Annotated in this window: 43 protein-coding genes and 1 pseudogene (1 of these 44 running past the window's edge); 18 read left to right on the top strand and 26 right to left on the bottom strand. The window is 40.5% G+C overall.

The features are described 5' to 3' along the window. Window positions 1-369 carry the 3' end of a carboxypeptidase-like regulatory domain-containing protein gene (locus Q0590_RS28065; RefSeq protein ID WP_302040970.1) on the top strand. 5,466 nt of this gene lie to the left of the window's left edge, so only the last 369 of its 5,835 coding nucleotides appear in the window; its start codon lies beyond the left edge, outside the window; the stop codon is at window positions 367-369. A 47-nt stretch (window positions 370-416) separates the two neighbouring features. Continuing rightward, complete coding sequence (locus Q0590_RS28060) at window positions 417-971, top strand: M28 family metallopeptidase (protein WP_302040969.1); 555 nt, start codon at window positions 417-419, stop codon at window positions 969-971. A gap of 205 nt (window positions 972-1,176) precedes the next feature. Here the strand turns inward: Q0590_RS28060 and Q0590_RS28055 are convergent, their stop codons facing one another. Further along, window positions 1,177-1,557, bottom strand: coding sequence for a winged helix-turn-helix transcriptional regulator (locus Q0590_RS28055; protein ID WP_302040968.1), 381 nt, complete (start codon window positions 1,555-1,557; stop codon window positions 1,177-1,179). Window positions 1,558-1,665: 108 nt separating this feature from the next. Here Q0590_RS28055 and Q0590_RS28050 point away from each other — a divergent pair, with 108 nt between their 5' ends. Then, window positions 1,666-2,163, top strand: a complete 498-nt coding sequence (locus tag Q0590_RS28050; RefSeq protein ID WP_302040967.1) for a group II truncated hemoglobin — start codon at window positions 1,666-1,668, stop codon at window positions 2,161-2,163. Between the two features lie 498 nt (window positions 2,164-2,661). Beyond that, window positions 2,662-3,639 (top strand): bifunctional helix-turn-helix transcriptional regulator/GNAT family N-acetyltransferase, encoded by a 978-nt coding sequence (locus tag Q0590_RS28045; RefSeq protein WP_302040966.1) that lies wholly within the window; start codon window positions 2,662-2,664, stop codon window positions 3,637-3,639. A 353-nt stretch (window positions 3,640-3,992) separates the two neighbouring features. On the opposite strand, the gene Q0590_RS28040 is transcribed toward Q0590_RS28045, so the two are convergent. The 6 genes from Q0590_RS28040 to Q0590_RS28015 all read right to left on the bottom strand — a co-directional run bounded on the left by Q0590_RS28040 (window position 3,993) and on the right by Q0590_RS28015 (window position 11,412). Then, window positions 3,993-4,811, bottom strand: a complete 819-nt coding sequence (locus Q0590_RS28040; RefSeq protein ID WP_302040965.1) for a glycoside hydrolase family 16 protein — start codon at window positions 4,809-4,811, stop codon at window positions 3,993-3,995. A 347-nt stretch (window positions 4,812-5,158) separates the two neighbouring features. Beyond that, window positions 5,159-5,683 carry a VanZ family protein gene (locus Q0590_RS28035; RefSeq protein WP_302040964.1) on the bottom strand — a complete coding sequence of 175 codons (525 nt, stop codon included), beginning with the start codon at window positions 5,681-5,683 and terminating at the stop codon, window positions 5,159-5,161. A gap of 204 nt (window positions 5,684-5,887) precedes the next feature. Further along, a complete protein-coding gene (locus Q0590_RS28030; protein WP_302040963.1) occupies window positions 5,888-6,544 on the bottom strand; it encodes a DUF4279 domain-containing protein in 657 nt (218 codons plus the stop codon). Between the two features lie 113 nt (window positions 6,545-6,657). Then, entirely contained in the window at window positions 6,658-8,355 is a 1,698-nt protein-coding gene (cysI, locus tag Q0590_RS28025) for an assimilatory sulfite reductase (NADPH) hemoprotein subunit (RefSeq protein WP_302040962.1), read from the bottom strand. Window positions 8,356-8,404: 49 nt separating this feature from the next. Next, window positions 8,405-10,213 (bottom strand): assimilatory sulfite reductase (NADPH) flavoprotein subunit, encoded by a 1,809-nt coding sequence (locus Q0590_RS28020; RefSeq protein WP_302040961.1) that lies wholly within the window; start codon window positions 10,211-10,213, stop codon window positions 8,405-8,407. A gap of 305 nt (window positions 10,214-10,518) precedes the next feature. After that, window positions 10,519-11,412 carry a LysR family transcriptional regulator gene (locus Q0590_RS28015; protein ID WP_302040960.1) on the bottom strand — a complete coding sequence of 298 codons (894 nt, stop codon included), beginning with the start codon at window positions 11,410-11,412 and terminating at the stop codon, window positions 10,519-10,521. Between the two features lie 401 nt (window positions 11,413-11,813). On the opposite strand from Q0590_RS28015, the gene Q0590_RS28010 reads away from it, so the two are divergent. After that, entirely contained in the window at window positions 11,814-13,388 is a 1,575-nt protein-coding gene (locus tag Q0590_RS28010) for a GAF domain-containing protein (protein WP_302040959.1), read from the top strand. A gap of 371 nt (window positions 13,389-13,759) precedes the next feature. Here Q0590_RS28010 and Q0590_RS28005 read toward each other — a convergent pair whose 3' ends face one another. Continuing rightward, window positions 13,760-17,815, bottom strand: a complete 4,056-nt coding sequence (locus tag Q0590_RS28005) for an ATP-binding protein (protein ID WP_302040958.1) — start codon at window positions 17,813-17,815, stop codon at window positions 13,760-13,762. Window positions 17,816-18,076: 261 nt separating this feature from the next. Here Q0590_RS28005 and Q0590_RS28000 point away from each other — a divergent pair, with 261 nt between their 5' ends. The 5 genes from Q0590_RS28000 to Q0590_RS27980 all read left to right on the top strand — a co-directional run bounded on the left by Q0590_RS28000 (window position 18,077) and on the right by Q0590_RS27980 (window position 22,993). After that, window positions 18,077-18,559 (top strand): DUF3244 domain-containing protein, encoded by a 483-nt coding sequence (locus Q0590_RS28000; protein ID WP_302040957.1) that lies wholly within the window; start codon window positions 18,077-18,079, stop codon window positions 18,557-18,559. A 262-nt stretch (window positions 18,560-18,821) separates the two neighbouring features. Continuing rightward, complete coding sequence (locus tag Q0590_RS27995; RefSeq protein WP_302040956.1) at window positions 18,822-19,667, top strand: class I SAM-dependent methyltransferase; 846 nt, start codon at window positions 18,822-18,824, stop codon at window positions 19,665-19,667. A 426-nt stretch (window positions 19,668-20,093) separates the two neighbouring features. Then, window positions 20,094-21,035 (top strand): tail fiber domain-containing protein, encoded by a 942-nt coding sequence (locus Q0590_RS27990; RefSeq protein ID WP_302040955.1) that lies wholly within the window; start codon window positions 20,094-20,096, stop codon window positions 21,033-21,035. After that, a complete protein-coding gene (locus Q0590_RS27985; protein WP_302040954.1) occupies window positions 20,977-21,393 on the top strand; it encodes a T9SS type A sorting domain-containing protein in 417 nt (138 codons plus the stop codon). The genes Q0590_RS27990 and Q0590_RS27985 overlap by 59 nt, the downstream gene beginning before the upstream one ends. A 268-nt stretch (window positions 21,394-21,661) precedes the next feature. Next, entirely contained in the window at window positions 21,662-22,993 is a 1,332-nt protein-coding gene (locus Q0590_RS27980; RefSeq protein ID WP_302040953.1) for a vanadium-dependent haloperoxidase, read from the top strand. Window positions 22,994-23,380: 387 nt separating this feature from the next. Here Q0590_RS27980 and Q0590_RS27975 read toward each other — a convergent pair whose 3' ends face one another. Then, window positions 23,381-25,717 (bottom strand): DUF5060 domain-containing protein, encoded by a 2,337-nt coding sequence (locus Q0590_RS27975; RefSeq protein ID WP_302040952.1) that lies wholly within the window; start codon window positions 25,715-25,717, stop codon window positions 23,381-23,383. A 1,835-nt stretch (window positions 25,718-27,552) separates the two neighbouring features. Between Q0590_RS27975 and Q0590_RS27970 the strand changes: the two genes are divergently transcribed. Further along, complete coding sequence (locus Q0590_RS27970) at window positions 27,553-28,746, top strand: glycosyltransferase family 4 protein (RefSeq protein ID WP_302040951.1); 1,194 nt, start codon at window positions 27,553-27,555, stop codon at window positions 28,744-28,746. Between the two features lie 612 nt (window positions 28,747-29,358). Here the strand turns inward: Q0590_RS27970 and Q0590_RS27965 are convergent. Next, entirely contained in the window at window positions 29,359-29,904 is a 546-nt protein-coding gene (locus Q0590_RS27965) for a hypothetical protein (protein WP_302040950.1), read from the bottom strand. Between the two features lie 419 nt (window positions 29,905-30,323). Between Q0590_RS27965 and Q0590_RS27960 the strand changes: the two genes are divergently transcribed. From Q0590_RS27960 to Q0590_RS27950, 3 genes are all read left to right on the top strand, one after another. Beyond that, on the top strand, window positions 30,324-30,815 hold the full coding sequence (locus tag Q0590_RS27960) for an RNA polymerase sigma factor (protein WP_302040949.1): 492 nt from the start codon (window positions 30,324-30,326) through the stop codon (window positions 30,813-30,815). A 2-nt stretch (window positions 30,816-30,817) separates the two neighbouring features. After that, window positions 30,818-31,414: a hypothetical protein gene (locus tag Q0590_RS27955; RefSeq protein ID WP_302040948.1), complete on the top strand. Its 597-nt coding sequence runs from the start codon at window positions 30,818-30,820 to the stop codon at window positions 31,412-31,414. A 564-nt stretch (window positions 31,415-31,978) separates the two neighbouring features. Beyond that, window positions 31,979-33,193, top strand: a complete 1,215-nt coding sequence (locus Q0590_RS27950; RefSeq protein WP_302040947.1) for a glycosyltransferase family 9 protein — start codon at window positions 31,979-31,981, stop codon at window positions 33,191-33,193. A gap of 213 nt (window positions 33,194-33,406) precedes the next feature. Here Q0590_RS27950 and Q0590_RS27945 read toward each other — a convergent pair whose 3' ends face one another. The 16 genes and pseudogenes from Q0590_RS27945 to Q0590_RS27880 all read right to left on the bottom strand — a co-directional run bounded on the left by Q0590_RS27945 (window position 33,407) and on the right by Q0590_RS27880 (window position 47,544). Beyond that, entirely contained in the window at window positions 33,407-34,405 is a 999-nt protein-coding gene (locus Q0590_RS27945) for a beta-1,6-N-acetylglucosaminyltransferase (protein ID WP_302040946.1), read from the bottom strand. Between the two features lie 415 nt (window positions 34,406-34,820). Then, window positions 34,821-36,056, bottom strand: coding sequence for a glycosyltransferase family 61 protein (locus tag Q0590_RS27940; RefSeq protein WP_302040945.1), 1,236 nt, complete (start codon window positions 36,054-36,056; stop codon window positions 34,821-34,823). A gap of 669 nt (window positions 36,057-36,725) precedes the next feature. Next, window positions 36,726-36,947: pseudogene (locus Q0590_RS27935) on the bottom strand (DDE-type integrase/transposase/recombinase); the annotation flags it as partial. A gap of 190 nt (window positions 36,948-37,137) precedes the next feature. Then, complete coding sequence (locus tag Q0590_RS27930; protein ID WP_302040944.1) at window positions 37,138-38,031, bottom strand: ankyrin repeat domain-containing protein; 894 nt, start codon at window positions 38,029-38,031, stop codon at window positions 37,138-37,140. Between the two features lie 76 nt (window positions 38,032-38,107). Next, the gene (tnpA, locus tag Q0590_RS37790; RefSeq protein WP_417715104.1) at window positions 38,108-38,308 is read right to left on the bottom strand and encodes an IS66 family insertion sequence element accessory protein TnpA; all 201 of its coding nucleotides are present in this window, start codon (window positions 38,306-38,308) and stop codon (window positions 38,108-38,110) included. A 141-nt stretch (window positions 38,309-38,449) separates the two neighbouring features. Beyond that, window positions 38,450-38,845, bottom strand: coding sequence for a response regulator (locus Q0590_RS27925; protein ID WP_302040943.1), 396 nt, complete (start codon window positions 38,843-38,845; stop codon window positions 38,450-38,452). 404 nt (window positions 38,846-39,249) lie between these two features. Continuing rightward, window positions 39,250-39,690, bottom strand: a complete 441-nt coding sequence (locus Q0590_RS27920) for a carboxymuconolactone decarboxylase family protein (RefSeq protein WP_302040942.1) — start codon at window positions 39,688-39,690, stop codon at window positions 39,250-39,252. A gap of 79 nt (window positions 39,691-39,769) precedes the next feature. Beyond that, complete coding sequence (locus Q0590_RS27915; protein ID WP_302040941.1) at window positions 39,770-41,188, bottom strand: NAD(P)/FAD-dependent oxidoreductase; 1,419 nt, start codon at window positions 41,186-41,188, stop codon at window positions 39,770-39,772. Window positions 41,189-41,556: 368 nt separating this feature from the next. Further along, a complete protein-coding gene (locus Q0590_RS37620; RefSeq protein WP_366970530.1) occupies window positions 41,557-41,835 on the bottom strand; it encodes a Crp/Fnr family transcriptional regulator in 279 nt (92 codons plus the stop codon). 166 nt (window positions 41,836-42,001) lie between these two features. Continuing rightward, window positions 42,002-43,015 (bottom strand): helix-turn-helix domain-containing protein, encoded by a 1,014-nt coding sequence (locus Q0590_RS27910; RefSeq protein WP_302040940.1) that lies wholly within the window; start codon window positions 43,013-43,015, stop codon window positions 42,002-42,004. A 185-nt stretch (window positions 43,016-43,200) separates the two neighbouring features. Next, on the bottom strand, window positions 43,201-44,013 hold the full coding sequence (locus Q0590_RS27905) for a helix-turn-helix domain-containing protein (RefSeq protein ID WP_302040939.1): 813 nt from the start codon (window positions 44,011-44,013) through the stop codon (window positions 43,201-43,203). 263 nt (window positions 44,014-44,276) lie between these two features. After that, the gene (locus Q0590_RS27900) at window positions 44,277-44,747 is read right to left on the bottom strand and encodes a DUF6130 family protein (protein WP_302040938.1); all 471 of its coding nucleotides are present in this window, start codon (window positions 44,745-44,747) and stop codon (window positions 44,277-44,279) included. A 130-nt stretch (window positions 44,748-44,877) separates the two neighbouring features. Next, window positions 44,878-45,744, bottom strand: a complete 867-nt coding sequence (locus tag Q0590_RS27895) for an oxidoreductase (RefSeq protein WP_302040937.1) — start codon at window positions 45,742-45,744, stop codon at window positions 44,878-44,880. A gap of 207 nt (window positions 45,745-45,951) precedes the next feature. After that, on the bottom strand, window positions 45,952-46,425 hold the full coding sequence (locus Q0590_RS27890) for an organic hydroperoxide resistance protein (RefSeq protein ID WP_302040936.1): 474 nt from the start codon (window positions 46,423-46,425) through the stop codon (window positions 45,952-45,954). A gap of 163 nt (window positions 46,426-46,588) precedes the next feature. Beyond that, window positions 46,589-46,825: a DUF2798 domain-containing protein gene (locus Q0590_RS27885; RefSeq protein ID WP_302040935.1), complete on the bottom strand. Its 237-nt coding sequence runs from the start codon at window positions 46,823-46,825 to the stop codon at window positions 46,589-46,591. Between the two features lie 131 nt (window positions 46,826-46,956). Further along, the gene (locus Q0590_RS27880) at window positions 46,957-47,544 is read right to left on the bottom strand and encodes a TetR/AcrR family transcriptional regulator (protein ID WP_302040934.1); all 588 of its coding nucleotides are present in this window, start codon (window positions 47,542-47,544) and stop codon (window positions 46,957-46,959) included. Between the two features lie 675 nt (window positions 47,545-48,219). On the opposite strand from Q0590_RS27880, the gene Q0590_RS27875 reads away from it, so the two are divergent. From Q0590_RS27875 to Q0590_RS27860, 4 genes are read left to right on the top strand one after another with little or no spacing between them, the layout of a single operon-like run. After that, window positions 48,220-48,555, top strand: a complete 336-nt coding sequence (locus Q0590_RS27875; RefSeq protein WP_302040933.1) for a PadR family transcriptional regulator — start codon at window positions 48,220-48,222, stop codon at window positions 48,553-48,555. Beyond that, window positions 48,552-51,194 (top strand): ABC transporter permease, encoded by a 2,643-nt coding sequence (locus Q0590_RS27870; RefSeq protein ID WP_302040932.1) that lies wholly within the window; start codon window positions 48,552-48,554, stop codon window positions 51,192-51,194. Before Q0590_RS27875 ends, Q0590_RS27870 begins: the two co-directional genes overlap by 4 nt. Before the next feature lie 30 nt (window positions 51,195-51,224). After that, on the top strand, window positions 51,225-53,885 hold the full coding sequence (locus Q0590_RS27865; RefSeq protein WP_302040931.1) for an ABC transporter permease: 2,661 nt from the start codon (window positions 51,225-51,227) through the stop codon (window positions 53,883-53,885). 44 nt (window positions 53,886-53,929) lie between these two features. Beyond that, entirely contained in the window at window positions 53,930-56,569 is a 2,640-nt protein-coding gene (locus Q0590_RS27860) for an ABC transporter permease (protein ID WP_302040930.1), read from the top strand. The last annotated feature ends 1,102 nt before the right edge of the window (window positions 56,570-57,671 follow it).

The following is a 57,671-nucleotide window of genomic DNA, read 5'->3' as shown; positions in this document are numbered from 1 at the left end:
ATCATACAAACATTTATAGACAATAAGTCCTCTGATCAGGTACAGGTAAAAGCAGGTAAGCCGGTAAAGTTAGTAGTGGAGGTTGAGGTGAAACAGGATGCTGAATATATAATGCTGGAAGTACCCATTCCGGCTGGCTGCTCTTATGTCGAAAAAAGAGCGAATTACTCCTTTGAAGTGCACCGGGAGTATTTTATACATAAAACTAGTATCTTTTGCCAACAGCTAATGAAAGGTACGTATCAATTTACTATACATCTATTGCCCAGATATTCAGGCACCTATACCCTCAATCCGGCTAAAGCTCAGTTGATGTACTTCCCGGTCTTTTACGGCAGGAATGCGTTAAAGAACGTAACAATCAAGTAATACCTACTTTTTTCCGTAACAACTTTTATCAGAGTATAGCAGAACTTTTGTCGAAATATCCTACCAAACGCTCGGCCTTGTTTATTCTTTTTACAGGAGAAGAAGTAGGATTGTTAGGTAGCAAATGGTATGTAGATCATCCCCTGGTGCCTTTAGATAAAATGGTGTTTTGTCTCAACTCAGACAATAGGGGCTATACTGATACAAGTCTGATTACCGTTGTTGGTCTTGGCCTCACCACTGCCGATGAGAGTCTAAACCAAGCTGCCATACCTTTTGGACTGAAAGTAATAGATGACCCTGCCCCTGAGCAAAACCTGTTCGATCGGTCAGACAACCTACATTTTGCCCAGAAAGGAATACCTGCGCCTACGATTAGTATGGGTTTTACCAGTTTTAATGAAGAGATAAAAAAATATTATCACCAGGCTGCTGACAATCCCAATACCTTAGATTATGAGTATCTGTTTAAGTTTTTTCAGGCGTATGTATTAGCCGGACGAAAAATAGCCAATGACTCCAAAACACCTTTCTGGAAACCCGGTGACAAATACGAAGCGGCAGGCAAAAAATTATACAATAGCCAACTCAGCACAAAGTAATCGAAAAAAGGGTAGGTTTGAAAGTAAAATACTTACAAGCCTTTTTGGGGCATTTTACTAATTCTAGGTATGGAATGCGGTTTAGGCAACGGACTATCTCGTCTTAGTAAATGAAAAACAAAATAAAAACTGTAGGTCACGTAAAGGAGATGCTCGAATACCTACCCTATCAAATTACTGGGTTGTTTGCAGCAAGCCAGCTTGTTTACTTCTGTGGAAGCTGCTCAACTACCTGGCCAAACCTTTGGGCATAGACCTCTCCAAACTTACTGATTTCGCTTATTAGTGAAGAGATACCTCTACCAAACTCAGACAAGCTGTATTCCACCCTTGGCGGCACCTGTGCATAAACAGTTCTGGTAACAATGCCTGCTTGTTCTAATTCCCGAAGTTCCCGGATAAGTGCCTTCTCAGAAATAGTGATTATACATTTCTTCAGCTCACTGAATCGCAAGGTCTGCTCTTGCAAATACCAGATAACTACGCCTTTCCATTTACCTCCGACTACATCCATGGCCACTTCTACCGGACAGTAATAGGTTTTTTCTCCGATGATAATATAGTATGTTTTATCTTTTTTTTGCACAAGCTTAAATTTAATGGCTTGATAAACAGTAAAACTAACCAAACCATCTATAGCTGACAAATCTGTCAGTACTTCCTTTTCTGCTTTTATTCATTTAGCTTAGATACTATGGAAACGATACCCAATACACCCAATCCTATCCCTACTTTGTATCAGTGGGCAGGAGGCAAAGAAGTCTTTGAGAAGCTTACTAGCCTCTTCTACCAAAAAGTAAACGCCGATGAATTACTCAGTCCGGTTTTCGAGCATATGTCTAGTGAGCATGCTAAACATGTAGCCTTTTTTATTGCACAGGTTTTTGGAGGGCCTGCACTCTATACAGAACAGGCGAAGGGCAGCCATTCCCGGATGGTGGCTCATCACATAGGCAAAAACTTAGATGAAAAGCAACGAAAACGTTGGATACACCTGTTAATAGAAACGGCTGATGAAATAGGACTAGCAGATGATGCGGAGTTCCGTTCTGCTTTTGTGGCTTACTTGGAGTGGGGTAGCCGAATAGCTGTGATCAATTCGCACACCACCACCAATCCGGTAGGTGAAAGTGAGCCCATGCCGGCGTGGGGATGGGGAGAAACCAAAGGCCCTTACCAGGCTGAGAAGTAAAAAAAACTATTTTATTCAGCATTACAACGCTTTGTATTAATTTTATTAAACCCACGGACTATATACTTGGTATTCCGGCAAGTGCAGCCAACAGATTATATTTTAGTTCAGACATAAGTCCGAGGACTAATATTAATTGTCCTTTTTAGTGCTTTAGGGTAGGAAAAACGATAACACTCATCAAACTTTATGCAAATATGAGTATCCCTTGAAAATTAATCCCCTCCCCTGCCAGTTATTGCTCCAATTAACTATAACAAACTTATATAAATTAGATACTTCTGACTATTCCGTGCATTCTGTAAATAAATGGCTGTGAGCTGTAGCACCACTCAAGTGAAAAGCTAGGCAAGATAATGATTTTTATTGGCCAAATAAGCTAATCTAACCAGCTTAGGACCAACATTCAATAATTATTGCAAAAACAGTGAGGCTAGAAAATATGATGCCACACATACTTTTGGCATTCCTACATTTTATCTTACTACTTGCTTGACTTTGTCAAATATTTTAATTGACTTTGTCAATCAATTAGTTATTACAGGCATGCAGCAAACTCAGTTTATAGAGTCTGTGAGGGAGTTTAACCGGTTTTATACCCTCCAGCTGGGGTTACTTAATCAATCTATCCTCAACAGTGAGTATTCGCTCGCACAAGTCAGGATTTTGTACGAACTGGCTCATACCACAGCAAGCACATCCACGCATTTATGTAACAGCCTGCATATGGATGCAGGTTATGTAAGCCGCAACTTAAAAATCCTGGAAAAAGCGCAACTACTTACAAAACAAAAGTCAGTAGAGGACGCCAGAAGTGCATGCATTCATTTAACCGACCTGGGAAAAAAGGTTTTTGAACAACTTACGGCAAAATCCAATGGGCAAATTGACGCACTGACCAGCAACCTGTCTTTCCCACAAAAACAGAAACTACTGGAAGGTATGCAAACCATCAACTCCTTGTTAGCCGATGCCACTACTACTAGGCGACAGCTCACCATTCGCACACAGCTACAATCTGCCGATTTAGGCTATCTTATTTATTTGCATGGCTTACTCTATCAAAAAGAATACAAGTACGGTATCGACTTTGAAGCCTATGTGATAGAGAGTGTGTATGAATTTTATAAACAGTATGATCCTGCCACTAACCGCATCTGGCTGGCAGAAGATGAGGGAAAAACGGTAGCCAGTCTGGCATTAATGAACCGCGGAAAAGCAGCCCAGCTTCGGTATTTTCTTATGTTGCCCGAGTACCGGGGACAAGGATTAGGGAAAAGAATGATGGATTTATTTATGGAGTTTCTTCATCAATGCAACTATCAATCCTGCTACTTGTTAACCACCCATGAGCAGCAAGCAGCTGCAAATTTATACCGCTCTTATGGATTTGAGCTGACAGAAGAAAAAGAATCGACAGCATTTGGTAAACCTGTACGGGAACAACGCTATGAGCTATTTTTACTTAAATCCTAATCTATTAACTTATCCCAGCTGAAGGTTGCCGATATCCGCTTCAGAGGCAAAAAGGATTACCCATCTAATACTATTTTTGCACCCACTCATTTTTCTGATATTGGTTCCTAGTTTCTGTTTCAACATTTTTCCATTTTTCGGGTGTAGCTATGGAAGTTGCCATGAGCTGTACGGCATATACTAATTCATTGTGGTGCGTGTTTTCACACCACCTCTGTTGTAAACTTCTCTTTTTAAAATAACTTTTTTAGGCAACTTTCCTGTGCAATTCGGGGAAGATTTATTTTGAGCCACTTTTCATCGGTACATAAGACATCCAATCCACCTCTAACTCATAGGGCTGTAGCGGTTTTTCAAGGGAAAGAGCATTGGTTTCTACTGACCAGTCCTTGGTATGCCAAAAAATTCATCCGGTAACGTGTGCGGTGTTGCGGAATACCTCTAGTAGATCCCTGGTACTCCCACAACACAATTGTTTCACCTGTCGTGGGATGAAGCATCCACCAGCGGATTCTGTCGGGATACCAATCAAAGCCATAAGTATAAAACTGGGAAGAAGCGTCGTAGCCTTCAATAGCCGCAATGGTCTCCGGCTGATTTTGCCTACCGGTTAACGGGGTTCTTACACCCTTATGATCCTCCCGGTAGTGAGTATCATAGATTACACCTTTGGCCAGATTGATGGTTCTTCCTATTCGTTGAAGCTTTCCGTTATGACCAGTCCAGGTGCCTATATAAATGATGCTAGGGTCGGCAAGAAGCCATTCAAAATCAATCTCACTGAGGCCAGGAATACTATCTACATGGTAAGTAAAATAACCTACCACGGCTCCAACATTTGGCTGGATACTTTTGGCAGCCGGAACTTTGAGGCGTGCCGCATAGCTACCAAAATGGGTAAATTCTTTTGAAATAATTTCGGGTCCACGCCCTGCACCGGCACTATCAGCTGGATCTATCTTAAAGGAAAGAACTTTGGAGCCTACTAGTGTCACAGAATTCGTACCCATCCTGTATTTAAAAGGGGTTTTGTTTCCAGTAGATCCGTATTCAAAGTAGCGGGAGGTAGAACGGGTAAAATCCTCGACAAAGGACTGATGATACGTGTTGGTTTGGGCAATGGCAACAAAAGTGATGAACCATAAAAGGACTGTTATTTGTAGGTGTTTCATAAAGGCAAGTGGGTTGACGTAGCAAGAAATCTACAAAAAAGTAAGCAAAACTGAGCAAATGTATTGACAGACTTCTAAAGGCTCTACTAAATTTAGTACAGAGGAAGTAAAATAAATGTTGTATCGCTTACTTATTACTGTAGAATAAAGGGTACATGGTATAAATATTTATCTTTAGAAGACAAGCCCTAAAAATTAGCTGCCATTGTACCCTACTTGAAACTTCTGTTTCTTCACTAAGCACAAAAGCAAACTTACCGAGCCTTCGGCTTTGTACATTTGGTGAGCAGATCAGTTGACCTTCTGGCTTTGTTCCAAAATATACCAGTTGTGATCCATGAACTTTATTACTGATACTTTATTGGCAGCAGCTCCATTTTTAGTAATACGAATAATAAAATCAGTACGAATGTTCCTGTTGCAGCAATTAAGTTGATGAACTTTTGAGATTTGGCTCTATCATTGAATGCTTTGTCCAGCCCTTTAACTATGATTAATCCAATTACAGCGCCTACCGTATTGGTAACTAAATCTGTTACATCGAAAACACCGATACGCAGAATATATTGAAGTGCTTCAACCAGTAAACTAAGTAAGAAGAAAAAGAGGAGTTTTTTACCAAAAAGCCATCTTTCAAATAATATTCCTGCATAGATGCCGAGTGGTACAAAAATTATTACGTTCAAAATGTTTTCACTCGTTAAGAATACTTGTTGACTGAACGGAATTAAGTTTGCTGTTCTGTTGCCCATATAAGAAAAACGCACTCCGAACTTTAATAGCAAAATCCAGTACAAGGCAATCAAATAAATTATAAATAAACCAGTGGTTAACCTGTGAGTTACCTGATCGACTTTTGATTGTTCTTTCATGTTTTTTGCAAGCCCATCCTTTAACAAGTGTATGAATAACTACCGGTACGTAGGTAACATGGCTTTTCGTAAAACACTGAGCAATCGATTGGTTGTCAGATTGACGAACAACAGATCGAGTGCAGCCGTTTAACCTTGGCCCCACGATCTAACGCTACGAGTTTGCGGCATGGTAGTGGATGAACGAAGGTAGCAGAAGTAGCGTTAATTTTTAAAAAAATTTCCTTCTGCATACAGGTCAAAATCAATGCTGAGTGCTAGGGCGGCCATTCGCTTTACATTTTCTTTGGTAAGATAATGTCCGCCAAGCATAGTGTTGCCATTATGGAAAACAGACCCAACCTGAATAAGGATATCAGCCTGGTTGGCTAAAGCTAGCACCCCTTTCTTGTCTTGTTCTAATGCATCCAGTAGCTTATTCAGTTTATCTTCGAAGGCATCTGGTTCTGGGTTAGGCTCAAAATGAAAACCACTATTCCTATGAACTGATTTACCAGAATTTGCCACATCGCCTTTGCTCCATCCTTTACTGGGTATAAGTTTTGTTAAGGAAGAAAGCTGCTCAAAAGTTAATGTGTTTGATATTGCACTAAAGAAAACCGTATGATACGCCTCTGTACTAACGTCTCGAACTCTAATACCGGGTTTAGTATCAAGGTAAACCGCCAGAAAGAACTTTTCATTTAAGATGGGAAAATAAACAATAGCTGACCCATCGAAACTATCTTTGTCTACTCGCAGCACCTTAGGCTGATTTTTCTCATAGACAACATCATGAATATCCAGCAGTTGCTGGGTTGACCCTAACCGTCTATGCTCAATTTTTTCAATGGCTGTTTGAATAATCCGGGAGTCTGTCATAGTAGTTCTGCTATCGTAAGTTTCAGGCGCGAACGCAACTTTCAGCGTAAAATTTGCTGTAGATTAGGCGTCGGCAATGTGACAGGTCAAGGTCATAGCTGGTACTATTATTACTACCGGATTGTAATAGGCCTATCTGTAGCTTCAACAATTTTTTTCCGGATAACAAAATCACCAAAATGCTCGTGTTCTTGTCTTTCCTGGGCATAAGCGGCAATAATAGGTTCGAGGGCCTCAATAATGGCTTCTTCCGAAAGCATCTCTTTATACAAGGAGTTTAGCCGGTCGCCATTGTGGCTGGCACCTAAGTACAAATTATATCTTCCTACAGCCCGGCCAATGAAGCCAATTTCTCCCAGCGAAGAGCGGGCGCAGCCATTCGGGCATCCGGTCATGCGGATGTTAATTTCATGGGCTTCCAGACCATTATTTCTTATGACAACCTCCAGTTTATCGATGAGGGAAGGCAGATATCGTTCGGCTTCAGCAAAAGCAAGGCCACAGGTATTGAGGGCAACGCAGGCCATAGAACTCCGCCGGAGTCCGGTTAATTTGGGGTGATTGCGTACGCCATACTTGATTAAAATACTCTCAATTACGCTTTTATCATCTTCTGCTACATTGCCGATAATTAAGTTCTGGTTTCCGGTAAGGCGCATGTCTCCTTTCAGCATAAGGGCTACCTCTCTCAGCGCTTTTTTCAGCTCATATCCTTTTTCATCTTTCACCCGGCCATTTTCTACAAACAGGGTATAAAACCATTTGCCATTGCTCCCCTTCAGCCAGCCATACTGGTCGCCGTTAGTTTGGAACTGATAGGGTCTGGGTTTTTCCAATTCCCAGCCTAAGCGGGCATTCATTTCCCGGACAAACCATTCCAGCCCTCTTTTATCGATGGTGTATTTGAGCCTGGAATTTCTCCGGTTGGCACGGTTGCCGTAATCCCTCTGAATGGTAATTACCTTTTCTGAAGCTTCTATCACTTTCTCTTTGGGTACAAACCCAATAATGTCAGCGAGCCTTGGATAGGTTTCTATTTCTCCAAAAGTACTGCCTAATCCGCCACCCACGCAAATATTAAAGCCTTTCAGTTCGCCGTTTTCTTCAATCGCAATTAAGCCCAGATCATTGGCAAACACATCAATATCATTTCTGGGTGGAATGGCTATGGCAATTTTAAACTTGCGGGGCAGATAGGTTTCCCCATAAATAGGTTCTTCATCGGGCGTGCCCGCTACTTTTTCCTGATCCAGCCAGATTTCATGGTAAGCGGTGGTTTTCGGTATGAAATACTCACTTAGTTCAACCGCTATATTATACACCTCTTCATGTATGGGAGACTGGTAAGGATTCGGGGTACACATCACATTCCGGTTCACATCTCCGCAGGTAGCAATGGTGCTTAATAAGGTTTCGTTTACTGCCTTAATGGTAGGTTTGAGGTGGCGTTTTAAAATCCCATGAAACTGGAACGATTGCCTGGTTGTAAGTTTCATGGTTCCATTTCCATATATATCCGAAAGTTCATCCAGGGCTAGCCATTGCTGCGGGGTGGTAATTCCGCCAGCCACCCGTACCCGTACCATAAACTGATATAAGGGCTCCAGTTTCTGCTTTTTGCGCTCACTTTCCAGGTCGCGGTCGTGTTGCTGGTAGGAGCCATGGTATTTAATCAGCTTTACATCGTCGGGATGCAAAGCGCCGGTTAAGGGATTGCTCAGACTCTCCTGGATGGTTCCCCGCAGGAAATCACTCTTTTCTTTTATATATTCATCCGCAGATAATTCCTGCTGTGTTAGTGGCTCTTGCATGCTGCTTATTGTTTCTTAGTAAACGACTACACTTATCTGATTGATTGCCCTAATAAATATCTGTCTGGTAGCGGTTCGACAGTTGCAGATATTTTACATATTCTTCGGCCTTTTCCAGGGTTATTCCGCCCTGTTGTTGAATGATGGCCTTCAATGTACGGTCGACATCCTTGGCCATTTGCTTGGCATCGCCGCATATATAAAAGTGGGCTCCATTTTCCAGCCAGTCATACAACTCTTTTCCGTTATCCATCATTTTATGCTGCACATACTGTTTCTGCTGCTGATCTCTGGAGAATGCTACATCTGCTTTGGTAAGAATGCCTGCCTTCAGGTATTGCTGCCACTCTGTTTGATACAGAAAATCGGTGGTAAAGTTGCGGTCTCCGAAGAATAGCCATGAGTTTCCCTCGTGTCCGCAAGCCTCCCGGTGCTGCATAAACGCCCGGAAAGGCGCTACGCCTGTGCCAGGACCAATCATAATAATGGGTGCCTGAGGGTCGTCGGGTAGTTTGAAGCGGGTGTTTTTATCTACAAACACTTTCACTTTGTCATCTACCCTAAACCGGTCTGCCAGGGTTGCAGAACAAAGCCCTTCTTTATGCCGACCATACGCCTGGTAGCGGACTACTGAAACAAGCAGGTGTACTTCCTCTTCTACAGCCGCCTGGGAAGATGCAATAGAATACATTCTGGGATTATTTTTTCTCAGAACAGACAGCAGATCGGTTGCGCTTAATTTATACGGAAACTCTTTGAGTAGATCCAGCAGATCACGTCCGTGCAGATAATTCAATAACTTTTCATTATCCGCCATAATATTTTGCAGCCTGGTACTTCCGGTAAGCTGGGCATATTTTGATAAAGTAACCGAAGAAAGGGGACTCAGTTCATAATCGTAGGTCAATGCCTGGGAAAGTGGTTTCTCTCCATTATGACCTTGTACCAGTTGCGTATCGGAGAGGTTAGTTGTTTTTAATACACCTTCAATCAAGGAAGGAGAATTGGTGCCATATACTCCGAGTGCATCTCCCGGTTCATACTGTAATCCGGAACCTTCCAGGCTCATTTCAAGATGTATCGTTTCCTTGGATGATCCTTTGCCATTCAGGTTGATCTTTTCAAGAATAGTAGCCTCAAACGGATTCTTTCTGGAATATTTTGGCTGGCTTGCCGCAGTTTCTCCGTTGTTTTTTATCTCTACCGCGGGTGTTGCATTTGAATGCTTAGCCATACTTTTGAGCAATTCTTCCTGCCATTTGGCTGCATCCTCTTCATAATCTACATCACAATCTACACGCGGACTTATGCGCTGGGCGCCTAATTTCTCCAGGATGGCATCGAATTCTTTCCCGGTCTGGCAGAAGTCCACATAACTGCTGTCGCCCAGGGAGAGTACAGAGAACTGAATATGAGAAAGATCCGGTGCTTTTTTGCTATGCAGAAAATGGTAGAGTTCCTCAGCTTGCATAGGAGGTTCGCCAATTCCATGGGTACTCACTAGCACAGCAAGGTTGGTAATTTTCTTCAGGTCCCTGGTTTTAAAAGAAGCCATATCCGAAATCTCTACTTCTAGGCCCTGTGCTTTGGCACTGCTTGCCAGGTTACGGGCTAACGCTTCACAATTTCCGGTATGTGTACCATACAAAATGGTTAATTTCTGAGTAGTTACTGCATCAGCCACTTTCCCGTTATTGGTTGTTACACCTAACGGAAGGGATTGGGATACTCCGGTAAGATAGCCACACAGCCATTGAATACTTCCGGAATCCAATCCAGACAATGCTTCACTCAGCTGCGTTACTTGTTTTTCAGAAAATGGGCCTCTTTTTAGTCCTTGCTTAAAATCCATGATCATGTATTTATCAGGTTATGGCGTATAGCTTAAACAGGGTATCCCTGTCTTAAAATTATCATACCCCATCTATACTAATTTTAATGATCCAAAGGTAGTCCAGACGGACATCGTATCCCAATTGCATTTTTTTATCTGTAATAACTTAAAGTTATAGCTATGATAAAAGAAGAAAAGATGAATAAAAAAATCAGGCCGAAAATCAAGGCACACCAATACCAATAAAATGGTTCGAAACGAAAATTATTCCCAATTAAAATGCTCATCACGTTTTGTTGATAAGATTTTAACTGCCGTAGAGTAAATAATTAAATATTATGATTCTGAAGCAAAAAGCGGATAAACAGGGCAGGTAAACCGCCTTCCTGGCCCTGCGGAGTGATAAAGTAAAACGTACGGTGAATGGTAAACTTTTTAATTTCTATAATTTTGATCGTTCCACTTTCCAGTTCTTTCAAAATAGCATGTAAGGATAAAAAAGCCACACAATCGGAATGTTGCAGGTAAGACTTGATGGCTTCTGTACTGCCCAGCTGCATTTCTACAAGCAGGTCTGACAAGCGGATACCCTTTTGTTTCAAGGCATCTGCAATCACTTCCAGCGTTCCTGACCCAGGCTCTCTGAGCAAGAGCGGAATCTTTCTGAGTTCATCCAGGCTGATTTCTTCTTTCTTCGCTAATGGATTTTTACGGCTGCATATCAGCACAATTTCATCCTTTACAAAAGGTGTATAATGCAGTTCCCTGCGTTTGGATTTGCCCTCAATCACTCCTACTTCTATTTGTTTATCTAGTAATGCCTGTTCAATAAGTTCCGTATTGCCACTAAACAGTTCAATCCTCACGTCCTGATGTAGCTTATGAAACCGGGCTAGCAACGGAGGCAATACATATTGTGTAATGGACGTACTGGCGCCTACATGGAGAATGCCTTGGAATAATTGGTTCAACCTGCCTAAATCAAATTCTATTTGCCGGTAAATTTCAAGGATAGCTTCTGTATGTTTGAGCAGCACTTTCCCGGCGGCGGTGAGCACTACTTTATTACCTCTGCGTTCAAAAAGAGCCTGGTTAAAATGGCTTTCCAATTCTTTGATGTGATTGGTAACTGCCGGCTGGGATATGAGTAGTTCTTCGGCTGCTTTAGTAAAGTTAAGCCGCCTAGCCACCGTGTAAAAAACTTTGATCCGGAAATCGAACATGTACAATAGTAAGAATATTTTTATAGATGCTAGCAAAAGTAGTACAACTCAATGCAATTGCTACTGGTTACTAAGAATGGGTAAGCTTCTAAAAGTGTTTCTACTTTCTGCCTTTTAAGATCATGATCAAACATTTTATTCGAAAAACAAGCAAAAATAGAATGAAAAGCAAAATAGAATACTATTCCATGAGCGCACGCCCTACGGGCCATGCGTTAAACTTGTGTGGGGAAGTGTTGTTTGGTCCTGATATTCATATTTATAAAGCGTATTTATAGCAATGCTTACAAAAGTACCTTCTATGATGCTTTTCTACGTGTCTTAACAAAATATTCTCATACTTTCAATTGGACAATACTGTCTACAAGTGTTCGTACGTAAAGTTTACTTCCTTATTCGCAATGCATCTCTTAACTAAAGTCAAAAATAATATTGTCGTTTTTTCTGCATTCCTTATTATCCTTCTGGTTACTTGTAACGCCGGGTTGATTTTCTATAATAAAGGGATTACTGAACAAATGGCCGCCATCAAATCACAGACGGATCAAGTTAAAAAGCTAAATAGCTTAATCTGGGATGATATTATCCGCAATTTTGATGTAGGCTTGCGCGGATATGCCTTAACCAAAGACGCATCTTTACTGAGTCCCTATAAGGAGGCGGTAGCTAAATATCCTGCTTACTTTGAGAGATTAGATTCCCTGCTCAACGTTCAACAGTATCCTCATAGAAATGAATTAACTAGTATTTGGAATGCCTACAATGATTATGTAAAAGTGTGCGATAACATGGTTGCGTTAGCCAGGCAGGATAGTATGGTTCTATTTAACCAGGAACTGATGAAGGACCGTGGAAAAGCTATTTGGCTGCTTTACGAACAATATACCCTTAAGCTTACTGCCTTCGAAGATCAACTTTATATGGTAGCTGTCACAGACTACCAGGCTTCTAATACCCGGACAGCTTACCTGCAAGTGCTGCTTCTGCTCATTGTTATCCCTACTTTGTTATTTATGACAGTACGTATCCGCAGAGACACCAAGGAACGGAAAAAATTATTTGAAGAATTGGAAGTAAACAACCAAACATACCTGTTTAATCCTGGCCAGCAAACACATGCTTTTTCTGAGCGGGAGGTTATTAATCATTCAATTATCAATTTTAAAAAAGCAGCCAGTTTCATCAGCCAGATTTCTCAGGGCAACTACCAGGTAAACTGGGACGGTCTCACGGATGCCAACCACTCGCTCAACCAGACTAACCTGGCAGGAGAACTTGTGCAGATGCGTGAAAAAATGAAGCTGATAAAGCAGCAGGATGAAAAGCGGCTATGGAGTACAGAAGGCTTGTCCCTTTTATCAGAGATTCTACGCTCCCATCATCACCAGCTACAGGAACTTTGCGAGCAGGTAGTCATTTTTGTTGTCAAATATTTAAAAGCCCAGCAAGGGGGGTTATTCCTGCTACGTGAAGAAGAGCAACCGTATCTTGAACTGATGAGTTGCTACGCATTCAACCGCAAAAAATTCATAGAAAAACGTGTGCAACTGGGAGAAGGGCTGGTGGGGCAGGCTTATCGGGAAGGTGACACTTTATTGATTACTGAGGTACCACAGGGCTACACCACCATAACTTCCGGACTGGGGGATGCTACGCCTACCTGCTTGCTGCTGGTCCCTATGCAATACAATGGACAAGTAATTGCTGTTATTGAGCTGGCCGCCTTTGACAAATTTGATTCCTATCAGGTTGAGTGGTTAGAGAAAGTGAGCGAGATTACCGCCTCTACATTGATATCGGTCAAAACAAGTGATCGGACACAGCAGTTGTTGGAGCAATTTAAAGCACAGACTGAACAGATGCGTGCTCAGGAAGAGGAACTACGCCAGAATATGGAGGAGATGGAAGCAACGCAAGAGCAGATGCGCAGGAAAGAAAAAGAACTGGAACGCAGACAAGCAGAAATAAAGCAGTAACATATACTTACCAAGCCGGTCTGTTTTTAGTTGTATTTTATAGGCCTGATACTAGATAGATTTGGTGATTTATCGTCTTTCCAGAAAAAGGGCTTTCTTCAAGCCTACCGCCAATCTCGGCTTGTGAGACAAATATGCAATCCGCTCGACAGCCATACATGAATGATCAAGGGTTAGTAGATTAAACCCGATACAAAGGCAGGAAATTGCATGTGGTGGTCAATGTTCTGGGAGAAATCCTCAACTCGACTCTAACACCGGGGAATGGAGCCAATCAAAATGAGAGCCTATTGCAACGATTATTCAAAAGATTACCGGAATTTGTCTGTCTGACAAAGCGTAGTAATGTGGTGTGGCTCAGAGCTAATTTCTTAAGATAGCAAGGTTTCTTTTGAACTCTGCCGCTTATATTCCATCGGTGTGCATCCATACGCATCTTGAAAGGCCCGGGTGAAATATGACTGGCTGTTAAATCCTACTTTATAGGCAATTTCAGCCATATTTCCTGCATCCTGCCTGATGAGCTCTGTAGCCCGTTGCAAACGGAAAGACTTGATCAGTTCACTAGGTGTTTGTTTTACTAGTGCCTGAAGTTTACGGTTTACCTGTGTACGGCTCATGCCTAGTTCACGGCATAGTTCTTCCACACCAAATGTTTCGTCTTCCATATGCCGTTCGATTATGTGCTTGAGTTGTTCCAGAAATTGATGCTGTTGGGATGGAACCACTACATCGGTAGGCTGTAAACGGAACTCTCTGCCAAACTTTTCACGCAATGCCTGTCTGGTTTGAATTAAATTTTTCACCTTAAGCTGTAATTCTGCCGGCGTAAAAGGTTTGATCAGGTATTCATCTGCACCGGTTTCCAGCCCCTGTAATTTGTTTTCAATGGTACTTCGGGCAGTAAGCAATATTACCGGGATATGGTTGGTCCGTTCATCGTTTTTAATCTGTTCACATAGCGTATATCCATCCATCAATGGCATCATTACATCGCTGATGAGTAGGTCGGGTATAACTTCCAGAGCCTTCTGCAGACCTGCTTTTCCGTTTTCTGCTTCTTCTATTTTATAAAATTCTTCTAATTGTGTATGCAGGTAATACCGTAAATCAGCATTGTCTTCTACCAGCAGAATAACAGGTTTTTCTTCCTGATCAGAACCGGGCATATTCTCCTGGACTATTCCCTTTGTTAATTCAGCTGGCTTATCCCCTGCCGTATCTCTGAATTCGTTAGAGGAAAGGATAGCTATGTTTTCGGCATCAAAATGATCATGGCCCATCACAAAGAAGACAAAGAATGTAGTGCCCTCACCTAATTTGCTTTCTACAGTTATTTCGCCGCCATGCAACAATACAAGTTCTTTGGCTAAAGATAACCCAATACCAGTACCTTCGTACTGCCTTACTGAAGATGAATCCACCTGAAAAAAACGGTCGAATACATAAGGTACCTGCTCTTGTGCGATGCCAATTCCTGTATCGGCAACTTCAATCGCTGCATATTCCTTACCCTGCTTGATAGTTTTAGTAACTTTTACGCAAACTGATCCTTGATCTGTAAACTTTATGGCATTGGCTACCAGGTTGCCTACAATTTTCTCTAGTTTATCTGGTTCATAATACACCCATAACTCTTCCTGGCTAGCCTGAAAAGTTAAGGCCAATCCCTTGGAAGTGGCGGCAGATTCTAATTCCATGGTAATGATACGGACAGCCTCCACTATATTGCCCATAGATACTTTTAGCTTTAACTTATGCGATTCTATTCTGGAGAGGTCCAGTAACTGATTAACCAGCTTCAGTAGATGCCGGGCATTGCGTTGAATGATGGAGAGTTGCTGCTTCACTTTGGGTTCAGGGTTTCCAAATAACAGTGTTTGAACCGGGCCGTTGATCAGGGTGAGTGGAGTACGGAATTCATGGGAAATATTGGCAAAAAAGCGGGATTTAAATTCATCCAGTTCCTGTAACTGCTGCGCCTGTTGTTTTAATTGTTCGGCCTGTGCCATTACTTCTTCTGTCCGGTTGGCTACGATTATTTCCAGTTGTTTATTTTTTTTCCGCAATTGATATGACCTGATCCGTACAAAGCCATACACCAGAGTAGCCAGCAAAATAAGGTACAAAACGTAAAATACTTGTTCCCGGTACCAGGGTGGGGTAATTTTCAGGGGAAACGAAGTAGTGGCAGATTGATAGCCAGATGGGTGTAGGGCCCTGATTTTAAAAACATAAGTTCCCTCCCATAAATTGGTATATTCTCTATATGACTGCTTCTGAAAATCTGACCATTGTTCATCAAACCCCTCTAACATGGATTGGTATCGTATGTGCCCCTCTTCCGGATACGTAGGTGAAGAAAAATTAAACCTAAGGACTGCATTTTTTTTATAAGGCAGCGAAGCCTGCGATTCTTTGAACGCGTATGGCTGCTGATTATAGGTTACTTTTGAGATAATTACCGGTGCAACACCCCTTTTATCTTTATCCCCGGATAAATCATGGTGTAAAACGCCATCGCTTCCGCCATACCAGACTTCCTTTTCCAAAGCAAACAGGCAGGATTCAAAATAGGAAAGACCAGAAGGAACTTTGACTATTTCTGTGCGATAAGCACCGTTAAATGTATTTGTGGCTCTGGCTATCTGGATTATGCCAGTAGCTGTATCTTGTACTTTCAGATACACTTTACCTGCCGCATCCTCTGATGTCCATGGCCTCACTTTTTTTCCTGAAATGCCAAATAGGTCTCCAAAATTAGGCTGTACGTCAAATAATTCCTTTTTCTCATTCCATTGATACACTTGCCTGGTAATTTCATTCCAGACATACAGTTGACCATTAATAAGGTAGGAATACACCTCTCCTTTTGGCAGGTGTTGTGCCGGTCCAAGCTGTGAGATCGTGGGTCTGGAAAAATCCAGGATAGAGTCAGTACTCATGGGGATATGTATTGTATACATCCCATTGGATCTGGTACCCAGCCATAGTTCATTGGGTTTCAATTGCACCAGGTTCCGGATGGCACCCGCTAAGCCACGGATAGCCCCTAGTTCTTGCCATGTTCCTTGCTGATAGGTAAGCAGCGCCAAACCATCGTCAAGGACGGCCCACAGATGCGTAGGATTGAATATAGACGCTTGCATTTTAAAACAGCCTCTGTAGCCATAGTCAAAAAGCGTATCAAGCTTTCCATTTTTCCACTTTTTTATACCAGTTTCAGTTCCCACCAATAATGACTCGTGGTGTGAATAGGTTGTAAATACTTGTCCATGCAGAGAATCGATGTGTTGGAACCTGTGATGTAACGCATCATCACTCTTTTCCAGAAAAAGGCCGTTAGAGGTTAAGACCAGCAACTGTCCCTGATGCTGAGAAATAGACCGGACGGCACCCTTAATGCCCAGCTGTTCATTGATAATTTTTACAGGCGACCCAAAGGCTATTTTGGATATGCCCACCTGCAAACCCAGCCATAAATTTCCATCCCTGTCTGGGAACATATGGAGAATATTTTTATCCTGCAGGCTGCTTTTTTCATTATAGTAGCTAATGAGTTTACCTTGCTTATCTATGACCACCAAACCCGCAGAACCTAAGGCGATATGCGTGTCATTGATATAACAGCCTTTTACTATCAGTGTCTGTTTAAGGTAAGGTGCTGCCTCTGTTTCAAAAAACTCCACCCCCTGCGGACTGTACATATACAACTCGCCCTCTTGTATACCTATCAGTAATTTATCTTTATCATAGGGCAACATCATGGTTACCGGCTTATGTGCAAAGGTAGCTCCGTGTGGCAATTCCTTAAACCCGTTATCTTCCCAATAAACCAGGCCCTTATCTTCCAACACCCCATACAGCTTTCCGTTTACCAGAAATATCCGGTGCAACTTCTGATCAAAGCGGTGGATGGTGAAGGCGTTTCCATCCCATACAAAAAGCCGCTCATAGGTCTGAAAGAATAGTTGTTTATTGTAGTCTATAACTGTCCGGACTCTGTCGAAGCCTCTTTCTTCTTCCGGTAAGCGGTTTACTAAGGATTTATACTCATACTGGCCATATACATTTTCTTGCAGGTATCCCAACTCATTATTTCCGCCTACATACAGAAGGCTGTCAGAGGAGAAAGCTAAGGAGCGGGCATGATCATAATTCGGAAGCGGGGTCAATCGCCATTGTTCATTGTCGAATACGAGCACGCCATCTCCATTTCCAAAAAACATTCTTCCCCGGGAATCCTGGATTATTGCCCAGTTCTGCACGTGTGCTTTATATTCTTTAGGAGAATAATTGCGTATGAAAGGCATCCCCTGGCTTGCTTTGGAAGAAAAAACGGGTCCATCCAGCTGGGCCATAGCCGGGCCAAAGGCAGAAAAATAGCTCAGCCAAACAAAGATCAAAATAATACCTCTAGTTAGCATGATACCAGAAGTTTAGTGGTGGCACCTAAAATCAACTAATTCCCTTTCAAATAATCCACATGTAACAAGAGTGAAAACAAATGAAACATGCGTGAAAAAACGAGTATAAATCAACCTGTTGGCCTTTTGCTTTATCTCGTCCATGTAACAGATAATCAATTCTTTGCTTTATGAGTGAAAGACTTTGCATGTAACCCACGCTACCTTTGTCTCATCAATTTTTCACAAAAACTTTCACAATCCCATTAAACATTCAATCCAATGAAAAAAACAATTTTGCCATTTTACCAATCTACTTTCACTAGAGCATTTGTATCTTCTGTATTCCTAGGTATACTGTATTTACAGCCTGTAACAGCGATGCCTTCCTTTAATGACTATGCTCATGTATCTTCCGTTGAAGCCTCCCCGGAAAAACTCAGGGCCGTATCCTATATCATGCAGAATTCGCTGGTGATGAAGGTACATTTTGAAAATCCTACCCAAGAGAAAATAACTATACAGATTCTCAATAACCACCAAGAAGTAGTGTATACTGAATACCTGGGTAACCGGGAGAAATTTATCGGTAAGTATAATCTGCAGGAGTTACCCAATGGCCATTATACACTCGTCATTAAGAGTGCCAGCAATAGGTATTCTAACTCTTTTTCCTTACAAACCTTAATCAAGCGTGAAGCGAATGTACATCCAGATGAGACGAAAGAAACCAGAGAGGATTTTAAAGGCATTGCTGTATTCTAAAACAGCAAATCTTTGCACAGTTTAAAGAGTAAGTAGGTAAGAATGGCACAAAAATGTTCTTCTACTGACTGCAGGACCGCTTGTTTTTTTATCAGCTAATAAACTATAGTAGCTTAACAAGCAGGCCCTTACAAAAATTACCTATTACTCAAACTGCTGCCTATTCTTCCCATATAGCCGTCTTCTATCACTTGCTGTATGATAACATTCCGAACAACATTTAAAAAACAATCTTTTTACATCTAACAATCCATTTAAAACTATGACAACAGAATTCGAGCAAATCAGAGAACAACAAAAAAATACCTGGAATACTTTCTCCCCAGGCTGGAGGAAATGGGATGATTTTACCATGGACTGGCTAAAGCCACTGGGCGAAGAAATTATCTCTTCACTGAAACTTCAACCTACTGATACAGTACTCGATGTGGCCGGAGGAACCGGAGAACCAGGACTCAGCATTGCCAACATTGTTAGAGATGGGAAAGTGGTAATTACTGACCTTGCCGAAGGTATGCTTCAGGTTGCCCGTGACAATGCAGCTATGAAGGGAATTACTAATTACGAAACTATCGTTTGTGACGCTTGTAACTTACCTTTTGAGGATGAAACATTTGATGCCGTAAGCTGCCGTTTAGGATTCATGTATTTTCCCGATATGCTGATGGCTGCTCAAGAAATGGTACGGGTGCTGAAGCCAGGAGGCAGAATAGCTACAGCGGTATGGGGCGTGCCAGCCAAAAATTTTTGGGTTACTGCCTCCATGGGTACGATTAATAGAATCATGCAATTACCAGCTCCCCCTCCTGGAGCTCCAGGTATATTCCGTTGTGGCAACCCTGGTTTTATAGCAAGTTTGTTTGAGCAGGCAGGACTAAAAAATATCGCTGAAACCGAAGTAACAGGTAAACTCCCTTGCGGCGATAACGATACATACTGGACTTTTACAAACGATGTAGTTGCCCCGGCAGTGGCTGCGTTAAGCAAAGCTGATGAGGAAACGAAAGTAAGAATTAAAAAGGAGGTGTTTAACGCCGTAGATGAGAAGTATCCTGATAGAATGGCGGCTCTTGATTATAGCGCAGTTATTATTTATTGTCAAAAATAAGGAGGTAGTTTCGGCAGATACGCAAGCAGTATAGACAAGCAGTTTGCTGATAACAGGTACCAGCCTAGAAGATTACCACAGATTCCCTCTCAGGTAATTCAACCCTACAAATAGCATGATGCTAAACCGCCGATGATACAATGGCTATTCTGCAGCGAATAAGCCATTGTATTCAAAGGCTACTAAGTGAGCCTGCTTTTACAGCAGCCTTGCATTGCAGCTGACTAGCTTACTACAGTAATAATAATAAATGTGGGAAAGTTAGCCGGGCTACCCCATCATGCCTAATTCATCAGATACTGCCTATAAACTTTCATGTAGTCAACATACACATCTAGTAAAGTCAAAAAAATAAAAACACGAAAGGCGTATTAAGGATTTCGCCTCAAAAAACATTTCCCAATACTTAATATCACAATCTACAAAATGAAAAAAAGAAAAATAGTTTTCGCAGCCTTGTTGCTTTGTGCAGCAACCTTTTCTGCTAATGCCCAATGGTCGCTTACCGGTAACACTGGAACAAACTCAAGTACCAATTTTATAGGTACCAGGGATTCAAGGGATCTTACTTTCAGGACAAATAATATCCCACGAATGTACATTAGCTCGTATGGTGGGGTTGGTATTATAGACCCTGGCAGTAACCCTAATTCTAACAGTCATCCTATATTATTGTATTTTCAAAAAACAAGTCCAGGTCCTGCCATTCAGATTGGAATGCAGTCAACTACGAATGCTTCGCCTGCCATTTATGCGGCAACAACTGGAACCGGTAATGCTATTTGGGGAAGTGCATCTCAAGCTGGCAGCAGTGGTGTGTACGGGGTTAATAGTAATGGATATGGCCTCCAGGGAAATTCCTACAGTAGCTATGGCCTGGTAACCCGTTCCACGAATTATTATGGGATGGTAGCGATAGGCCAAACTTATGCAGCATACTTTGTTGGGGGTGTGTTTGCCAGCAACGGTTACCATGCCCCATCTGATCAGAAACTCAAACAAAATATAGAGGATGTTACCAGTGCAAGGGACATCATTAGTCAACTGCATCCGAAGAAATATTACTACCGGCAGGATGGTCATCATAAGCTAATGAAGTTACCACATGAGCAACAGTATGGCTTATTGGCACAGGAAGTTGAAAAGGTATTACCTGGCCTGGTAAAAGATACAAAGTTTGAACCCCCGTTAGAGGCTGCGCCAACAAAAATGGGTGAAGATGGAAAATTTGACCTGCAAACAGAGGCTAAAGCGGAGACGGTTGAATTCAAGGCAGTAAATTATGTCGGTTCCTATCCTGATAAAAGGTATGCAAGAACAGCAAGAACAGCTTCAAGAGCAACAGGAGAAAATAACTCGTCAGGATAAGAAAATAGAGAACTTAACCGCACTTGTAGACCAACTTTTAAAGAGTAGTCAAACACAGGAAAATTCTGGCTCTATTAAAAAAGAAGTTATGTCAGAGATCGCGTGGCTTTCCCAAAATGCCCCCAATCCTTTCCATCAAACAACTACAATCAGCTACTTTGTGCCACAACATGCCAGCCATGCAGCTATTACCATCTCCAGTATTCAAGGCAAAATGGTTAAAACCTACCCAATTTCTGAAAGAGGGAACGGTCATTTAGAGATAGAAGCTGGCAAGCTGGTTCCTGGCATTTATCAGTATTCACTCAGTATAGAGGGCAATCTTATTGACACAAAGAAGATGGTAGTACTCAAATAGCTTATATCTTATATACCCTTAAAACCGAGAGCTATTCATTCTAACCCCTACCTGAGCCTAAGGTAGGTTACCACACCTCCCGTCAGGTACCAACAATAAAACACCCCTTATACTTGGTGTTCACCTCAACCTTGCTTCTGCAAAAGGGTGATGCCATGCCCGATGCGGACATGTTCCGGAAGTGCTGCATGGTGTCTCTCCCAGTAAAGCAAAACAATAGCTAACTAATTAATATCCCATCACATTATCAACTAATCAATTACATTTTATGAAAAAACTATTTTTTTTATCAGCATCTCTATTTATTATCCTATCATTCTTATTAACAGGCTGTGACAAATTTCCCTTTCACGAAGAAAAGGACAAAGTAACTACCAAACCTATGAGTGGGCAGTTACTGGCAGACTGGATTACCTTGCATCTTAAGCTCATACGAAGTACTACCGGGGTGGGAACCCCTGGCTTGAGCAGACATTTTGCCTATTCCAGTGTTGCCCTGTACGAATCTATTGTAGGAAGTAATAAACAGTATAAATCTCTGGGCGGACAATTAAAGGGGCTTACTACGTTACCTGCTTCTCCGGAAAGTAAAGATGTTTGCTGGCCTGCCAGTGCCAATGCTGCTTTAGCGGATATGCTCCGGGCATTTTATGTAAATACTCCCGGCGGTACCGCACGTATAGATTCTTTAGAAACTGCGTATGTACAGAAACTCTCCACTGCAGGCTATTCGCAAGCTAGTATCACAGCAGGTGAAACCTATGGAAAAGAAGTAGCACAAGCTATTTTAGAATATGCAAAAACAGATGGTTTTGCTACAGTACATCCGCCTTATGTACCACCTGTAGGGGATGGATTATGGGAAAAAACGCCTCCTGCGTTTGCAGCGCCTGCTGTACCTTATTTAGGCAGTAACCGGACATTTGTAGAAGGCAGTATTACCCAGATTCTACCAACAGCGCCAATCCCTTTTTCTACTGATCCTTCTTCCGGGTTTTATGCGATGGTAAAAGAGGTATATGACGCGTCCGCTCAATTGACAGCGGAGCAGAAAACGATGGCAAATTTCTGGGACGATGTACCGAATGGAAAATACTATACAGGGCCAGGCCACTTTGCTGCAATCTTACGGCAGGTGATTACGGATAAAAAACTCTCTTTGCTGGAAAGTGCTGTAGCTTATGCGAAAATGGGAATCTCTGTAAATGATGCATTCATTTACTGCTTTCAGGTAAAATATAAACATAACTTGATCCGCCCCATTACCTATATCCATAAGTACATGAACCAGCCTACCTGGACATCCACCATTAATACGCCTAATCATCCAGAATATCCTTCTGCTCACTCTTCTCTTTGTATGGCTGCTGCTACAGCTTTGAGTGAGGCACTAGGTAGTCATATTTCTTTCACTGACCATACCTATGATGATTTAGGCTTTGAGCCGAGATATTATAAGAATTTTGAAGCTGCGGCTCAGGAGGCAGGAATATCACGTTTTTATGGAGGTATTCATTATAAAGCTTCTGTAAATGCAGGACTTTTAGTTGGAAAAAAATCAGCTCAACTTGTTACCAACCGACTGCAATTCCGTAAATAACATCGATTTTTTTAATTTTACTATATGACTCTCCCCATATAGTTGTATCAACTATCTCAGGCAAAAACAAAGTGTACTGTATAAGTACACTTTGTTTTTGTTATCCGCCTGGAATCAGCGTTTGTCTTTCTCCGCACTTTCTACAGTTCATGAGTCTATGGTGGTGAGTTCATCCCTAGAGAAGAGGTAGTTAAAGGTAGCCTGACGTAATTTTTAGCGTGGGGAGATTTATTGTTAACCCCTAGCCTTATATTAGCCTCACCATCGTATATTTTGAAGTTGCTATCTTTTTATTATCCTTAAGTAAATGGAACGCATATCTATAGAAGATAGAAGGCAAATAGGTTTTGCTATCTGCCCTAAAAAACATAGTAGATGACGCTAGTCTTACTTCTTTATCACCTTAATCACCCTTGTTTCTCCCTCTGCTGTCTGCAGTTTGAGCAGATGTATTCCTGCTTTCAGGGAGAGACCTGTTAAATCCAGCTCCACTTCCGACTGGCCGGTTAGTACATACTCTTTTACAAAATACGACTTGCCTACGACATCTGTCAGGGTAATTGTTACCTTGCCTTCTTGGCCGCTAGTAGCAATTGTTAGCTTATCGGAGAAAGGATTCGGGTAAACCAACAGTGGGCTTACCTGTAGCTCTTCTTCTGCGGCCAATCTAGCAGCAGAAGGAACAAAAGGCGACAAGACTGATCCTGGAATCACAGAGATGCTACTGCTGCCGGGGACAGTCCAGCCAACAGCTAAGTTATCGCCATAAACGGATTCTTTGTGCAAGGCTTCTATGTAGTATTTCTTTCCTTTTTGCAACGTAATGGCTACAGACTTTTGAGAAGCGTGCTTGTTCCATTCTCTGCTGGAGGCATGTTCGGTGATATGAGCAATCTTTCGTTTGTTTGCCGGGCTCTCACTGGTACTCAGCCATAATTCTCCCTGATCATCAGAGGCCAGATAGAACCTATAGCTCCCGGTTGCAGGGGCACAGATATAGCCCCGGATGCGCTGTGCATAGTTTTCTCCCCTATTTGAAGGCGTTTCAAAAGAAGTGATTTGTGAGGAAGAACTTGGTTTCCTACCAACCGGAATATCAGTTACTTTTCCTCCTCTGACATTTGCCCAGTACTCCCGCAGAATACTACCCTTGGCATTACACGCTTGTGATGAATTATCAACTGTCAGATACACCAGCCAATCATCTCCATCCCTGGGAGAAGCTAGATTCTTGCCGGTCGTAGTGGTTCCACCGGAACGTTGGTCTTGCAAGGGATTCTGCCCATTGATCCATCTGACTGCATATGTTTTCCCGGGTTCCACAGCAATAGAAACAGCGCCTCTGGCAGGTAGGTATACCAAATATTGCTGTCCGGGCTGAGCCAGGCAAAAGCCTTTGCTTACTAAACGTTGGCTAGGGTTCATTTTATAGAAGGGCAGCGTTTCCATAAAATCCCATACTTTATCCACTATATCATGCCTGGCCTGTAGTTTGTCGGCCAGGTTTAAACTCCCACTAAATCCGGAATAATTCTTCCCATCCATATCTCCATAATTCAACGTAGTAGCCGATAACATATGCACCCAGGCATGTTTGCGGATGGTAGTGGCAGAATACCCACGGGCTGGTTGCAATGTATTGCCCGGCCACAAATTTTCCTGGGCATAAACAGGCTTGGTGCCGGTATGGTTTTTTAACAGGAAAGCATTCAAAGCATACAAATCCGTAATTTCCACCTGAAGCGTTGAAAAACCTACCCATGTTTTATGTCTATACGGATCATCTCCATCTTTATTATGATTGCCAATCAAGTGCTTGAATACGTCCCTTTTTTGTAGCTCGGCTCCCACCCGGCTAACTTTGCTACTGGAGATATAATTATCATAATTCGCTTCCGAACCGGATACATTTAGTAGAATATTCCAATACGGAGCAAGCCGGGCCAGATAATACCTTACTAACAATATTTCATCTTTGTGAGTGGTAGGAATCTTTTCATCCCTGGGTAGTAAGCCTCCAAAAGAATAAAAAAGGATCTTTCGGGCAGCCAAGTCATTTAGTACTTTTTCAATCTGCCGGTATGCCCGGGCATCTAATGGCCAGAGGTCCGGAATATTATAACCTGTTTCTTGAAAGTTATTCACTGATAGCATGTTATACCCTTGTCGATCAACCCATTCCAGAAAAGATTTTCTTTTAGTATCGGAGAAGTTGTAGGCAAGCAAAGGAGGGCCGCCATGAAAACTACGGACCAGTATATGCTTCCCGCCTTTATACCCAAACCACCTGGGATTAGTCTCATCTTTGGAGATCATTCCTGGAATAGAAGAGGCAACACAGGTAAAGCTGCCGCTCTTGCCAGGTGAACCATCTGAAAAAGTTGCTTTGTAAGTCCATTTCCCCAATTGGTCAGGCATAAAACGGATGCGCCAGGTAGAATTCCCATCATAAAAGCCCCAGAAATTAACTTTACTCCCATCGGGCTTCGTATAAGTTACATTCAAGGTAACATCTCTGTAAGCATTTTTATAGGCAGTTTTATTAGTTAGAGAAGCTTCAAACCGGTCCCATTGGCCAACCCTAACCTGAGCCTGGGCAACATACGAGGAAAAATACAGCAGGAGTATAGCTAGATACAGGTACACAGACACTCTTTTGACAGAGCATGTAAATAAGGAAAAAATGCTTTTCTGAGTAATTTGGGTAGGTAATGGTGTGCACATAATGGAAGCGTTTATGTGTGGATAATTTATGGGTTGAAAATAGGAACAGAGAAGGCTTTTCCTCCTTCTCATACAGGAGTCCTCTGAAAACAAGAGAGATCCATTATCGTTTATAGAGCAAGTTATACAGGTAAGCTCCTGTTTGAAAAAGGGTATCCGGTTGACAAAGCAAGCTTGCTGAAGGTTGTATTAACTCAGAGCAAAAGGAAAAGCTGCTTTTAAACCGTACAATCTTCTAATATAAGTAGTATAGGTAAGTTCTTGATAAGCTGATTATTCTACTCTCCATATAAAATCACAAGGACATACGCTGACATTCGTTCTAAGAAACAGGCTCAAGGGCTACATGTAAAATGTAGATTTGATTTCATACAATTTTAGGCGAGCAATTGCTAGTTTATTGTAATACGATACTTACACTATGTAATACTTTATCATAGTTTATTAGTAAAGCACACGTAAAATTTTCGATAAATTAATTCCTATAACGGAATATAAATCCCTTAGGTTATTTAAGGCTTGTCCTATTGTTAGAATTCTCTTATATGGAACAAATTCATCGTTAAATCCACTCTAAGGAGTGTCTGATAAGGTGGATTGGGTTTGTATTTTATCAGCTTCTTAGGTATTTTCTTGAGAAGGATAAATCGAAAACAGAAAATTTAAACACCTTCTGAAAATTAAAAAATGCGTTACAAAATTAATTCTCATCAGCTATTTTATTAATGGAGATATTTTATTAAATAGACGTGTAAAAGCATTGAAAATGAGCTGCTATGATAGGTTTATGGTGGGTAAATAATTTTAAGCACTTGTAAAATGTAACTTTACACAAATGGATTTTAATAGAATTTAGAGTTGATGTAAAAGGATCATTTTTTACAACTAGATAGAGTTGAAACCCGTTATAACCATCAAATTCAACTTTTCATTGCTGTACAAGTCAAGTTTTTCATCTCTTGTAATTACTTAACCTGGTATTGTAAGCCATAATTGTTTAATTTAAAAAATTAGTTAAAGATATAAATCATTGCAAGCATGCAAATTTAATAGGGTAAAAGCCTGTGTGACATTGCTCAAAGGCTTTTTTTCATGTTAAATCCTCGAGGTTTACTTATTTATTTGTTTGGGAAGATAAGCCTTTGATAAAGTATAAGAAAATCAGTTTTGCCCTAGGTGTGGAATTGTGAAATAAAGTTGACGTGGCATAGGTACTGTATACTGTTTGGGTAGATATAAAAGTATATGTTTCAGTTATCAAAATCTTTAATGACAAAACTTTCCCAAAAGATCGTTAATGAGGGTAAATGCCTATTAGGACAGCTTATTCCGCATAATCTTCATTATCTTCCTAGAGGTACATTTGCTACAAGCGAAGAGTTTTATCAAGCAAATCGTATAAGCGTCTTATATAGTACTTTATTTTTTAATTTAGTCACCAATTTAAAAGTACCGGAACAATTATATAAAGGTTTATCGTACAATGAGGATGTAGCATATGCGCCCTGAACATTGGCCGTAAGAACAAACTATCACGTGGTAAAAGTGCCCAAGGAACGTGTTTATAGGAATAATGCAGGGACTATAGCCGTAATTAATGACAATAAAGTAATAAACGACATATGCTTTCAATATAACCCCGGCAAAAGCGGTATTATTCCTGTTAATGCGGTGTTTAAACAAACATATTTCAAAGAGCCGGCATCTCTAATTACTACAAAACTAGGCGAACGGTAAGACATTACTGTGGATATTGACAAACTTAAACAAGCATTATAAGGAACGCTAGCTGCCAGACCTAAACTCTCACAGCTTACTTAGTAACTATACTTCTCATGAAAATACTTTTTATACATAACACATACCAGCAGAGAGGAGGGGAAGATGTTATATTTGAAAATGAAAGTGAACTAATGGAAAGCCATGGCCATAGCGTTGAAAGACTGTTGTTTGACAATCATCAAATAAAGACGGGCTTGGATAAGTTTCTTACAGGAGTGAAAAGCTTATACAATTTTGAAAGTGCAAAAATAGTAGAAGCGGTTATTAAAAACTTTTCCCCTGATCTGATTCATGTTCATAATTTATTCCCTATCGCCTCACCATCGATCTTGTATGTAGCCGATAAATATAAGATTCCAGTAGTGCTAAGCATACACAATTATCGCTTGATCTGCCCGAGTGCTACCCTTTTGCATACTGGCAAAATCTATGAAAAAAGCATTCATTCCATATTTCCATTAGATGCAATTGTTAAGGGAGTTTACAGAGGTTCTAAAATCCAGACAGCATCGGCTGTTTTGATGACAGGCACACATAAACTTCTAGGTACCTGGAAAAATAAAGTTACCCGCTATATTGTGATGAGCCAGTTTGCTAAAAACAAATTTTTGGATTCATCCCTAAACGTAGCGGAGGAAAAATGGAGCATCAAACCTAATTTCTCGCCCGACATGGGCGTAGGAGATACAGCCAGAGAAAATTCCTTTTTATTTATTGGAAGGCTTACGGCTGAAAAGGGCATAGAAACGCTATTAGAAGCCGCCAGGATAACCGGTTTTAACCTAGAGATTTTGGGAGATGGACCCATGCGGGAAGTTGTTGAAAACTATGCGAGTCAACATCAGAATATTGTTTATGCAGGGTTCAAACAAAAACAGGAAATCATTCAAGCACTTAAAAAATGCAAGGCATTACTCTTTCCTTCGGTATGGTATGAAGGTTTTCCAATGACCATACTAGAAGCTTTTTCTGTAGGCACCCCTGTTATCAGTTCTAAACTTGGAGCCATGGTTGAAATGATAGAAGACCAGGGTAACGGTTTGCATGTAAAACCGGGAGATGTAGAGGATTTGGTCGAAAAAATGAGGCTTCTAACTACACAACCTGATTTAGCCAGGATATTAGGCAAAAACGCACGCTGCACCTATGAAGATAAATATGCTCCGGAAAAGAATTACGAGCAATTGTTAGCTATTTATTTGCAGGTTATTGAAGCAAAAAAGCAGATGAAATATGAAGCTGTTTAACGGTATTGTAAAAAAAGAAAACGACCCAAACGTAGAATGAGCAGTCGACGATACTGATGGGTATACCTTCTGAAACTTTAAACTAATACTAGATGCAATGCTTGTTACTTAACCCTGTATGGTAAAGAATGTGGTAAATCTATTACTAAAGGTATTGCTTTTTGTAGAAGTGATCCTGATACTATTGATTATTGGAGCATGCTTCCTGTTATACAGCTTAAAAAGTTATCTGCAAGGTCAAAACTCATGGAAGAAGAACTCATTGGGCTTGCTGGTAAACATACCTCTAAGTGGGGCTGTCTAAGGTCGATTGTCCTCTCATATATGTCCGTTTATGTTGGTCAATACTTCATTTAAGAATCAATATAAAGGACAGGCTGTTTTTTTGGTAGATCTTCGGCAAGATTTCCTGGCGGAACTTAGTAACTCTCCCATCAGATGGTTTTACTACCCAAATTATTTTGCTGTCAAGAAGAGTATTATTTGTTTATATACTTACAGTAGATGTTGAGGTATTTCAATAAAATGGGCAATATCCAGTCTCAGTCTCAGAACTGTGCCCTCTGAAAGATGCGTTAGCTAAGCAAGATGGATCTGCAGTAGAATCTCTTTTTAACCAATTAACCATCCGATGAAAAATAAGCTTGTGATGCCTAACAAGCTACCAATCCATAGCCATTTCGTTGAAAGGGATGTGCTTGTTTTGTAGTTTTTCGCTGCTAGTACAAATAACATTCCCGGTATCCCAAATATTACCCACACGGCACTCAAGTTAAACCACCCCGTTAGGCTCATGTTACCTAACCCTGTGGGAGAAGATTCTATGAGACCCGTCAGTAGAACCAATTTTACTATTAGTTCTGCCACCGGATAGATTAATTGTGCACTGGCTGAACCAGATAATCCACCTAGCACGGCCCATGAAGGAAACAACTGCCCCCATTTCTGTATGCTGGCCAGGGCAATAAGTATGGTGAATACTCTTAACAGTAAGGCAGCTAAAATGATCCAGGCTGTTTGGTCAATGGGTTCTTCTTGAAGTAAATGGCTATTGATCCACATGGCCAATACAATCACCACAAAGCCTCCAACCAACACTGTAATGGCATAGATCGGCCAAGGAGCCACAGTCATTTTATTTTCCTGTATAATAAGCATAAAACCTTATCCTACCTGTTCAGATGATCTAATTCATGATACAAAGTATGCTCAAATACATTCTTACAAAACTAAAAATAGAGTAATGGAAGGATGAGAGGATAAAAGGTTGTATATACTTTCTAACTAACCCTAGCTCTGACTGATAGCAAAATCTATCCAAAGTTTTGTTTACGTTACTTTTCCGGTCAGCCAGCAAGGAGGTAAACTATCACAATTCAGCTTTTCAAAATGGAACGTTACATGATCCATGCTTTTTTTGACTTAACTTATTGATATAGGAATGGCTGTCTTTTCTTGAACTCACCTTACGTATCAGGCACCATACACCTTATTGCTGCAATAAAATTTATTGTATCCTGTGATTTTCTTTACCTCTGCTACACTAATATAGGTGAAACAATAAACTATTCATTTTTGTGGACAAAGCAGAGACATTTATAGCCGCCCTACAAGCCAATCAAGGTTCTATCTATAAAATTGCTTCCCTGTATACCCATGAAGCAGAAGATAGAGACGACCTGGTGCAGGAAATCATTTACCAGCTTTGGAAATCCTTTGACAGCTTTAACCAACAGTCAAAATTAAGTACCTGGATCTATCGGGTAGCGATGAATGTAGCTATTTACCATCTGAAAGTGACTAAAAGAAAAGTCCCTATAGTGCCAATAGATGAGCAGCTTTCCAACTTACCAGATGTAGACAACAGCCAGGATGAAGAGCAATGGAAGCTTCTGAAAACATTTGTTGACAAGCTAAATTTACTCGACAAGGGCCTAGTAATCCTGTATTTGGAAGAAAAAACTTATGAAGAGATGGCCGAAATTATTGGTATTTCTGTCAGCAACGTTGCCACTAAACTGTCGCGAATAAAAGAAAAATTAAAGCAGCAAATTTCTAAACAAGCATAACAATGGAACTGGACGATCTAAAAAACAGCTGGCATCAGGCAACTGGCCGGGTAGAAAAACCACAAATAATAACCCGTGCAATGCTGGAAAAAATCAACCGCACTAAGTACCGGCTAAGAATCAAGAAAATAATAACAGCTGAAATTTCCGGCAGTAGTGTTTGCCTGGTGGCTGCTTTATACATTGGCTACAGTTTCAACAAGCTAGATACAGCTTTTTTGCAAGTTACCGGTGTTGTAGCCATCTTGCTTTTACTGCTGCTGCCCACAATCAGCTTTGTAAGTATCAGGCAATTAAGCAAGGCAGGTAACTTCAATAAATCATATGCAGAAACGCTCAAAGCCTTTGCTGTTGATAAAAAAAGGTTTATTAGGTTGCAAAAACTAAATATCACTTTCAGCTACGTATTATTACTAACAATGATTGTGTTACTCGTTAAGCTGTTTGGGGGCAATGACCTTTCTGAAAACAAGCACTTCTGGCTTTTCTCCTTTCCTATCAGTTATATTTTCCTTCTGTTTTATGCGAAGTGGGTACAGAAGTATTATCAGCAAGCCCTACAACAAGCTGAGGAATTGTTAGCTGAACTTAACACTTAACACGAACTTCTGCAGGAAGCTAAAGTAGAGGCAATTATATAATCTACCCCCTCTTGAGTAAATCAACAGTAATGCGACATAGCTTGATCTGAGTAAATTTTGTACGTTGATTCGTTACGGAAAACAAAGGCCTCACAGATAAGTAGCATTCAGATCATGCACGAAGGAATGGCCAAAGGAAAGATGTATGCTATGTGCCGCAGTGCCTCTCTGCTTCCCATTCGCACTAATTTCTGCCTGAATTTTAATGAGCTAAAGATTTTATGCAGTCAGGAATACTTTTATTTACTCTTACTAGATTATACATAAGCCCATAGGTATAAAAAAAAATTTTAAGTACTATCTAAACCTTAGATTGTTGAGCGAACGTTTAGCTGGCTGTCAGCACATAGAAGATTTGGTGTTGATTACGAGCGAAAAATCAAATCCTCTGATGCTATGCTTCATATAGCAATGATCCGGCTTATACTTAATATTTTTTTTAACTACATTTTTAGATAGTCTTTAAGATGAAAACAATTAATTTGGAGAACTTACTTTTGCAAATTCTATAACATTCGTTTCATGCAAATGCCCAAATTTCTAAGGAAGCTTTTTAGAAACATACTTGACCTGCGTGCAGACATTATAAAACATATTTTATTTGTTTCTATACATCTTACAAGTAATCAGAGGAAGATTGAAAAAGGAAAGAATTTACTTATTGTCCGCTTGGATGGCATAGGGGATTATATTTTATTTAGAAACTTTATCGAAGAAATCAGAAAAAATTTCCCTCAGTATCACATTACTCTTCTCTGCAGGGGCATGTATAAAGACCTTGCTCAAGCTTTAGACAGTCAGTATATAGACGAATTTATATGGTTTGATCGTATGTTCTTTTTTGGCAATTTTAGGTGCCTTTATGCTACTATAAAACAGATCCGTAAAAAGCATTATGAACTAGTATTCAGTCCGCGTTATACCAGACGCAAACATGATGTAGGAGATTTTTTTGTAAAGATGAGCTCTGCCACAGAAAAGATTGGTATTTCAGGTATTTCTATCGACTATGCCCAAAAGTTTGCTAAACACCATTATAAGTACTATACCAGAATTGTAGAGGTTGAAGAGAAACCGCTTTTTGAATTCTACCGAAATAAAGAATTTTTTGAAAAAGCTTTTCACAAGCCGTTGTCTATCTCAAATCCCCACATAGATGTCAGTTCTGTATCTTATAGTGAACGCTTGCCAGACAATTTTGTAATACTTTTTCCAGGAGCCAGTGCAGCATTCAGGCAATGGCCTACGGATAAGTTTGCAACACTAGCCACCTACATCCAAACCAGGTACGATCTATGGATACTAATTGCAGGTTCTAAAGCTGATTATTTTTTGGCTGAAAAAATTATTCATCACTTAAAAAAAGTGGATACAGTTATTAATTTGTGTGGAAAAACTACGCTGATTGAGTTTGCCTATGTGCTGTCTAAAGCTAAATTATTGATTTCTAATGAAACCAGTGCCCCTCATATAGCAGCTGCAGTTCATACTCCTACCATTTGTATTTCTAATGGTAACCATTTAGGCAGATTTAATCCATATCCTGCTCAAATTTTTAAGGAGCATATTACAATATATCCTCCTCAAATTGCCCGCAGTAAGGCTACGTTTGATGACTTAGTAAGCCAATATCATGATGGCTCAAGTTTGGATATCAACTCAATCTCTCCCGCAGATATTATTCCCTCAATTGATTTGCTACTTACAAAACATACTGACTATACTTCTATTTCTTGATAATCCCTTTAGGAAAAATAAAGGCAAAAAGTTTAATAGTTCATTAACACGTACGGGATAAGTATAGTGTATGATTAATCTAATGAAGAGGTTGATCATAAGGATCTCAACTAATTGCCTGTTTCTAAATTGTCCGTATACAGGAATATTTGTTTAGCTTATCAATGGTTTTGGCTAGCTACCTTTAAAACAATACCTGCATTATCGGCTTACTCATTTCTCACTAGTTTCAATGGAAGCAGTCAGGTGCGGTGAGGTAGTTACCTTCTCATCAATCATATTTAATACGTGAGCATCTACCCATATATCAAATTTTCGGGCAAACAACTTTCTAGAGTTCATGATCTGATCCAAATGCCGGGAAGTTAACATGACCGGTTGAAAGCCTTCATTATCTGTCCATATAGAAAAAATCATATTCGTGTTCACCATTTTGCTGGCAAAATAGGGATGATTCATAGCTACGGTTACCAGGTACATTTCATCAGCACAAAATGCATATTTCATATACTGATTAAATGCTTTTTGCCCGTCATAGAACTCTAGTAGGTAGTTGGCAAACTCTGCGGTGATCATACCGAAGGTAGCTCCAAAATACGGTTTATAGCCTTCAGGAAACTTTCTCTTAATGACATATCTCATAAACCCTTTTAACTTATTGGTAAACCGAGCTCTCAGGCTTATAGATTTGCTATTCATTTCTCCCGGCAGCAGCAGATATTTTCTGTCTTTCAAAAGCAAATAATATGAATCTATACGATGGTTCTGTGGGCGGGTAGTTACCCGGTCGTTAATTGGGTGGACATACTTTTTGTTAGTTCCTAAATCGTCCGTGATTTCGAAATGGGTGTAAAACAGCTTTTTGGGATGAGCTGCCAGAAACCGCTTAATTTCCGCATTCGATTTTATCGGATAGTCTTGTCCACTCAGAATAATGGCATGATCATAGCTTAACTCCAGAGCCTGAGCTTTTTTCAGACCATTGATAATAGCCTGGATCAACGAAAAATGGCCCCAGGCTGTTTTAATCCTGTCTGTAAAAAATACGCATAAGTTAGATTGTAGAGCATCTGACAGTTGCTTATATTCTTCAAGGCTGGAATCCTTGTTATAGTGAATAATAACATAATCTTGTTGGGCAGTAAGCGTTTTTACTAATCGAATAATTTGAGAGGGCTCCTTGTGGGCCAGGATTAAATAAAGTAGTTTCATAAGCAGGGATCGCCTGTTAATATAATTTTATTTTAGCAGATTACTATAAAAAATAAGGTAACTATCAATAATATAGAACTTGTAGTTGTCTCACCTATGCCCCAGCTTATTTACTGCTCTACTGTATAGGCTTTATCTCATCTTTAATGGCTGGTCCATTACATTTTACCCCTTCCCTTTTTATTCTCCCCGATCTATGTTTCCCCTCTTCCATGCTTGGCCGGAAAAAAGAATAACCTCTTCCATTTTATTTATAACCGTATGTGTATCTCTGATATCTTTAGCCTTTCAGCCACTGGTTCTTAGTCAATTGCTTTATACCTCCTATTGTAGCAACTTGATTTACTTTCCTGTCACTTGATAACAGGAGTAGTTAATTATCTCTTATTGTTTTCTATAGGGGAATGAATTTGTTTTATAACTGCTGCTCTTGGGTATGCTCTTGCTCATAAGCTGTTAAGATGTTCTCAATCATTACTTTTAATACATTTAGATCTATTACCACATCAAATCTCTGTTTGAGTAGCGATTTCTTTGGTTCTTCTCCATATTTACCTAAAATATAATAATAATCTAAGCCTACTTTATTTGCTTTATCATAGGACTCAGCATGGACAAAACCTTTGCCAAATAACTCTAACACTTTTGTTCCTTTCTTACAAAATATCAGATTTGTCATAGCAGCCCCAGCTGCGGAGACAATTACCTGGGCAGAGGCAAATAATTTTACTTTTTCGATAAAAGGTAGCCGGCTTAAGGTAAAAGGAACAAATCCATATCCTTTCAGAAGAGCTATCACCTGATCTTCATCAGCTACATTGCGAATTTTTGAGTCCTTTCGGGTAATATAAATTAGTGGCGGATAATGACTCTGCAAGGTTTGTTGGGTGAGAAAAGTGTCTCTAAGAAACTGGCAAGGCCAAACGGGCATAATTGAATCAATCCCTCTTGGAGCCGTAGAGGCAATTATTAGATCTGCTTGTATATGCAACTGTTTGTCTCCCCGAATAATTTTGGCGGCATCGATGCCTAACCTTCGCAAACTATCTTTTTGAAAATCATGCTCATAGTTAGGTACTAAGAACCAATCTACTTTATCAAATAACCCACTCTTTTTGAGTAAATGAATTCTTGGTAGAGCATCTATCAGCCAATGTCCATAGTTATGGACTGCGCCAAGGCCAGCTAGCATACTAAAGACTACGCCTTTGTATTTAACAGGCTCTCTAAAAAACTTTTGAGAAAAAACAGTATTATCTTCAGGCTTAACCACTTTGCCATAGTTATAACTGAAAGAGACATCGGCTATAAGGTGATTATCCTGCGAAATAACAGCAATAGATGTCTTATGATCAGTAAAAATTCTGCCATTCTCAATACAAGTTACCAGATACGTTGTTTTGACCTTAAGACTTGGCTTGAAAATATCCAGAATGGCATCGTAAAATTCCTCACTAATGGTAAGGGTGGAAATGACATTCGGATACACGTCTATACAGGCAGAGCTTTTTTCATTCTCTGCCACAGCACTTACGAAATCTTTACTTGTGAAATAGATGTTGCGGGGTCTGTAGAATGTATTATAAGGGATATTCCGGCCAATAATTTCTAAGCATTTCCTTTTGAACTTTGTCCGTATGGCTTTATTCATAAATTAGAAATATGAGTAGTACTCGTGAGCTTTTGATAGGGCACTTTTTAGTAATCTTTATGTGAAGAAATAATCCTTGATAGATTTCTTTTTACTTACGGTATGAGCTTGCCATAAAAAAGTATGAATAGAAAGCAACTATTTGAAGCTAGACAACTCAATTGTAGTGAGAACACTAAATTCAAAAGCAGGATGCAGTATTTTCAATGGCAAATCATGTCAATATAGTAAAAAAAGTTTTACGTGCAACTTATGTATTCTCATTTGCTTTAATATCACACAAAATGGACTTCTCAAAGAAATAAGGGCCTGAAATAGAGCTATTTATGTCGACTTCCCCGTTCTCAAACAATATCAAGAAAGAAATTATTATTAATAAATAACCTCATTCAATTGTGGCTAAGGCTGTGAATTATGGGAAATTCCAGGGCTGGATGAGCCTTTAGCAATTTTCCACTGTTCACAGCCCTTTCTCTAGAAGCAACTGGCGATAGGTTATTCAGTGTTTGATGAGGTCGGTGATTGGTATAATCCTTCATCCAATCCTCTGCTGGAGGTGTCGACAGGATCGTGCATCGCTGGGTCCGTAATCGCACCTGAGCTAAACTTTCTAAAAAGTAAGCATCCAACACATCTCTTCTGAAACTACCATTGAAGCGTTCAAGTGGATCATAATGATCCATCAGCATTCTGGGTAGCCTTACCTGGTTGAATGTATTGCAGATGGATATTCTCTTTTTCGCACCAAATGTCTAACTCACTAGCAATAAATTCGGGTCCATTATCAGTCCTGATTTGAGCAGGCTTTCCTCGTAAATTAATTACTGCTTGCAGTACCCTTTTGACTCTGGCAGCTGGGAGTGATGTATCTATCTCAATAGATAAAGCTTCCCTGTTGTAATCACTACACTTAGAGAAAAATCATCTCTATAAATTCACTCCTTTAGTAGGTTTTTTATCACAATTTGACGTTGTGTTAGCTATTATTTTAAGATGGCCGGAAGACTAAGGTGACACATTTAGTATACCTAATTTTTCTTCTATCTGTAGAAACTTTGTAGGAATAGAAGACGCAGAACTTTCATAAATCTTTCGCTTTTTTTGCAGCAAACTTTAAAGTAGATCCATCTGCTGCCTGATGATTTGGATCTGCCCCATGTTCGATCAGTAACAGCATAGCTTCCCAGCTTTCCTGATTGACTAATGACATAACAGGCGTATAACCTTTGGTGGTCCAATAGTGGCTTTCTATATTTAAGTTGGCACCATAGGCTACCAACATTTTCAATTTAGCTAGATCTCTGCAATTATGCAGGATTGGAACTTGGTACATATCTTCAACATTTGGATCTGCCCCATGTTGTAATAAGTACTCCATGGCTTGCAAGCTTTTTTCACCATTAGCATAGAAGGCTTCTAAAAGAGGGGCTCCCAAATTAGGGTCGGCCCCTGCTTGTAGTAACGTATAAACAGGCGTTAAATCATGGCCGTATTTACAAGCTAGTTGGATAGCATAGTGTAGATAAGAACTCCCAGAATTACTGCTTTGATTCAGTTGAGCTCCTTGAGAGATTAATGTTTTTATTGCTCCTGTATCATTAGCAGCTATCGCTTTTGCTAAATATGTAGGAGTTCCCTTGGGAAAAATGTCTTCACCCTGCTCAAATTTATCATGTGCCATTTTCGTAGTATGCTTATCCACTAAATCTTTCACTTGATACATTACTAGTGCTAGAATGGGTAAAGCAACCAGGATAGAGATAGTAGAAACCGCCCATTGGATATTTGCAGAATAGCTAATTCCAAGACAAACTATGAAAAGAATACTCATAAGCAAGCCTATATAACCTAATCCTTGTCCCATGGCTTCTCCGGTAGGGTCACTCTTGTAGCTGCTAACAATCAAATACAGACTGGATACAACCTCTAGTACTAGGCAAGAAATAGCAACGTAGAAATACTTTTTAATATCCATTTGATTAGGAAAGCAAAATGAGTACTTAGTAGCTGACAACTTTATTTGATACAAATGATAATGGATCAAATGCCTATTATAGAGAAAAAGCACCAATTTTACTACTGTTCTCTAACCTGCACAATAAAACAACAGGACTATTATTTTTGCTAGCCTTAGTAACCTCTGCTTTGTCTGCGGTAGGCTTAATAAGCTGTGAGTTACGGTACTTGCCCACCCAATAGATCAGAATATGCACCGGCATCTGATGAGTTGAGCAGAATTGTTTTTGTGTCAGACCGCTTTATAAACTAACATTCTACCAGGGAAATATCTCCAGTTCTGTTCTCAATTGGGGTGCCATCATCTTCAACTGTTTTTCTACCAAATTACTTGGGCAACTACCACTAAAGTAGGACTGTTCCTGCGGGTGGTTACCTTACATTAGCTTCATTAACCCTAGTGCGGTGAGAGGTTTGCAGATAAAAGTATATACTTTCGGATTAGAATGTATTTTCGCTATCTCTTCTTTATGTATAGTAGAAGAGAGCATGATAATCTTTGTTTCTTTCCAAACAGAAGCAGGAAATTTATCTAATTCAGTTAAAAAATCAAATCCATTCATCAACGGCATATTGACATCTAAAAAAATGATCTCAGGAAAAGCTTGTGAGGCAAATAATCTCTTTGATAGGTAGTCAAGCGCTTCTATTGCAGAATATTTAATAATAATTTCCTCGGCAAAACAGGAATTTTTGACAAGTCTGGAATGAATCATAGCATCCACATCATTGTCATCAATAAGTAGAGCGGTTTTAAAACGAAAAGTTAGCATAGGTGATTTAAAAAATAACTACAAAAATCTATTAAATCAAAAAAGCCTTAAACAGGCTTTTTTGATTTAATCACTTATTATGTGCTACAAAACTATAGGTTGATTTTATTGAAGTCTGGTATTTTCTTCGGTAATACAAGCACTTGACACAGATGATAATGCGTCACATGAAAAAATCTGTAGAAAATCTCATGAATGCCTTCTTAGTCTGCTTTCCTTCTCCTTCTATTAGCACTTACCTTTGAGTAACTTGCAAAGAGTTGTCCGTATTGGTAGCTTTTTTCTGCTTGACATTCTCTTAGAGAAAATTATTTGACAATTCAATCGACAGCGAGTATGTACTTAAAAGGAATTTGTCTATGTAGGAAGTTTAGCTTACTTTATTTGTAGGCCATGGACTTGGTTTACTCGAGTGGCGGCATTAGATGGGTGCTAATGGCGATGCGGTTCCAGGCATTTATCCCAATGATGGACATAATCACCTGTGCTAAACTCACCTCATCTAATAGTCTGGCTGCTTGTTGATACGTTTTTTCTGACACTTTTTGATGAATAAGCGTAACTTCTTCCGTAAGAGCCAGAATAGCTCTTTCTTTTTCAGTAAAATATGGGGTATCTCGCCATGCACTTAGAGCATAAATGCGTTGCTCGGTTTCCCCTAGCTCTCTTGCCTCTTTAGTATGCATGTTTATACAATAGGCACATCCGTTTATCTGGGAAGCTCTAATTTTAATCAGGTGCTTTTCAATAGCCGTAAGTTTGGTTCGGCTCAAGTATTTTTCAAAGGCAAACATAGCTTCGTAGGCCTTTGGCTCCACTTCTTTGATGACAATACGTTGGTTCATGGTGTTAGTTATTTTAGGTGATTAAAAACTTGATTTGATGGATAAATTAAATAAAATGAGTGATTGCAGGTAAACCAGATCAATGTGAAATAAACTCTTTGCGGCTTGCCGGTCTAAAAATCATTCGCAAGGCCTGATCCCTGGTCAGATAGGCGATGATCCATCCATAGAGGGTCTTGATTTTATTCGTATAGTTTACAAGAGAAATCAAATGAATGAACAGCCAGCCTAGCAAACCTAAAAAGCCACTTAAATGCAGCTTATGTTTAAACAGGTCAGCCACCGCATGATGCCGTCCAACAATGGCCATCTCTCCCCGGTCAAAATACGTAAATGGTTTTAGTGGTTTGTTTCGTGCCATCGCCTTAAAATTTTTTGCCAGCCTGGTTCCCTGCTGTATCGCTACTTGTGCCAGCTGGGGGTGGCCTGTAGGATAAAGAGGATCTGTTTGTTGCAGGCTGATGTCGCCAATGGCATAGATGTTTTCGAAGCCTATTACCCGGTTATACATATCGGTAACCATCCGTTTTCCTGCCCCAAGGCTCGTTTGGGGAATACCTTCAAAGGTACAAGCAATAACACCGGCTGCCCATATCAGGGTTTTAGCATTTATGATCTCCCCATCGGAAAACTGCACCTGTTCATTCTCATAACTTACTACCCGTGTGTTGAGCTTTACTTTTACACCTAGATTGACTAAGGCCTCGTACGTTTCCTTATGCGTTTTATCACTCATTGGCGTTAGTAAAGTAGGTTGGGCATCCACTATCACAATCTGTCCGCCTGCACCCACCAGTTCAGGATAATCCTTTTCAATGATATAATTTTTCATTTCCGCCAGCATTCCTGCCACTTCCACTCCTGTGGGTCCCCCACCGGCTACAACCATGGTCAATAGCTTCTTTCGCTCGATAGGATTTTGTTCGATAGCTGCTTTTTCCAATGTCTGAATCAGCACATTTCGCATGTAAATGGCATCATCCATGCCTTTCAAAGCAATAGCGTTTTTCTCGATAGCCTCATTTCCGAAGAAATTCGTTTTAGTGCCGGCTGCCAGCACCAGGTAATCATACGAAAGTTCCCCATCACTCAAATACAGTGTTTGAGCATGGGAGTCTATCCGTAAGAGCTGGGCCATCCGGATAGTAATTCCCTTATTTCTTAGGAGCTTGCGAAATGGATAACTAATGCTGGAAGGTTCCAGAAAGCCCGTTGCTACCTGATATAGCAGCGGTGTGAAGGAATTGTAATTGTTCTTATCTACCAGGGTAATTTGATAAGAGGGATTAGTAGCCAATTGTTGGATTAGATTTAATCCGGCAAACCCTCCGCCTACCACGACTATACGCTTTCTGTTATCAGCAGGCTGTATAGAGTCTGTAGTATGTTGCATGGACGAGGCAGTAGGAAACCAGTCTTTTTCCGATGCCTTTTCCCGGGAAATGAAATGCGCTTGCTTTTCCCGGATGCTTGCTGGGGTGTATGTGAGTGTGCTCATAGTACCTTGTGTTTATTGAAAACAAAGGTCGCACCTGCTTGAGACTTTTCTCTTAAAGTAGTTTAAGAAATGCTCTATTTGATTTTTGCACGGAGCATACTTAAAAACTCAGGCGTAAATCCTAAAAAAGAAGCCAGCATATATTGGGGAATGCGCTGAACAAAACCGGGAAATGTCTTTGTAAATTCTTCGTAACGTGTTTCTGCGGACTGACAAAGAAGAATTTCTATTTTTCGTAAAGCCGCTGTATAAGCCCGCTGCATCATTAGCCGGAAATAGCGATCCAGCCCAGGGATTTGATGAAATAATTGTTCATATACCTCCCTGGAAATTAGGGCAACCTGCGAATCTTCTACTGCCTGTATGTATTATGGGGAAGGTAACTTGTTTTCAAAACTAAGATAATCGCTGATCCACCAATTTTCAATACCAAACTGTAAGATCTGCTCTGATCCCTTCTCTGTAATCGAATATAAACGTAAGCACCCTTCGATAACAAAGTACATTCCAGAACATACCTGCCCTTCTTTTAAGAGAAATTCTTTTCTGGATAACTTTTTTAGCTGAAGATGTGATAGAAGTATCGCTCGCTCTCCTGCTTCCAAGTGAATGTATCTTAACAGGTGTTCAAACAGTCTTTCATACATAGCATCATGTATTTTTTGCCCTGGTAAGATAAGAAATTCAGGTTAAAATTACGCTCTGTCTTATGTATAAGCATTCACTTTTGCTAGAAATTGAAATATCAATATATGCTACGTTCATGCATGCTCACTTGCACATGGTTGTTTTTATGTACACTTCTTTAGCCACTTATTTCGATGAGTCCTGATTACTAAATCTAGCAAAGAAGGGGGCGTTCGTCACCTCTTCCTTTTTTCTATATTGAGAGGGTGTAACACCAGTATATCGCTTGAAGAAGCGGGAGAAATAAGAAGCATCTTCAAATTTTAATAAGAAACATATTTCTGCTATACTTAATTGAGTATGAAGCAATAATTGAGAGGCTTCTTTAATGAGTCTCTCCCGAATAATTTCTCCAGGTGTCTGTCCGGTAACTGCTTTTATCGTGTCATTGAGATAATTTTGAGTAACATGTAGCGCTGTTGCGTACTGAGACAAAGATTTAATTTCAATTGTATGCAAGTTTTTTAATGGCTCCAGATCCTTTTCAAAAAGTAGGGCAAATGCTTTCGTCAAACGAACTCCGGCATTGCTGTTATCTACCAGGCAATTATCTCTGTTAGCGATTATCAATTGTTGGGCTTTTTGCAAGAGCACATTCAATAATGCCCTTATCAGGTTCTCCTTATTGGCATGCTCAGTTTGATATGCTTCTTCCATTTCTTGGAAAAGCTTGTTAAAATATACAGTTTGCGAATTGTCTAGTTGCAAAGCAATACCCTCCTCCACGTTGAAAAACGGATATTCAAATAAGCTATCTTTATTGGCTAAATTTTGCCCAAAAAATGATGAGGTAAATGCACAAAAATAGCCTGATTGTTCATCCATCTTTGACATACAGGGAATAAATCTGTTCGCAGGTACAAAACACAAAATGCCTGGTTTCCTGGAATATCCTTCTGAACCAATCTTCAGAGCGCCTTCTCTACCGCTAATTAAAAAAATGATGAACACATTTAACCGGTAAAGAGCAACAGGTTGCTTACTTTTTACATGGTGTTCATCCATGCGGTGAATTTCAAAATAATTTTCACCTGAACGCTTTACTGCTTCACTCCATTCCTGTTGTAAATCTCCCCAATTATATAATACAGGACCCTTGTCTTTAGCAATGGGGGAAATAGTTGCTTTTTTATTTTTCATTGCAAAAATCATTACTTTTAAAATAGAATCCTTCCGGCTTCTGTTCTCTACATGTCTTATACTTTTTAGCTGCCCTTAGTCAGGCATCGGAATTTTATCTATCAAATTTAACTTCCTTATAAAGAGTAAACCATAGACAAAAATGGATATCACTTGGACAAATCTGCCACGATGGAGATACCGGTCTAATCACGGAAGGTTTGCGGGGAAACACCGGTTAATTTTTTAAAAAAGCGGCTAAAATAAAATTCATCACCAAACTGTAAGGCATATGCAATTTCTTTGATACTCTTGCGAGTGAGATGCAGTCTTTTTTTAGCTTCCAGAATCAGCCGTTCTTGAATTAGCAGGGAAGGCGTTTTTTTGAAATACTTGGTGATGCGCTTAGTGAAGGTATTTGGAGGTAACCCTAATAATGAAGCATAATCCGAAGGTTTATGTAAATGCAGGTAGTGCTCGTCTAGTAACAGCCGGAACCGCTCCATCAACTCGTCTGTAGGCTCCTGTTTCTCTGATAAGGATCTACTTTTGATACTGCTCGATTTAGCTAATAACAATTGCAAACAAGCCTGCAATACCATTTGAGAGGGAATAGCCGCATGAAGCTCTTCGGCTAGCTGTTCCATCAATTGAGCAAATTGTTTACTTTCTTGGGGAGAGAGTTTTACAAAGGGCTCCAGGTAAATATTGTTAAACAATAAGCCATTACAACCCACATCCGCCTGATGGTATTCTATACAATAAAAATCGCCGTGAAACTGGAGTACCGTAAACGGAAAGGGCTTGCTTACCTCCAGATAAATCACTTGTAGCGGGGTAGCAAATAGAAGGACTGGTCCGCAAAAAGGAAATGCCCCAACGTCAGCATGGAAAATACCTTCTCCTTCCTGAATGAATAGTATAGTATATTGTGCAAATTGAGCAGGCTTAAGCAAAGGCTCCTCCACAGAATTTTTTATTCCTAATAGATATACGCCGGATGTGGAATGTACTTCCATATTAGTTACCTATTTAGTAGCACCAGGCTTAGGGATATATATTAACTCTATTGCCTGTTGTTTTTTTACACTGCTTGCTAACTTTGTTCAACTCTCTTTCTGTTATACCTAAGATAGGCATATATCTAATCAAGGTCTAGCTCCTGGCAAACTTTACAGAATTAATAATAGCTTATTCATTGAAATTTAAACCAATAATTTGCTCACCTGTATTTAGATTATCAAGTAGAATTCCAAATACAGGTGAGAACAAAAGTTCCTGCTCAATGTTGGTCATGCTGAGAAATCTCCATTTGCTTGGAATCCGGAATTGTAAAAGAAATAACCTTACTTTCGATTACTTGGTGGCTTGCATCCGCCATCTCCACTAAAACATGGTGTGGCCCAGGTAGCAAACCTACAATAATAAGTGGCTGGTCATTGCTGGCATGGGCCCAATGCCAGGGTGTATTATCTACCGTAATATGTAAGTGACCAATGCGCGGAGAAACATCCAGGGCAGTCTCACCAAAGACAGGCACAATACGCAGATTTTCCGTCTGGTAAGGAATAATCACTTTGCCTTGTGCTAAAGGACCAGGTAGCGGCGGATCCACAAGCAGTTTAGGAGGTGGCTCGGAAGGCAGTGGCAAAATAGACTCTGATCCCCGGATTTGTTGTGCAGTGGTATGTTGACTAACCGCTTGAAAGACCAAGCCGACCATTGAAAAGGCAATTAAAAGAATGGTTTTCATAAGATAATGCGTTTATTAGAAAGGATAATGACTGAAAGACCGTTGGCTGGAACTAACCGAATGCCAGACCAACTTTTAATTTATATAGGAATGTAGGATGAAGACTGATAAATGCTACTGGTGGAATTTCCTATGATTTTGGGAAAGCTGGTTCAATTTCCCGATCTGTGCTTGCTGAAATACTTTCCCAAGCATCTACTTCCGCTTCCATCGTGGCTACCTTTGACCGGAAGTATGCAACCGCATCTTTACCAACAGGTAGATGAACTGGAGGTGTCTGGCTGTTGGCTAACTCCATCACTACTTGGGCCAGTTTGGCTGGATCACCAGGCTGATTCCCGTGAATTTGCCCTGCATTGACTCTTGTCCGCCCTACCGTCGGGGCATATGCTTCCAGTACATTGGCACCAACTACATAAGAATCCCCGGACAGAAAATCCGTACTGAATAGTCCAGGTGCTAAAGAAGTTACATGGATACCTAAAGGATTTACTTCTAAAGCCAATCCTTCAGAAATTCCCTCTACTGCAAATTTAGTGGAACCGTACAAACCAAATCCTGGGACTGTAGCCCGATAGCCAAAAGCAGAGGAAAAATTGATGATGTGGCCAGTTGCCCGTTGCCGCATATATGGCAAGATGGCCTGAGTCACGCGCAGTAAACCGAACACATTGGTTTCAAATTGCCGGCTGATTTCTTCCTCTGTGGCCTCTTCAAAAGCCCCTAAGAAACCATACCCTGCATTGTTAACTAATACATCAATCTGACCAAAGTGAGCAATAGCTTGCTCAACCCCTTCTTTTACTTGCCCTACCTTTGTTACATCCAGTACTACCACCTGCAAATTTTGGTGATTCCCGAGAGTAGCAGACACCTGTTCGGGATTTTTTCGGACAGTAGCCACAACCTGATCTCCGACTGCTAAGGCTGCCTTCACAATTTCTAAACCAAAGCCACGTGAGGCTCCAGTAACAAACCATACTTTTTGAGTTTTCATTGTGTTTTTGTTTAAATTAATATTTTATAACCTATCGGTCATTTAATGGTAATTAGTGTTATACACTACCTATTGTTTGGAATAGGCTGCAAAATTCATCAGTGGATTATGTAGTTTAGAACAATCTCCTGAAATAATGTAGTCTCCAAGAAATGTGAACTAGTCTTTGCCTATCTACTGAGCTGACGCACATCGGTAAGCAATAAATTAAATCAGATTAATGGCGACCGGAATGTTGCCACGGGTGGCTTTGGAATAAGGGCAAATCTGGTGTGCAGTATCCACAAGGGCTTGGGCTACTTCACGTTCCAAACCTGGCAGACTAACGTTGAGTCGCGCCTGCAGGAAGTACTGTCCATCTACCAGACACAAATCTACCTCTGCGTCGATAGCTGTATTGGCTGGAAGTTTCACCTTTCTGTCATGGGCAGCTTTCCCTAAGGCCCCTTCAAAACACGCCGACCAGCCAGCGGCAAACAATTGCTCCGGATTAGTACCAATGCGTGTCGTGCCTGGAGTAGCGAGTTTAACATCTAGCTGACCATCTGAACTACGCGATGCCCCTTCCCTGCCTCCAGTAGTATGTGTTTTGGCCGTATAAATGGCTTTTTTAAAAGAGGTCTGCTGAGTTGCTTCAGACGTTGTACTTGTAATTGCGGAATCTACTTGATCATTTTTCATGGTTGTATGAATTTATTGTATACTTATTAAATTTACTTTCGAGGGAATGTTTAGAAGAGTCACATTTTGATTCTTAGTGGCCAACTCTTACCAATTTGAACTTAGTTACCAGCCAGAAGATGGAGGCTCATAAAAAAACAGATAAAGAACCTCCATCTTCTCTTTATTTGTCTGATGTGGCATATGTCTGCTCCTTGCATAAATAACTTGCTACACGCTGAACGCCGGGTGAAACGATCAGAATAATTGGGATTACTATAAAGTAAGCTATAGCCCAAGACTTCATCCAGATTGAGGCAAATCCGGGAGCAAATCCCCGGTTTACAACAATAAGTGTAAAAGATACAATTCCAGTTGTGATGATACCCATCAGCATGGCAAAGACAACTTTTTGTTTCATGGTTTTCATTAGTATTAAGTTTAAATTGTATTGTTACGACCGATCGGTCATTTATTGATAAAAAAATAAGATTGCATATTTATTCAAAATACCATTTAATGACCGATTGGTCATATTCTATGCAAAAAAAATTAGTTTACTTTTTCTTCAATTTCATTTTTTAAGGAACGAGCAATTACTTGCATAGCTTTGTTGTTTCCTGCTATCCGTGACATCATAATTCCTCCTTCCACCATGGCGAACATCGTGGTAGCAAACTCTTTGGCATCCCAGTCTGATTTAAGCTCACCAGTTTCAATGCCCCTCTCCACAATGCTTCGAATATTTTGTTGGGCTTTTTCCACTAACTGATGTACTTTCTTCCGGATCACTTCATCGGTATCATCGGCTTCCATGCCAAAATTGAGCAGTGGACAGCCGCCGATGATTGGCGGATTCAAGGGGTCCAGATACAAATCAATGTAGGCGAATAACTTCTCTTTAGCCGTTTTTTTCCGGCTCATGGCTGTTTCTACCACATTTGCAAGCCGGTCAAGTTGATAATCAACCACTTCATGAGCCAAGTCTTCCTTGTTTTCAAAATGCACATACAGACTTCCTTTGGCTAGTTTAGTTACCTCCAGAATATCACTTAAAGAAGTGCCTGCTACACCTTTCGTATTAAAAAGCGGAGCGGCTTTTTCAAGAATTAATTGCCTGGTTCGTTCTGCTTTTGTCATTTTCTTGTTCTTGATGACACAAATATAAATGACCGATCGGTCATCTCCAAACAATTTGTCAATTATTTTCAGCCATCTCTTACAGACAAAATAGAGCTCATTCTTTTTTTTCTGGATAGGACTGAACTATATAGAAGGAAAAGAGGAAAGGGATATAGAACAAATATCTTTCTTATTGGAAAAATCTCCTGTTCAAGAAAGAAAACTAAATGATACAATTGCAGTCAGATTAATTACTTTGTATCCTTCAAAAGATTTACAAAGTTCCTTAGCCGGTAAAACCTATGTTTACAGAAAAGACTGTAATTGTATAGAAATTCCGCTTATATTTTTTGAGAGTTACTCATCAAATTGAGTATCGCCTTACGAAAATAGCTTTTTCATTTTCTATAATTTTATAGATTAATGGTAGCACCTTTTTTAATTGTATTCAAACAAATCCAGTAGAGATTGAAGTGCCTATACAACTATTTCAAAATTTAGTTGTAGCACCAATTAATCCAGGTCTGTGCTTTCATCACTGTGCTGAAAATGAACACAGCATTGTCCGCTTCCGGACACTTACTGCAAAGCTTCTATAAACAAAAGGGCCTTAACGACGTAATAAGGCCTATTTTATCTCTTGGCAAGGCATTTGTTAAACAAATATGAAGATAATTAAATTCTTTGCATGCCATGGGAAAATTATACTTAGGCGAGTTTGAAGAACTTGTGCTCTTAACAGTGGCTCATCTGCAGGGTGAAGCATATGGAGCAGCTATTATGCAAGATATTCAACAGCGCACAGGCCGTATGGTCATCTTAAGCGCTGTACATGTGGTGCTCTACCGGCTGGAGGAGAAAGGCTTGGTTACTTCTGTTGTGGGTGGGGTTACTGCTGAGCGGGGTGGCCGCCGGAAACGCATTTTCACCATCTCAGCCTATGGCATTACTATCTTATCAGAAATCCGGCAGGTGCGGGAAGAGTTGTGGCAGTTGATTCCTAAACCCCTGCGCCCTTCTACTTTATGAAAAACACCAATCAGCCACCTTTTTGGTTAGACCGCTTTCTGCAATGGCGCTTACCGGACGATCAGTTTGAAGAGGTGCAGGGCGATATGCACGAACTATATAGTCAGTGGGTGAAAGATGTAGGTAAACGAAAAGCAAGTTGGCTGTACCTGCTCAATACACTAACTTTTCTGAGGCCTTTGCCTAAAGGAAAAGAAAATCATTACTCCACTCACAGACCTTATCTACAAGCAAATTTCCTGGATATGCTATTCAACTACCTGATTATTGCCTTGCGGAATCTCACCCGTCAAAAAGCATTCTCCTTCATCAACATTTTTGGCCTGGCCATCAGTATGTCGGTGGGGCTGCTCATTATCACCATGATTTCAGATACATTCTCTTTGGATGATTTTCACCAGAAGAAAGATCGTATCTACAGGGTGATCACTACAGATCAGTTCGCAGGACAACCGGAAATGCACCTGGCTTCTAGTTCCGTAAAAGCCGGAAAACAAATCAAAGAAACAGTGGCCGGTGTGGAATTAGTAGCCCTGCTTCGCAGGGGATTTGGGGGAGAAGCTATAATAAAAGATACCAGAATTTCTCTTTCCGGACTATGGGCCAGTGAGTCGTTTTTCGAGGTATTTACGTTTCCCTTGCTGCAAGGTGATCCGGTTACGGCGCTAAAAGAACCTTATTCTCTGGTACTGACGGAGAAAACGGCTAAAAAGCTATTCGGACGGGTAGATGTACTAGGCCAACAGATACAATTTGATACCTTAATTTATATCGTAACCGGCGTGATGAAAGATGTTCCCAAGCTGTCTCATCTTCAATTTGAAGCTCTCGTTTCTTTTGCCACTGTTGAATTGCAGAAGCCAGATACTGGTGATGGAGATTTTTTTGCCTGGGAAAATATTTTCATGAATTATGCCTATCTGTTACTACCACCGAATGGAAACCCTGAAGCCGTTCAGGCGAATCTCAACCAGTTAAGTGCTGCCCAAAATGCACGTATCACCAACCGAAAAATTACCCTGTCGCTTCAATCTTTGAAGGAAATTTCAAGTGGAGAAAGTTTGGTAAACCCCATTGGACCTACTTATTTTAATAATGCGGCCAGGTGGGTACTGGTAGGTTTGGCGCTTATTGTGATGCTGAGTGCTTGTTTTAATTATACCAATCTCTCTATTGCCCGTGCCTTGCGCCGATCCAAAGAAGTGGGCATTCGCAAAATGATTGGGGCGGCAAAAAGCCAGGTACTGGTTCAGTTTATCACAGAAGCCATCGTGATTGCATTGGTTGCGCTGGTTTTTTCTTTTCTGCTGTTTTTGTTGCTGCGTATCCAGTTTCTATCTCTTGCAGCCCAGGCAGCTGATCTTTTTAAACTGGAGCTTTCGACTAGGCTCATTGGTTATTTTGTGGCATTGGCTATATTGGTGGGAATTACAGCAGGAATATTGCCTGCCTTATTTTTCTCTCGCATCAACGCCATTCAGGTATTCAAAAACGCATCGCTGAAGTTATTTTATCATGTTGCCTTACGCAAAATATTAATTGTGGTGCAGTATACATTTTCTCTCATTTTCATTACAACTACCATTATTGGCTACAACCAGTATCGGTCTTTCCTCGCGTATGACCTAGGTTTCTCTACAGAAAATATTCTCAATATCCGGCTTCAGGGCAATTCCAGCAAACTACTGAAAAATGAACTGGCGCAAGTACCAACTGTACAAAATGTATCTACATCCCTACTAGTGAGCAGCCTGGGCAACCTGTATGGTGGCTCCATGAAATACAAAGATCCGGTGGATTCTGCCAACGTCTGGATAAATATTGTGGATGAACAGTATTTACCGCTACACCAGCATACATTTCTGGCCGGAAAAAATTTCAGTGCCAAAGCAAATGCCATATCAGAAGATGAAGTAATTGTAAATGAGCAGGTATTGAACCGCTTTAACATAGGCAAACGAGTTCCTGAGCAAGCACTGGGTGAAGCATTGACTGTGAAAGGGAAAAAACTAACCATTATAGGCGTAGTAAAAGATTTTCATTATGGGACACTTGATAAAAATATAGAACCTACCATTCTCCGGTATTCCAACGAACCCGGCGGCTACCTGAATGTAAAAATCCTTTCTTCGGATTTGCCAGCTACCATGGAAAGTATTGAGGCGGCCTGTAGCAACATTGACCAGGTACATCCGCTGGAAGCTAACTTCTATGATGATCAAATTGAACAAGCGTATAGCCAGTATTCGGTGATGATAAAGATTATTGGTTTTCTGGCATTTCTGGCCATTAGCATTGCTTCAGTAGGGTTATTTGGCATGGTGGTATACAGCACCGAAACCAGGCTGAAAGAATTGAGTATCCGCAAAGTGTTAGGCGCAAGTGAGTTTAGCCTGATTTACCATCTAAGTAAAGGATTTTTTATTCTGCTACTGATCGCCGCCTTTATTGCGTTGCCTTTAACCTACTTGTTTTTTAACCAGGTGATTTTACGAGAATTTGTCTACCATCAACCTATTGGAATAGGTGAGTTATTTTCAGGGGTAGGTGTGGTTATGCTTTTAGCTATTAGTATGATTGGGTCACAAACTTTAAAAGCCGCCCAGAATAACCCGGTTAATGTGCTGCGTAACGAATAGAGTGAAGAGTATAACCTAATCCGAACTTGTATGAGCCAGCCGCCAGATATGTTTCAACCGCCCAAAAGGATAGATGCTTTTCTTCGCTGGCGCATGCCGGAAGAGCAGTTTGAGGAAGTGCAGGGAGATATGCATGAATTATATGCGCAGTGGGTGAAAGAAATGGGCCAAAGAAAAGCTGACCGGATGTATCTGCTCAATGCCCTTACGTTTCTGAGGCCTTTGCCCAAACGGGCAAAATCTTTTCAACACAAACTCAGTCCATACTCACAAGCAAACCCCATTGATATGCTCCGAAATTATTTTATCACTACCTGGCGAACGCTTTTGAAAAATAAAAGCTATTCTGCCATTAATTTAACAGGTCTTACCCTAAGCCTCACTTGCTGCCTATTACTCTGCATTGTCATTATCCACGAACTTTCCTACGATAACTACCACACAAATGCAGATCGCATTTACCGGGTGGAAACGCAAAAAATCTCACCTGAGGGTACAGATACCTACTCTGGTGCACCTTTGGGTGTGGCAACCGCCTTACGCACAGATTTTCCTGAAATTAGGCAGGTAACTACTATCAATTTTAATGATAGCAGGCTACTTTCTGTTGGCGATAAAAATGGAAAAAATGCTAAATTCAAAGAACCCATTGCTTTTGTAGATAATAACTTATTTACAATATTTGATTACCAGTGGATAGCCGGAAATCCTACAACCGCCCTATCCGAGCCAAACACGGTGATACTTACCCATTCGTATGCCCGAAAGTACTTTGGAAACGCTACTATAGAGCATATCCTGGGGCAGACAATTAAGATTGACCATGTGGTTAATCTGAAAATTACTGGTATTCTAAAAGACTTACCGTCGAATACCAATTTTCCATTTAATATACTTGTTTCCTTTCCTACTCAAAAAAGCCTTGATAAGAACTTCAACCCGGATGAATGGCGTGGGTGGAGTGATAATGCTCAAACCTATGTGCTTCTGGCAAGCGGCACCAAACCACAAACCATAGCAAGCCGCTTCCCCAGCATGTGGGAAAAATATCATGGTGGAGGCATATCCAAAACAAGAGGAAGCTCATTATTAGCCCTGAGAGAATTACATTTTAATGGAAATTACAGTGGCAGGTCTGTGGAGTGGAAAACTATTTATATCATGGTGGTTATAGGGGTATTCCTTATTCTAACCGCCTGTGTCAATTTTATTAATCTGGCCACAGCACAGGCCATCAAACGGTCCAGAGAAGTAGGAATCCGTAAAGTATTAGGCAGTAGCCGGGGACAATTAATTTTACAATTCTTAAGTGAAACCAGCACTATGACATTGATAGCTTTGCTGCTGGCTATAGGAATTTCCCTTTTACTTCTGCCTTCTGTTGCTTCATTACTAGATATTCCGGTAACAAGACAATTTGCGCTGCATCCGGTAGTATGGCTTTTGATAATAACTACCTTTTTGCTGGTAAGCTTTATATCTGGCTTTTATCCAGCCTTTGTGCTATCCTCCTTTAGGCCAGTGCAGGCAATAAAAAACAAAGTTACTTCCAGCCGCATGGGAGGTAGTTCCCTTGCCAAAACCATGATTGTACTTCAATTCACAATCTCCCTGGTACTCATCATCGGAACAGCCATCGTTGCCCGCCAAATAGATTTATTTAAACATGCAGACCTGGGATTTAATAAAGAATCCATCATTATTGTGCCGATACCTACTCAGGATATAGATAAACTTCGGCACCTGCAAGTACAACTAACCCGCCTGCCAGAAATCTCGAAGGTGAGTTTTTCTTTCAACAGCCCTTCGGCAGAAAGCAATTTTATGGGTGAACTAGTTTACCAGACATCAGAGGGAGAGGTAAAAATCCGGACTCAATTTAAATTAGCGGATGCTCATTTTATCCCAACCTACGGTATAGATCTCCTTGCCGGAAAAGGTTTACCCGACGTAGATTATACTTCACAGATTGTAATCAACGAAGTATTTATGCAACGCATGGGCATTCATACTCCGCAAGCTGCCCTTGGTAAAATTATCAAAAATGGAGATCAACCCTTGCAGGTGGTAGGTGTAGCCCGTAATTTTCATGTAAATTCCCTTCACCAGAAAATTGATCCAACCATTATTGGAATCAATCCGCAGTTTTTCTTTCAGGCGGGCATTAAGATGACTTCATCCAAGGCCTCCTTACAAAAAGCATTAGTGCATATTGAGCAAGTATGGACTCTTGCATTTCCCGATCAGCTCTTTAGCTACCAGTTTCTGGATGAAACGCTTAATGGGGCATATGGGAGAGAAACCCGTACATTTTACCTGCTGAATATCTTTTCAGGAATAGCCATTTTTGTTAGTTGCCTGGGTTTATATGGACTAATCTCTTTTATGGCCGTACAGCGTACAAAAGAAATTGGTGTCCGGAAAGTTATGGGTGCCAGTGTACTACAAATTGTAGGTTTGCTCAGTAAAGATTTCCTCAAGCTCGTAATCCTTGCCTTTGTGATTTCTAGCCCGGTTGGCTGGTATGTAATGAGCAAATGGCTGGAAGATTTTGCGTACCGCACGGATATAGGTGTAGGCGTGTTTTTGATTGCCGGAGTGGCTGCTTTGCTGATAACAGTAGTAACCGTGGGTATTCAATCAATAAAAGCAGCGATGACCAATCCGGTCAAGTCCTTACGAAATGAGTAATGTAATCTGAGATTTATATAATCAAACGATTCTAAAAGGCTTCCATGAATCAAGATAGGCATAAATTTCAACCACCTTCTTGGATAGACAAATTCCTCCAATGGCAGTTGCCAGAGGATCAGTTTGAGGAGGTGCAGGGCGATATGCTAGAATTGTATGTACATTGGGTAGAGGAAAAGGGTGAGAGAACAGCTAATTGGCTGTATTTCCTAAATGCCTTTACTTTTCTCAGGCCTTTGCCTAAGCGAAAGCCCTTCTCCAAAATTAACCACTATTCACAAGCAAATACTTCTCATATGATCGCAAACTACTTGAAAGTAGGCTTCCGCAACCTAATCAGGCAGAAAGCTTATTCATGTATTAATATCGGAGGCCTTTCTATTGGGCTTGCCTGTTGTATTACCATTGGGCTTTATATCTGGGATGAATACAAGTTTGACCGTTTCCACACAAACTACCGGCATATTTACCGGGTGGTGGAACAACAAACCCAGGCCGGAACTTTGTATGATGTAGCTTCCACCCCTGGTCCACTGGCACCATCATTGAAAACTGACTTCGCCGAAATACAGCAGACGTGCCGCATCAGTGAAGCCTGGTGGGCCGGAAATCTGCAAACAGGTGAAAAAGTTATTGAGCCTGAAAACATACTGGTAACGGATAACTCTTTCTTTCAGGTATTTGATTTTAAACTTATTCAGGGAAATCCTCAAAAGGTACTGTTACATCCGGATGAGGTGGTGATTAGTGAAACCCTGGCTCAAAAGTTTTTCCGTGAAAACTGGATGCAGGCCGGCAATATTCTGGGCCGGCAAATAAAGCTGAAAGATGGACGGCTGTTAACTCTCTCAGGGGTAGCTGAGAATCCGCCATTACATTCGCAAATTCAGTTTGATGTATTGCTATCCTGCCGCTACGATGAACTCCATTCTGACAACTACAAATGGCAGAGCAATGATTACCAGACCTATGTTTTAGTCAGTCAGGATGCAGATGTGGCAGCATTGAAGGAGAAGCTGAAAAATTACCTGCAAAAACACATTAAGTTGACCAATGCTACTACCCTTTCTTTGCAACCCTTATCCGCTATTTATCTCTACTCGGATTTTGACTTTCATACTGACTGGGGAAAAAGGGGAAATATCACCTATGTACGGGTTTTCATGGCTGTAGGTACGATTATATTACTGATTGCCGTGTTCAATTTTATTAACCTTTCCACGGCTCGTGCCATGAGCCGGGCCAAAGAAGTAGGTGTGCGGAAGGCGATTGGTGCTTTACGCAAACAGCTCATTGTTCAGTTCTTGAGTGAAGCCTCAAGTATGACTGTAATCGCTGTAATGCTTTCTTTCCTTCTCTTGCAGTTGTTTTTGCCTATACTCAACGAGATTGCCGGAAAATCACTTGCTGTTCCTTTCACTGATCCTGCTTTTGTGTTCGCCCTGCTAGGTTTCACGCTCCTTGTAAGCTTGCTGGCTGGCATCTATCCTGCCTTGTACCTGTCTCATTTTAATCCGGCAAAAGTCTTAAAAGGCTTCCAATCTCAGCAGTCAGCGCAGTTTTTCAGGCAGAGTCTGGTCGTGAGTCAGTTTGCTTTATCGGTGATACTGATTACCGGAACGATTGTCATTTACAAACAATTAGCATTCATGCAAAACAAAAACCTGGGTTTCGATAAGTCTCAGTTATTGCATGTATATCTACCTGAAGAGCTGCGCAACAAAGCCTCTGTGATAAAAACGGATTTAGAAAAACTACCCAGCATTGCCGGTGTAGCAAGCACCTCTGGCAATCTGGTAGATGTTAACCAATCTACCACCCATTTTACATGGGAGACACAACCACCCGGCGCTTCTATTTTAATCACCCATCTGAATATAGATCCTGATTTTCTTACCACCACGGGAATGAGGTTGCTTGCCGGCAGAAATTTCAATCCGGCCATTACAACAGATACTTCTTCAGCCTTTATCATTAACGAAATAGCTGCTAGACAAATGAGCTGGACGATTGAGGAGGCGATAGGAAAAAAAATCAGGTTCTGGGATGTAGAGGGTACTGTAATTGGGGTAGTAAACGATTTTCATTACCGGCCTATGACAACCGCTATTGCACCCTTGCTTTTCCGCTACTGGCCAAAAGAATCCATTTCGGGATTATTTGTAAAAGCAAAACCTAATGGGGTAAAAGAAACTATTTCCGCTATTGAGCAAGTACATAAAAGATACAATGTGCTGGCTACCCTGGATTACCAGTTTGTAGACCAGATGCTTGAAAAGCAATACCGTACAGAGCAAAACACCGCTCGCATTGTCTTTTATTTCTCTATACTTGCCATTATGGTTTCCTGCCTGGGCTTATTTGGCCTGGCAACCCATACGGCAGAAAGAAGAACTAAGGAGATAGGGGTCCGGAAAATACTGGGCGCTTCGGTTGCTCATATTGTTCTGCTCTTTTCTTCAGACTTTCTCAAGCTTGTTCTCATTTCATTTGTTATCTCCTCTCCCATTGCCTGGTATGCCTTGCATAGATGGCTGCAAGATTTTGCTTACAGTATACGCGTAGAATGGTGGATTTTCATAGTTACAGGCGTATTAGTAGTTACTATCACTTCCCTTACAGTAAGTTTTCAGGCTATCAAAGCAGCTATAGCTAATCCGGTAAAATCTTTAAGAAATGAATAATAGTATTTGGTAAGCACCCTTACTGATGGTAGGAAAACAGCCTATGTATTCGTATGAGCAATTATTACCTTTAGCCTATATAAATCAACACATATTTCACGTTATTATGCACTTTCTCTTTTCATGGCTACTTCACATTCTTCTTCAGCCATACATTTTCCTTCAAATACACATATACTGATATCTGAAAAAACACTATTATGTTGGCCAATATCAGCTATCATAAAATGTATTCGCCACTCATGGACATTATAGCAAGTAATTATTGTTTCTTTTACCTGATAATAGAAGAACAATCGCTGATAAGATTGTGTAGCTATATAGTCAAGAGTTTGATATAAATTAATAAGCTCAATTACCCATATCTTCGTTTTAACTTCCTTTAGGCAAATACACTTCTCTGTTAACGTAAGTGGATTTTGCTCCTTTTTACAGAATAATACCAGTACGCGATTGTTTTATAGTGATGGCTGTTTATATAAAATATATTTCAGAACTCTTTCTTTATCCACTCCCTGCAAAATCAGCCATAATGGCAGCAGAGACAAAAGCTGGTAAAATCAATCAAGGTTATGTTAGCTAAATTTCATGAGTATTTGTTACGGCAGTTTCTACTACATGAAGTGATCTAGAATGTACTTTGTCTCAACTCGTAACAATACAAGACGGTAGGATTTTCTTCTTAGTTTCTGTCTAAAAACGGTGGGCCTTACTATGCAAATTAGAATCCCTATGATCTACAGCAGGTTAAATTAAATGATTGTCTTCAAGTTATACTAGTCACAGACCATAGATTTACTTTCAGCTGCCTTTGCGCCAATATATCTACAGATTCTATTACAGGCGGCTGGGCTAGCAGGTCTAGGACCTTAGCCAGTAATGCTTCCGCTACTTTTCCAGCCAGGTATGCCAGACGGCCTGCTTCATCAGGAAAAGTATCAAAAATACCAAATGTAGATGTTCCTAATCGAATCGCATACTAGGTAATCGTATCTGATTCTTGTTCAACAAGAGATAAAGCTGAACGAAGGAAATCTTCAATTTCCCTTTCTTTGCCGGCTTTCGCCTGGAACCGGACTAGTAATGCTACTGTGACTATTTC

Origin of the sequence: Rhodocytophaga aerolata, from assembly GCF_030503435.1 — a bacterium.
Lineage (GTDB): Bacteria > Bacteroidota > Bacteroidia > Cytophagales > 172606-1 > Rhodocytophaga > Rhodocytophaga aerolata.
This window is presented reverse-complemented; position numbering and strand designations above follow the sequence as displayed.

What these genes read in the sequence shown, in the direction of transcription:
- Q0590_RS28050 (WP_302040967.1), top strand. Translation starts at nt 1,666, where the DNA reads ATGGAAACGATACCCAATACACCCAATCCTATCCCTACTTTGTATCAG.
- Q0590_RS28040 (WP_302040965.1), bottom strand. Translation starts at nt 4,811, where the DNA reads ATGAAACACCTACAAATAACAGTCCTTTTATGGTTCATCACTTTTGTT.
- Q0590_RS28035 (WP_302040964.1), bottom strand. Translation starts at nt 5,683, where the DNA reads ATGAAAGAACAATCAAAAGTCGATCAGGTAACTCACAGGTTAACCACT.
- Q0590_RS28030 (WP_302040963.1), bottom strand. Translation starts at nt 6,544, where the DNA reads ATGACAGACTCCCGGATTATTCAAACAGCCATTGAAAAAATTGAGCAT.
- cysI (WP_302040962.1), bottom strand. Translation starts at nt 8,355, where the DNA reads ATGCAAGAGCCACTAACACAGCAGGAATTATCTGCGGATGAATATATA.
- Q0590_RS28020 (WP_302040961.1), bottom strand. Translation starts at nt 10,213, where the DNA reads ATGATCATGGATTTTAAGCAAGGACTAAAAAGAGGCCCATTTTCTGAA.
- Q0590_RS28015 (WP_302040960.1), bottom strand. Translation starts at nt 11,412, where the DNA reads ATGTTCGATTTCCGGATCAAAGTTTTTTACACGGTGGCTAGGCGGCTT.
- Q0590_RS28010 (WP_302040959.1), top strand. Translation starts at nt 11,814, where the DNA reads ATGCATCTCTTAACTAAAGTCAAAAATAATATTGTCGTTTTTTCTGCA.
- Q0590_RS28005 (WP_302040958.1), bottom strand. Translation starts at nt 17,815, where the DNA reads ATGCTAACTAGAGGTATTATTTTGATCTTTGTTTGGCTGAGCTATTTT.
- Q0590_RS28000 (WP_302040957.1), top strand. Translation starts at nt 18,077, where the DNA reads ATGAAAAAAACAATTTTGCCATTTTACCAATCTACTTTCACTAGAGCA.
- Q0590_RS27995 (WP_302040956.1), top strand. Translation starts at nt 18,822, where the DNA reads ATGACAACAGAATTCGAGCAAATCAGAGAACAACAAAAAAATACCTGG.
- Q0590_RS27990 (WP_302040955.1), top strand. Translation starts at nt 20,094, where the DNA reads ATGAAAAAAAGAAAAATAGTTTTCGCAGCCTTGTTGCTTTGTGCAGCA.
- Q0590_RS27985 (WP_302040954.1), top strand. Translation starts at nt 20,977, where the DNA reads ATGCAAGAACAGCAAGAACAGCTTCAAGAGCAACAGGAGAAAATAACT.
- Q0590_RS27980 (WP_302040953.1), top strand. Translation starts at nt 21,662, where the DNA reads ATGAAAAAACTATTTTTTTTATCAGCATCTCTATTTATTATCCTATCA.
- Q0590_RS27975 (WP_302040952.1), bottom strand. Translation starts at nt 25,717, where the DNA reads ATGTGCACACCATTACCTACCCAAATTACTCAGAAAAGCATTTTTTCC.
- Q0590_RS27970 (WP_302040951.1), top strand. Translation starts at nt 27,553, where the DNA reads ATGAAAATACTTTTTATACATAACACATACCAGCAGAGAGGAGGGGAA.
- Q0590_RS27965 (WP_302040950.1), bottom strand. Translation starts at nt 29,904, where the DNA reads ATGCTTATTATACAGGAAAATAAAATGACTGTGGCTCCTTGGCCGATC.
- Q0590_RS27955 (WP_302040948.1), top strand. Translation starts at nt 30,818, where the DNA reads ATGGAACTGGACGATCTAAAAAACAGCTGGCATCAGGCAACTGGCCGG.
- Q0590_RS27950 (WP_302040947.1), top strand. Translation starts at nt 31,979, where the DNA reads ATGCAAATGCCCAAATTTCTAAGGAAGCTTTTTAGAAACATACTTGAC.
- Q0590_RS27945 (WP_302040946.1), bottom strand. Translation starts at nt 34,405, where the DNA reads ATGAAACTACTTTATTTAATCCTGGCCCACAAGGAGCCCTCTCAAATT.
- Q0590_RS27940 (WP_302040945.1), bottom strand. Translation starts at nt 36,056, where the DNA reads ATGAATAAAGCCATACGGACAAAGTTCAAAAGGAAATGCTTAGAAATT.
- Q0590_RS27930 (WP_302040944.1), bottom strand. Translation starts at nt 38,031, where the DNA reads ATGGATATTAAAAAGTATTTCTACGTTGCTATTTCTTGCCTAGTACTA.
- Q0590_RS27925 (WP_302040943.1), bottom strand. Translation starts at nt 38,845, where the DNA reads ATGCTAACTTTTCGTTTTAAAACCGCTCTACTTATTGATGACAATGAT.
- Q0590_RS27920 (WP_302040942.1), bottom strand. Translation starts at nt 39,690, where the DNA reads ATGAACCAACGTATTGTCATCAAAGAAGTGGAGCCAAAGGCCTACGAA.
- Q0590_RS27915 (WP_302040941.1), bottom strand. Translation starts at nt 41,188, where the DNA reads ATGAGCACACTCACATACACCCCAGCAAGCATCCGGGAAAAGCAAGCG.
- Q0590_RS37620 (WP_366970530.1), bottom strand. Translation starts at nt 41,835, where the DNA reads ATGTATGAAAGACTGTTTGAACACCTGTTAAGATACATTCACTTGGAA.
- Q0590_RS27910 (WP_302040940.1), bottom strand. Translation starts at nt 43,015, where the DNA reads ATGAAAAATAAAAAAGCAACTATTTCCCCCATTGCTAAAGACAAGGGT.
- Q0590_RS27905 (WP_302040939.1), bottom strand. Translation starts at nt 44,013, where the DNA reads ATGGAAGTACATTCCACATCCGGCGTATATCTATTAGGAATAAAAAAT.
- Q0590_RS27900 (WP_302040938.1), bottom strand. Translation starts at nt 44,747, where the DNA reads ATGAAAACCATTCTTTTAATTGCCTTTTCAATGGTCGGCTTGGTCTTT.
- Q0590_RS27895 (WP_302040937.1), bottom strand. Translation starts at nt 45,744, where the DNA reads ATGAAAACTCAAAAAGTATGGTTTGTTACTGGAGCCTCACGTGGCTTT.
- Q0590_RS27890 (WP_302040936.1), bottom strand. Translation starts at nt 46,425, where the DNA reads ATGAAAAATGATCAAGTAGATTCCGCAATTACAAGTACAACGTCTGAA.
- Q0590_RS27885 (WP_302040935.1), bottom strand. Translation starts at nt 46,825, where the DNA reads ATGAAACAAAAAGTTGTCTTTGCCATGCTGATGGGTATCATCACAACT.
- Q0590_RS27880 (WP_302040934.1), bottom strand. Translation starts at nt 47,544, where the DNA reads ATGACAAAAGCAGAACGAACCAGGCAATTAATTCTTGAAAAAGCCGCT.
- Q0590_RS27875 (WP_302040933.1), top strand. Translation starts at nt 48,220, where the DNA reads ATGGGAAAATTATACTTAGGCGAGTTTGAAGAACTTGTGCTCTTAACA.
- Q0590_RS27870 (WP_302040932.1), top strand. Translation starts at nt 48,552, where the DNA reads ATGAAAAACACCAATCAGCCACCTTTTTGGTTAGACCGCTTTCTGCAA.
- Q0590_RS27865 (WP_302040931.1), top strand. Translation starts at nt 51,225, where the DNA reads ATGAGCCAGCCGCCAGATATGTTTCAACCGCCCAAAAGGATAGATGCT.
- Q0590_RS27860 (WP_302040930.1), top strand. Translation starts at nt 53,930, where the DNA reads ATGAATCAAGATAGGCATAAATTTCAACCACCTTCTTGGATAGACAAA.